Here is a 51,112-nt window from a genome sequence, read left to right on the forward strand (position 1 = left end):
CAGCCATGTTATCAGGTGGCCTGACGGCTGATGGCGATCGGGTCTATGTTGGCAGCGAGCGCGGCCAGGTTTATGCCCTCAACAGCAGTGATGGTAGCCTGGCGTGGCAGACGAAAGTCGCCGGTGAAGCACTGTCACGTCCGGTAGTCAGCGATGGTCTGGTGCTGGTTCATACCAGCAACGGCATGTTGCAGGGCCTGGATCAGAGCAGCGGTGCCGTGAAGTGGAGCGTCAACCTGGATATGCCAGCGTTGTCTCTGCGCGGTGAATCTGCTCCGGCTGTCGCTTTTGGTGGCGCGATTGTCGGTGGCGACAATGGTCGTGTCAGTGCCGTGGTGCTGAACCAGGGACAACTGGTCTGGCAGCAGCGTATTTCCCAGGTCAGCGGTGCCACTGAGATCGATCGTCTTAACGATGTCGATACCACTCCGGTTATCGTCAATGGCGTGGTTTACGCGCTGGCGTATAACGGCAATCTGACAGCACTGGATCTGCGTTCCGGCCAGATTTTGTGGAAACGCGAAATTGGCGGTGTGAAAGATCTGATTGTGGATGCCGGCCGCATCTATCTGGTCGATCAGGACGATCGTGTGATTGCGCTCAACGCTGACGGCGGTGTCGCCATCTGGCGTCAAAGCGATCTGCTGCATCGCAACCTGACTTCGCCGGTGCTCTACAACGGCTATCTGGTTGTCGGCGACAGTGAAGGTTATCTGCACTGGCTGAACACCACGGATGGTCGTTTCGTTGCGCAGCAGAAACTGGATAGCTCAGGCTTCCAGACCGAGCCGGTGGTCGCCAGCGATAAGCTGCTGATCCAGTCGAAAGATGGTGAGGTTTATGCGATTACCCGTTAACGGGTACACGTCTGGCAGGTGAAATCCTCCGTTCCGACGGCTCCTGATTTAATCAGGGGCCGTTTCGTTTTTAGTCAGGCATGGTATTCTTTGCGCCTTAAGCCTGAACTTGACGGCCAGAGCCGTTATAATCACGCCATTCGGGCGATTAATTATTTATTGAGGCATTTTGTTATGGTACCTGTGGTCGCGCTGGTTGGGCGTCCCAATGTGGGAAAATCTACGCTATTTAACCGCTTAACCCGCACACGTGATGCGCTGGTAGCGGATTTTCCTGGACTGACTCGCGATCGCAAATATGGTCGCGCCGAAGTGGAAGGGCGCGAATTTATTGTTATTGATACCGGTGGTATCGACGGCACCGAAGAGGGTGTTGAAACGCGGATGGCCGAGCAGTCACTGCTGGCGATTGAAGAAGCGGATGTCGTGCTGTTTATGGTCGATGCGCGTGCGGGCATGATGGCCGCCGATCAGCAAATCGCTAAGCATCTCCGTTCCCGCCAGAAAGCGACTTTCCTGGTGGCCAACAAAACTGACGGGATGGATCCTGATCAGGCGGTTGTGGACTTCTATTCACTGGGCCTGGGCGAGATCCACGCCATTGCGGCATCGCATGGTCGTGGTGTGAGCAGCCTGATAGAAGAGGCACTGCTGCCATGGATGGACAAAGTTGAGACGGTCGAGCTCACGGAAGAAGAAGAGAACCAGGCGTACTGGGCTGCGCTTGAAGCTGACGAGATTGCTGAGCAGGAAGCCGCCGAGGAAGAAGAAAACTTCGACCCGACGGGCCTGCCGATCAAACTGGCGATTGTTGGCCGTCCTAACGTAGGTAAGTCAACGCTTACCAACCGTATTCTCGGTGAAGACCGCGTAGTGGTCTACGATATGCCGGGTACCACCCGCGACAGCATCTATATTCCGATGGAGCGTGATGGACGTGAATACGTTCTGATCGACACGGCGGGCGTGCGTAAGCGTGCCAAAATCTCTGACACTGTAGAGAAATTCTCGGTGATCAAGACGCTGCAGGCGATTGAAGATGCCAACGTGGTGATGCTGGTGATTGATGCCCATGCCGGTATTTCCGATCAGGATCTGTCGCTGCTTGGCTTCATTCTCAACAGTGGTCGTTCGCTGGTGATTGTGGTCAACAAATGGGATGGCCTGTCGCAGGAAGTGCGTGATGAAGTGAAAGAGACACTGGACTACCGTCTGGGCTTTATCGACTTCGCCCGCATCCACTTTATCTCTGCGCTGCACGGCAGCGGCGTCGGCAATCTGTTTGAGTCGATCACTGAAGCCTATGACTGTTCGACGAAGCGTGTAAACACCTCGCTGCTGACCCGTATCATGAACATGGCGGCAGACGATCACCAGCCACCGCTGGTACGCAGTCGTCGCGTTAAGCTCAAATACGCGCACGCGGGGGGCTATAACCCGCCTATCGTGGTAATCCACGGTAATCAGGTTAAGGATCTGCCCGATTCTTACAAACGCTACCTGATGAACTATTTCCGTAAATCACTCAACGTGATGGGAACGCCAATTCGTATTCAGTTCAAAGAGGGTGATAACCCTTATGAAGGCAAACGTAACCTGCTGACACCAACGCAGCAGCGTAAACGTAAGCGTCTGCTGGCGCATATGAAAAAGAACAAGCGTTAAGAATAGAGGGCCATCTGGCCCTCTTTTTTTTGCCCTGAATAAACCGGAGCAGGGAGAAAATAGTGACTATTATTTGCGAAAAATGTCAGCAACCGCTATCGCTCAGCGACGGTGAATTTATCTGTAATACCTGCGGTACGCATTACCCCGCACAACCCTGCTGTCCGGCGTGTCATCAGCCGCTTGAGGTGCTCAAAGCCTGCGGCGCGGTGGACTATTTTTGCCGGAACGGACATGGCCTTATCTCCCGCAAGCGCGTCCTTTTCCAGCCGCCAGGTCACTGACGCCGCTTTCAGCTACGCTTAAAACGTCTGAGAATTCAGAGCGACGACTGGCTCATTTTGTAGCAAAAATGCTATTGCGCCGTAACAAATGAGTTGTAGATGTTCACTCTGTAATGTACCAGGTGGTACAATCCTGCCGCGTCGTGGGAGGGGCAAGCCACATCCGTGTTCTTCCGGCCCCTCGATCTCACGGACGCGGGTCTGTTTATATTCGATTTGAAACCGAGCGGTGCCTGGCGCGGACTGCCTTATCGCGCCGGCGTCCGGAAGGCCATCTGTCCGGGCGCTCTGTTTATTCAGGAGAGTAAGTATTATGGCTGAAACATCCTCCCGCTCCGGAAAGGGGCTGGGAATAGCATCCGTGCTGCTCGGACTGGTGCTGCTTGCCACCGGTCTGTTTTTTGCAATTGGCGGCGGCAAACTGGTTGCACTTGGTGGCAGCGGGTACTTTTTAATTGCGGGTATCGTCACTGTACTCTCCGCAATTCAGTTCTTCCGTCGCAAATCCTCGGCAGTGATTCTGTTCCTGCTGGTCTTTGTCGGCACCCTGATCTGGTCGCTGTTCGACGCGGGCCTGGAGTTCTGGCCGCTGGTATCACGCCTGATGGTGCCTGCCGGACTGATGCTGCTTGCCTTCCTGATCTGGCCTTCACTGCGTAAGCATGAAGGTAAGCACTCACTGGCAAAACCCTCTTATGCGTTCTCTGCGCTGCTGGCGGCAGGCATGGTTGTTACGCTGGTGCAGATGTTCCAGCCACATCCTACCGTTGCAGGCACGGGCGAAGAGCTGCCGCTGATCCCGGTAGATAAAGCGAAACAGCAGAAAGACTGGGATAACTACGGTAATACTCCGCAGGGCAGCCGCTTTGTGGCGCTGGATCAAATCACCCGCGACAACGTGAAAGATCTGCAGGTGGCCTGGACCTTCCGCACCGGCGATACCCCTGTCAGCCCGACCGGCAACGGCGCAGAAGATCAGCAGACACCGTTGCAGATTGGCAATACCCTTTATCTCTGCACACCGCACAACAACGTCATCGCCGTTGAAGCCAACAGCGGTAAGCAGATCTGGAAACGTGAAATCAATGCCAAAGCGGAAGTCTGGCCGCGCTGTCGTGGTCTGGCTTACTTTGACGCCACGAAACCGCTGCAGCAGCCAGATAAGCCGGGGTCTTCACCTGTGACTGCCGCAGTGTTGCCAGCCGGTGACAGCTGTCAGCGTCGTATTCTGATGAACACCATCGACGCGCGTCTGATTGCGATCAATGCTGACAACGGTGAGTTCTGTGAAAACTTTGGCGATCACGGCATCGTTGATCTCAAAGCGGGTATGGGCAAGGCACCGGATCCGCAATATCAGCTGACCTCAGCGCCAACCCTGGCTGGCACCACTGTGGTGGTCGGCGGTCGCGTAGCGGATAACGTACAGACGGATATGCCGGGTGGCGTGTTGCGTGGCTTTGACGTTATCACCGGCCAGATGCGCTGGGCGTTTGACCCAGGCAATGTTGACCCGAATGCGATATTGATGCCGGGTAAAGATTATACCCGCAGTACGCCGAACTCATGGGCGCCAATGTCTTACGACCCGGCAATGAACACCGTGTTCATTCCAATGGGCAGTTCGTCGGTTGACCTCTGGGGTGCGAACCGTACTGAGCTGGATCACAAATATGGCGCATCGGTTCTGGCGCTGGATGCCACGACCGGTAAAGAGAAGTGGGTTTATCAGACCGTGCATAACGATCTGTGGGACTTTGACCTGCCGATGCAGCCAAGCCTGATCGACTTCCCGCAAAAAGATGGCACTACCACACCAGCGGTAGTGATTGGCGGCAAAACCGGCATGATCTTCGTACTTGACCGTATGACCGGCAAGCCGCTGACCAAAGTCGAAGAACTGCCGATGCCGCAGGGTCATATCCCGAACGAGCAGTACACCAAAACGCAGCCACACTCGACCGGGATGCCGCAGATTGGCAACCAGACGCTGAAAGAGTCTGACATGTGGGGTGCCACGCCGTTTGATCAGCTGGCCTGCCGCATTGGCTTCAAATCCATGCGCTATGATGGCCTGTTCACCGTGCCGGACACCGACAAGTCTCTGAGCTTCCCGGGTTCGCTGGGCGGTATGAACTGGGGCAGCATGTCGGTCGATCCGAACAACCACCTGTTGTTCGTCAATGATATGCGTCTGGGTTTGTGGGTTCAGATGATCCCGGCTGATACCAGCAATATTGCGCGTGGCAGCAACGGCGGCGAAGCGATCAACACCGGTATGGGTGCCGTTCCGCTAAAAGGCACGCCATATGCTGTGAATAAAAATCGCTTTATGTCACCGCTGGGTATCCCATGTCAGAAACCGCCATTTGGTACGCTGTCGGCGATTGACATGAAAACGCAGAAAATCGTCTGGCAGGTGCCGGTCGGCACGGTGCAGGATACCGGACCATTCGGTATCAAGATGCGCGTGAAAATGCCGGTTGGCATGCCAACGCTGGGCGGTACGCTGGCCACGCAGGGCGGCCTGGTGTTCATCGCGGGTACGCAGGATTACTATCTGCGCGCCTTTGATTCTTCAACCGGGAAAGAGGTGTGGAAAGCACGTCTGCCGGTGGGCAGTCAGGGTGGCCCGATGAGCTACGTCTCACCGAAAGATGGTAAGCAGTACATCCTGATCTCGGCAGGTGGCGCACGTCAGTCACCGGACCGTGGTGATTATGTGATTGCTTACGCGCTGCCAGACAGCAAGTAACAACACTTAATGAAAAGGGCCGACATTGTTGGCCCTTTTTTACGGAAAAGTCTTGCCTGGTTCGCTGTAAGACCGAGCATGCTCAGGGAACACGGTCAGATCGGAAAGTCGCAAAATCGTCATCCATGACTGCTCGGCCCGCGCCGTCCATGGCGCGGGACGCTTTCCTCCTCTGAACGTATTACCTTCGCTTTAAGCTCATTTGTCGCTAACAGATGCACATCGGATTATCAGCAGTCTGAGGGCCGACATAGTCGGCCCTTTTTTTGCTTATTTGCCGTCGCGCCACAGCGCCTGCAACTCAGGTGGCGCCACCTGTTCCGGAATCAACAGCACTATCGTCCCGACCTCGCGGTGGGTTGCATACTGAATCTGGATGCGAAAATAGCGTTGATCGCCACTGCCCACCTGCGCGGCTTTCTCCTCCGGTTCGCCCAGCGGCATCGCCTGCTGCAGCGCATGGCAGACGCGCTCTCTTTCTGGCGGCGGCAGATCGCCCAGCATAAAGCGTCGTTCGGCGCGTAGCCCCGGAATAAAGGCCATGCCGCCTTCACGCGCGACGATGATGGTGGCGTCATCAGTGAGTTCGGGCAGGTCACTCATAGCACGCCAACCTCCTTCCACGCCTGTTCAATGGCACTGCCGACCGATTCGTTGAACCGTTTTTTACCATGCTGAACGGTGAAGCGGGCAAAGGTCTTGAAGTCAGCATCCTGTGGCAGTTCGTCGTCACACACCGTGTCGTACCAGGCATATCCCGCCTGTTCCCACGCATAACCACCCAGCGCTGTTGCTGCCAGATAAAAAGCCCGGTTAGGGATGCCGGAGTTGATATGAACCCCGCCATTATCTTCACGTGTCTTCACGTAATGATCCATGTGTGCCGGTTGCGGATCTTTGCCCAGCATCGGGTCATCATAGGCAGAGCCAGGTTCAGACATCGATCGCAGACCACGCCCATTGATGCCGCTTGCCAGCAGGCCTTCGCCGATAATCCAGTCCGCCTCATCGGCACGCTGTTTTTTACTGAACTGTTTCACCAGCGAGCCAAACACATCTGACAGTGACTCGTTCAGTGCACCAGCCTGCTCGAAGTAGATCAAGCCGGCTTCATTTTCCGTCACGCCATGCGCCAGTTCGTGCGCCACAACGTCAATCGCAATGGTGAAGCGATTAAAGATTTCGCCGTCACCATCACCAAATACCATTTGCTGACCGTTCCAGAAGGCGTTCTGGTATTTGTCACCGTAGTGCACGGTACCGAGCAATTTCAGCCCCTGATTATCCAGCGAATTACGCTGATAAGCCTGCCAGAAGAAGTCATAGGTTACGCCAAGATAGTCCCATGCTTCCTCAGCCGCCACGTCGTCATTGCCGGGCTGGCCCTCCTGACGAATCAACTTACCTGGCAGGGTCTGCTGAGTTTGCGCATCATAAATTTCACGATCCACGTGGCCGCCTGCCGCGGATTTTGCCACCGGCTGCTTTTGCCAGTGTTCCGCCATCAGGTGCTGGACGTGTGTCAGGGTGCGACGCGCCTGCTCCTGCTGGTGGCCGGAACCGTGCGCGATGATTTTGCGAAGGATATAGGGAGGAATAACGCAATAAGCCATCTGAAACTCCTTGGCGACAGGGAATGTGCCAGAAAGTATAGACCCGTCAGGCTGGTTAGACCTCATTAGTGAGGCCAGCGTTAAGTGTTAAAGTGTGAGCTGACGGGCAGAGTCAGGAGGCAGTTTTGCAGCGGCGCTTTTCTGAGGCAACAACGTTGGCAAGCCATCTGAAACGCCCTGGCGACAGGGAATATGCCAGAAAGTATAGACCCGTCAGGCGGGTTAGACCTCATTAGTAAGGCCAGCGTTAAGTGTAAAAGTGTGAGCTGACGGGCAGAGTCAGGAGGCAGTTTTGCGGCGGCGCTTTTCTGAGGCAACAACGTTGGCAAGCCATCTGAAACGCCCTGGCGACAGGGAATGTGCCAGAAAGTATAGACCCTTCAGGCTGGTTAAACCTCATTAGTCAGGCCAGCGTTAAGTGTAAAAGTGTGAGCTGACGGGCAGAGTCAGGAGGCGGTTTTGCGGCGGCGCTTTTTCTCAGGCAGTAACTGCGTCACCTGGCTTTCAACCCAGCCATCATCAAGACGGGTACGGAGCAGGTCGCCGCTCTGGAGCTGTGCGGTTTTCTTCACCACCTGTCCGGCAGTGTCGGTGGTCACGCTAAAACCGCGCGCCAGCGTCGCCAGCGGGCTGACGCCTTCCAGCTGCGCCACCAACTGACCAAAGTGCTGTTTGCTGGTGCTCAGCTGTTTTGTCATGCTCTGCTGCAGGCGGTAGTGCCAGCTTTGCAGCTGTTTTTGCGCATCGAACAGCCGCTGCTGAGGCTGCTGGGCATTGAGTCGATGCGACAGGCGATCCTGCTGACGCGTGGCCTGACGCAGGCGGGTTTCCATCGCTTCTCCCAGTCGCTGCTGCAGGCGGAACAGGGCGGTCTGCTGACGGGCCAGACGCAGCTGCGGATGCTGCTGTTGCAGACGATGCTCAAGGCGGGAGTAAAGCCGCTGCTGACGTGCCAGGTAGTAATCCATCGCCATCTCCAGCCGCTGTTGCTGTGACTGCAACTGACGCAGCAACTCCAGCTGGTTACGGCTGACAATTTCAGCCGCGGCGGAAGGGGTGGGCGCGCGTAAATCGGCAACGAAGTCGGCAATGGTGACATCGGTTTCATGACCCACCGCGCTGACGATGGGAATGCGGCTGGCAAAAATGGCGCGCGCCACGCGTTCATCGTTAAAGCCCCACAAATCTTCCAGCGAACCGCCGCCGCGTCCGACAATTAATACGTCGCACTCGTTGCGCAGGTTGGCGATTTCAATTGCGCGGACGATAGCCGCTGGCGCATCGACGCCCTGAACCACGGTCGGGTAGATGACCACGGGCAGGGAGGGATCACGGCGATGCAGCACGCGTAACACATCGTGCAGCGCCGCGCCGGTGGAAGAGGTGATCACCCCGACCTGACGCGCCGGTTCCGGCAGCGGTTGCTTATGCTGCGGATCAAACAGTCCTTCGGTGGCCAGTTTTGCTTTCAGCAGTTCAAACTGCTGCTGCAGCAAGCCTTCACCCGCCGGATGCATACTTTCGGCAATCAGCTGATAGTCACCGCGTGGCTCATAGAGAGTGATGTTGGCGCGCACCAGCACCTGCTGACCATGCTGCGGACGGAAGGTGACGCGTCGGTTACTGTTGCGGAACATAGCACAGCGAACCTGAGCGCCATCATCTTTCAGCGTGAAGTACCAGTGACCGGATGCCGGTTGCGTGAAGTTGGAGATCTCGGCGCTGATCCAGACCAGGCCCATCTCTTTCTCCAGCAGCTGACGCACTGTCGTATTGAGACGGCTGACGGTAAAAATATTGGCGATGGGTGGCAGCGACATGTGACGAAGATCAAATTCCAAATCAGCAGGTTAATTCATCGATACTACAGTGCTGTCAGTGCGGATCAAGAGTTTTTCGTAAATAATGCTGGAGGCAATCGATTACGGCCTGTATAATGCCGCGGCAATATTTTATCTATTCTCAATCACCCGAGGTGGAGTATTGCCATGTTAAGAATCGCTAAAGAAGCACTCACTTTTGACGACGTTCTGCTCGTCCCTGCACACTCCACCGTCCTGCCGAATACGGCCGATCTCAGTACCCAGCTGACCAAAAATATCCGTTTAAATATTCCTATGCTCTCCGCTGCCATGGACACCGTGACCGAGTCGGGTCTGGCGATTGCGCTGGCACAGGAAGGCGGCCTTGGCTTCATCCATAAAAATATGTCAATTGAACGCCAGGCGGACGAAGTGCGCAAGGTGAAGAAACATGAAAGCGGCGTGGTGACTGAACCACAGACCGTCCTGCCCACCACCCCACTGGCTGACGTTAAAGCGCTGACCGAGCGCAACGGCTTTGCGGGTTATCCGGTGGTTAACCGCGACAACGAACTGGTGGGTATCATCACCGGTCGTGACGTGCGCTTTGTCACTGACCTTTCACAGCCTGTCTCTGCAGTCATGACCCCGAAAGATCGTCTGGTGACGGTGAAAGAGGGCGAAGCGCGCGATGTGGTGCTGCACAGGATGCATGAAAAGCGCGTTGAGAAAGCGCTGGTGGTGGATGACAGCTTCCATCTGCTGGGCATGATCACCGTTAAAGATTTCCAGAAAGCTGAACGTAAACCTAACGCCTGTAAAGATGAGCAGGGTCGTCTGCGTGTCGGTGCGGCAGTTGGCGCAGGTGCAGGTAACGAAGAGCGTATCGATGCGCTGGTTGCAGCGGGCGTTGACGTGCTGCTGATTGACTCTTCACACGGCCATTCTGAAGGCGTGCTGTCACGTATCCGTGAAACCCGTGCCAAATACCCGGACCTTGAAATCGTCGGCGGCAACGTAGCCACCGGTGCCGGCGCACTGGCGCTGGTTGCGGCAGGTGTCAGCGCCGTTAAAGTGGGTATCGGCCCGGGCTCTATCTGTACTACCCGTATCGTGACCGGCGTGGGCGTTCCGCAGATCACTGCCGTCTCTGACGCAGTCACCGCGCTGGAAGGCACCGGTATTCCGGTGATTGCCGATGGCGGTATCCGTTTCTCCGGTGACATCGCGAAAGCGATCGCCGCCGGTGCGTCCTGTGTCATGGTCGGTTCGATGCTGGCGGGGACCGAAGAGTCACCGGGCGAGATCGAACTTTATCAGGGCCGTTCGTTCAAATCCTATCGCGGTATGGGTTCACTGGGCGCGATGTCTAAAGGCTCTTCTGACCGCTACTTCCAGACCGATAACGCCGCTGACAAACTGGTGCCGGAAGGTATCGAAGGTCGCGTGGCCTATAAAGGCCGTCTGAAAGAGATCGTGCATCAGCAGATGGGCGGCCTGCGCTCATGCATGGGCCTGACCGGTTGCCCGACCATTGATGACCTGCGCACCAAGGCGGAGTTTGTCCGCATCAGCGGCGCCGGCATCAATGAGAGCCACGTGCATGATGTGACCATCACCAAAGAGTCACCGAACTATCGCATGGGTTCATAATCCCGATTTCCCGCCCGGCTTCAGCCGGGCGCTTTTATTGATTAAGTCACCGTTCTGGAAAACCCTCAATGACGACGGAAAATATCCATAAGCATCGCATTCTGATTCTCGATTTCGGCTCACAATATACTCAGCTGGTTGCACGTCGCGTGCGCGAGCTGGGCGTTTACTGTGAACTCTGGGCATGGGATGTCACCGAAGAGCAGATTCGCCAGTTCAATCCAAGCGGCATCATTCTTTCCGGTGGCCCGGAGAGCACCACCGAACTGAACAGCCCGCGTGCGCCTGAATATGTCTTCAGCGCTGGCGTGCCGGTGCTGGGTGTCTGCTACGGTATGCAGACGATGGCGATGCAGCTGGGCGGCACCGTTGCTGGCTCAACCGAGCGTGAGTTTGGTTATGCGCAGGTTGAAGTGACGACGCCAAGCGCCCTGGTTCGCGATATTGAAGATGCGATCAGCGCCGCTGGCAAACCGCTGCTGGATGTCTGGATGAGCCACGGCGACAAAGTCACGGCGATCCCGGCTGACTTCGTTACCGTTGCCAGCACAGAAACCTGTCCTTTCGCCATCATGGCTAACGAAGAGAAGCGTTTCTACGGCGTGCAGTTCCACCCGGAAGTGACCCATACCCGCCAGGGCCTGCGGATGCTTGAGCGCTTCGTTATCGACATCTGTGAATGTGAAGCCCTGTGGACGCCAGCCAAAATTATTGAAGATGCGGTTGAACGCCTGCGTGTGCAGGTCGGCAACGACAAAGTGATCCTCGGCCTGTCTGGTGGTGTTGACTCCTCCGTGACGGCAATGCTGCTGCATCGCGCCATTGGCGACCGTCTGACCTGCGTGTTCGTAGATAACGGGCTGCTGCGCCTGAACGAAGCACAACAGGTTATGGATATGTTTGGCGACCACTTCGGCCTCAACATTATTCACGTTGAAGGCGAAGCGCGCTTCCTCGACGCGCTGGCAGGTGAGAATGAGCCGGAAGCGAAACGTAAAATTATCGGTCGCGTCTTTGTGGAAGTCTTCGACGAAGAAGCGCTGAAGCTGCAGGACGTTAAGTGGCTGGCACAGGGCACCATCTATCCGGATGTTATTGAGTCTGCGGCCTCTGCAACCGGTAAGGCGCACGTCATCAAATCGCATCACAACGTCGGCGGCCTGCCGAAAGAGATGAAGATGGGCCTGGTTGAGCCGCTGCGTGAGCTGTTCAAAGATGAAGTGCGTAAGATTGGTCTGGAGCTGGGCCTGCCTTACGACATGCTCTATCGCCATCCGTTCCCGGGCCCAGGTCTGGGCGTGCGCGTGCTGGGCGAAGTGAAGAAAGAGTATTGCGACCTGCTGCGCCGTGCCGATGCCATCTTCATTGAAGAGCTGCATAAAGCGGATCTCTATAACAAAGTCAGCCAGGCCTTCACCGTCTTCCTGCCGGTACGTTCAGTCGGCGTGATGGGCGATGGCCGTAAATATGACTGGGTTGTCTCGCTGCGTGCGGTGGAAACCATCGACTTTATGACCGCACACTGGGCGCACCTGCCGTATGATTTCCTGGGTCGTGTCTCTAACCGCATCATCAATGAAGTCGACGGCATCTCCCGCGTGGTGTATGACATCAGCGGTAAGCCACCAGCGACGATTGAGTGGGAATGATTTAACGTCTGGCAACAGCCTGCACGTATAAGCAGTAAAGCACCTCTAAGCCCGCATCACTGCGGGCTTTTTCATTAGTGCACTGGATAATTTTGCCTCGTCAGGCAGTCTGTTGCCAAAGCCTGACAGGTTGCAGGATTTGAATCTGATGCCAGAATCGACAGTCGATGTTACGCCGCCTCTTACAGGCAGCGTACGGTAAAAAAAGCGAAGTCATTTTTCTCAAGACTGGTCAAAACGTCTACAGGTCATGCTGATATGGCTTTCAGCTCACTGCAGAACTCTCCTGATAATCATGTCATGCAGACGTTTGCTTAATCCTGCCAGCTATGCGAAAAGTGGCGGCTATGCTACCAGTATTATCCTGATATCGTTCACATTCGTTAATGTTGGTCCCGTTATCAGCAAATCATTGATTGCGTGAAAATAGCTGTAGCTGTCATGCGCGTTCAGACAGGTGAGTGCATCAAGCCCGCGATTTTTCCCGCGCGTCAGCGAATCCGGATAAATCATCGCGCCCGCTGCATCTTCGGTGCCATCAATGCCGTCGCTGTCACCCGCTATGGCCCAGATTCCCCTTTCTCCACGGAGTGCGCAGGCTAATCCCAGTAAAAACTCAGTGTTACGGCCGCCTTTACCCGCACCTTCATTACTTACGGTAACCGTTGTTTCCCCTCCCGACAGCAAAACAGCAGGGCCCTTCAGCGGCTGACCATGCTGCTTCACCGATTTCGCAATGCCTGCCATGACGGTTGCCACTTCCCGGCTCTCACCTTCCAGGGCATCACCGAGTATCAATGGGGTAATACCATGATTACGCGCAGCCCTGGCTGCGGCCTGTAATGCCATTGCTGGTGTGGCAATCATCCTGACCTCACCAATGGGCAGCATGCCTGACAACGCCAGCGGCTGGCTCAACACATGGCGAACCTCGGCGGATACCGGAATAGCGTAGCGCTCGAGCACCTTCAGTGCATCTTCTGGCGTGCTGTTGTCAGCCACAGTCGGACCTGATGCCACATCTGCCGGATTGTCACCCGGGACATCGCTGATAATCAATGAAACCACCCGTGCAGGCTGCGCCAGTGCAGCCAGCCTGCCGCCTTTTATCGCCGAGAGGTGACGCCTGACCAGATTCATTTCCCTGATGCTGGCACCGCTGTGCAGCAGTGCACGGGTAACAGACTGTTTATCGGCCAGCGTGATACCCGGCGCGGGTAATGCCATCACGGCGGAGCCGCCGCCTGATATCAGCGCCAGTACCAGATCGTCGGGTGTCAGTCCGCGCAGCGTTTCCAGAATCAGCATAGCCGCCGTTTCACTCATCGCATCTGAAACCGGATGGGAAGCCTCCAGAATACGGATACGCCCGGCGGGCACTGCATGACCATAGCGAGTCACCACCACGCCACTGACATCCACGTCTGGCCAGGCGGCATCCACAGCCGCCGCCATGGCGGCCGAAGCCTTGCCTGCCCCGACCACGATACAGCGGCCAGCAGGCTTCTGCGGCAGCGCCGCCGGAACGACAGGCCCGGGACGGGCACTGTCAACCGCCTGCTTAAAGATATCCTCCAGTATCGTTGCGGCCTGATCGTTTCTCATTGTTATGCACTCTCAGCAACGGTTGAACGGGATTCGATGAACTGCACCACAGCACGCGTGACATCGGCCGTTGTGGCCGTGCCGCCCACATCGGGCGTCAGGATGCCGCAGGTGCAGACATGTTCGATGCTTCCCATGATCAGTGCAGCGGCTTCATGCTCGCCCAGATGCTCCAGCATCTGTACCGCCGTCCAGAAGGTGGCGATCGGGTTAGCGATGCCCTTACCGGTGATATCAAAGGCTGAGCCGTGAATCGGCTCGAACATCGATGGAAAGCGCCGCTCAGGATCGATGTTCGCTGTTGGCGCTACGCCAAGGCTGCCAGCCAGCGCCCCGGCCAGGTCGGATAAGATATCGGCATGCAGATTGGTGGCGACGACCGTGTCCAGGCTCTGCGGGTGCAGCGTCATGCGGTGCGTCATGGCATCCACCAGCATTTTGTCCCACTGCACATCCGGGAACTCCAGCGCCACTTCAGCCGCAATTTCATCCCACATCACCATGCCATGACGCTGCGCATTGGATTTAGTGACCACCGTCAGCAATTTACGTGGGCGCGACTGAGCAAGTTTAAAGGCATAGCGCATGATCCGGGTGACGCCGACGCGGGTAAAGATCGCCACTTCGGTTCCGACCTCTTCCGGCAGACCTTTATGGGCGCGGCCGCCATTGCCTGAGTATTCTCCTTCGGAGTTTTCACGCACGATGACCCAGTCGAGGTCACCTGGACCCCGATTACGTAGCGGCGAGGTAACGCCAGGCAAAATTTTTGTCGGCCGCACATTCGCATACTGATCGAAGCCCTGACAAATCGGCAGGCGCAGCCCCCAGAGGGTAATATGGTCAGGCACATCCGGAGCGCCGACCGCGCCGAAATAGATAGCATCGAATTTTTTCAGCGTCTGTAAGCCGTCTTCAGGCATCATCACGCCGTAGCGTTTGTAGTAGTCGGAACCCCAGTCGAAAGTCTGAATATCAAATTTCAGCTGCGGATCGCGATGTGACAGCGCTTTCAGGACTTCAATGCCGGCAGAGATGACTTCAGGGCCGATACCGTCAGCAGGAATTGCGGCAATAGAGTAGTTACGCATGATGTTTCTCCGTATTAATTAATGAGTGTGAGGTTGATGAAGTTCTGTGGTCTGAGGCTTTTTCGCTTTTCCGGACAGAATCAGTACCGTCAGGGCTGAAATCAGCAGCAGTCCGGCCACGAAATAGAGTCCCCCGGTATAGCTACCGGTTTGCTGGCGGATGATGCCAATCATCATCGGTCCGACAAATCCACCGAGGTTGCCAATCGAATTAATGGCTGCAATGCCCGCTGCCGCCGCTGGCCCGCTCAGGAAAAGGGTAGGCATGCTCCACAGCGGGGGCTTGGAAGCGCTGATCCCAACGGTGACGAGTGTCAGGGCGATAATCACTGAGAAAAGGGTTGTGACGCTTCCGGCATAAATCAGCCCGGCCGCGGCCAGCAGACAGGCAGCAATAACATGCCAGCTGCGTTCACGGGTACGGTCCGAGTGGCGGGCCCAGAGGATCATGCCGAGAACACCGGCCACCGCAGGGAAAGCATTCAGGAAGCCGATTTCTAACGATGAGGCACCAAAGCTGTGAATAATCTGCGGTGCCCAGATACCCAGGGTATAAAGACCGGCTGAGGTGCCAAAATAGACCAGCGCCAGTGCCAGAACCCGCTTATCCGCCAGACCGCGCCATGCGCTGGTGTGGCTTTGCCCGGTTGCGCGCGCCTGCTCTTCAGCCTGCAGAGAGTTTTGAAGCCAGGTCCGCTCTTCTTCGGTCAGCCATTTTGCTTTGGCAGGACGGTCGGTGAGCCAGAACAGAACGACGATGCCCAGCAGTAAAGCGGGGATCGCCTCCAGCACAAACATCCACTGCCAGCCGGCAAAGCCCATCAGCCCATGCATCTCCAGCAGCGCAGCGGAGATAGGGGAGCCAAGCGCAGTAGAGAGTGGTGCTGCGGCCATAAAAATGGCGGTAACCTGCGCACGTTTTACAGCCGGGAACCAGTAGCTGAGATAAAGGATGATACCAGGAAAGAAACCGGCCTCGGCTACGCCGAGCAGAAAGCGGAGAATATAAAAACTGGTGGTGCCCTGAACAAATGCCATACAGCCGGAGACCAGTCCCCAGGTAATCATGACGCGGGCGATCCAGATACGGGCACCGACTTTATGCAGAATAAGGTTAGAGGGGACTTCAAACAGAAAGTAGCCAAGAAAGAAAATCCCGGCCCCCATACCGAAGACCATCGGCGAAAAACCCAGGTCCTGATTCATGGTCAGGGCGGCAAAGCCAATATTAACCCGGTCGAGAAACGCGATAAAATACAGCAGCATGATAAAAGGAATAATCCGCAGCGTTACTTTGCGCATTACCTTTTTTTCGAGGTCATTGTGCATATCAGGATGCTCCACAGTCAGGTAGGGTTGTTATCATTTTGTTGTGAACCCAGTATGCTGTTTTGACTGGCGTTATCATCGGCAAGGGTTTATATAAATAACTTGTATAATCTGAGTGCGGGCGAAAAATGGATATAAATCAGCTGAGATGCTTCGTAGTGGTAGGTGATGAACTTCACTTCGGCAGGGCTGCCCGGAAGCTTGAAATGATGCCTGCGTCACTCAGCCGTTTTATCCGCTTGCTGGAAGAGGATCTGGGTATACGCCTGCTGAATCGTTCTACCCGGAACGTTTCTCTGACCCGGGAAGGCGCGGAGTTTTTGAGTGAGGCTAAGTCCGTTGTTGCGGATTTTGATGCGTTACGGTTGCGGTTCCATAAAAACATCGCGTCGCAGAAAAAAACGTTGCGGATCGGTGCCATTGACAGCGCGGCGAGAGGATTACTGCCGAAACTGCTTAACCTGTTTGTCAGTGCGTTTCCTGATGCCGATATCCACATCAGTGAAGATAAATCGCACAGCCTGATCCCACGACTCACCTCGGGCTGGCTGGACCTGGTGTTTGTGCGACCGCCAGAACAAACAGATGTCATTCTGACCACTCGCTTTATCGCCCATGAAACCTGTGTACTGGCAGTCCCTGCTCATCACCGGTTGGTGCATTACGATCGGGTAAGCATTGAGGATTTTTGCAATGAGCCGGTGATTGTGCCGGAAAGACGTTCCCGTCCCCACAGTCATGACCTGACGATGAACCTGTTCAGAGCGGCCGGTAAATATCCGGTTATCGCTCAGTATGCTGAGGAAAAACAGACAATACTGAGCTTTGTTGCTGCTGGGCTGGGTGTGGCGCTCGTGCCATCCTCTTACCGCAACATGAACGCGGATGGCGTAACCTATCTGCCACTGGCTCCGGTCGACAATATAGCCGGGCTGCCACTGTGCGTGATGTGGCACCAGGGAAACAGGGATATCTACGTTAATGCGGTGCTTAATATCCTTGCGGACAATCTTGAGGTATTAACAAAAGAGCTGTAGTGGCAGGCCTTACTTCTGACTAAAAGAGTACGTACATCCTGTTTATATCTGCAGGTATAGCGCTAACAGTGAAAACGCCACGGTATGCCTCATGTTCGCTGATGCTTAGGTTTTATCAGAGCAACGACTTTATAGTTTCGACAAATTGGCGTTCACTCAGGGCAGTGTGATTCCCCTCGGGTTATGCCTGCAGCAGGAAGTCAGGGCCGGATAAAAAATAATGAGTTTATTAAAAGCGTTAAATACCCTGAAACAGTAAGGACGCTTTATGGGTTACTGACACCAGGGTTTTAATGCGAAGGCATGCGGTTATCACTTATTCAGGAAAACTCGCTCATCTATTGATGAAACCCTGCCAGGTAACGGATTACGATGTGGTTATCGCATTCGCCGTGCTGTTTTAACTTTTCAGCGCATCCCGCCTCGCCGCTGGCGTTTTATTATTCACTTTGCCGGAAATTACGCTATCCTCCATGCAGTAAAAGCCCGCAACTGACGTCAGTTGTGTCCCGCTTTTACCCGCCGCTTTCATCGATCGTCCGTATCCCAAAGCCGCCGTTTACTGAAACCGCCTGCTGAACAGGCGATTCGCGATTCTTACGTCACCAGGAATGTTGTCATGCTCTCACTTAAAGTGTTCAGCCTGTTTTTTGTTGCCGTACTGCTGCTATCGCTGGGAGCCAGCATTGCGCAGGCGACGCGTCACAGCGAAACCGCAGAGCCGGGCGGCTGGGCGACAGCCCGACGTGATTCGTCCGGGATAGCGCCCGACCCGCGCGCTTTATATAGCCTGGCTATTGTGCAGGTTTATGCCGCGCCGACTTACGGCTGGAAAGGGGCGGTGGCGGTGCATCCGTGGATCATCTTCAAGCGCGCAGGTGAAACTCGATTCACTCGCTACGAAGTGATTAGCTGGGGCAGCGGCGATAAAGTCCGGCGCAACACCAACCTGCCTGATGGCTACTGGTATGGCGCAAAACCGCGGCTGCTGGTGGAACATCGCGGACCGGAAGCAGAAGCGATGATCCCGCAGATTGAAGCCGCCATTAAATCCTATCCGTGGCCGACAACCTACCGCGCCTGGCCAGGACCGAACAGCAACACCTTCCTGGCGCATATTGGCCGCGAAGTACCCGCTTTAAGGCTTGATCTGCCCGCTAACGCGCTGGGTAAAGATTACCGGCCACTGTGGCGTCCGGTCGGGCTGCCGCCATCCGGGCGCGGTGTGCAGGTGTCGATTCTGGGTGTGGCGGGAGTGACGCTGGGTGCAGAAGAGGGATTTGAAGTGAATCTGCTGGGCCTGAACATGGGAGTCGATTTCACACCGTTCCGGCTGCGTCTGCCGTTTATTGGCGGCCTGGGAAATGACAACCTTCAGCAGGATAAGCCCTGACAGTCTGGCCCCGTCAGGGGCCGTTTCACTTCAGCACACGCCAAAGTCACCCTCTTCGTGATAGAGATTGACGCTCTCTGCTTTCACTTCGATCTCTTTTTTCGCCGCATCATCAACGCGTGCACACCATAAGGTGTCACCTTCGACGCGCAGCACCTGCATTTTCGGGCCGCCGGTTTTAGACTGAACAAAATCCTCTGCTTTAAACATATTGCCTCCGTTGTTAATCGTTTCTGCTGCCAGATGACTTCTGGCGCTGATCGTTTTTTGTGTGACGTTTTCCAGTTTATACCCTGACTGTTTTACTGCGAGAAAAAGTCTGCGCATGCTGAGCCGCACTAAGATAATTTCATAGGGTTGTCAGTTGACAACTTATCAATTCAGCGTCAGGATAGGGAAAAATATGGCAAGGAAGCGGCATCCCAACAAAGAGATCGAAACGGCGTTACGCTACGCCGAATCCCATGGCTGGCTGGTCGTCACGGGAGGCCATCACGCCTGGGGCAAAATGTACTGTCCGAAAAATCTGTTGATGTGCCGATGTGGGGAGTTTTGTCTGACCTGTATCTGGAGCACACCAAAAAACGCACATCAGCATGCCCGCGCGCTGCGGCGCGTGGTCGACAACTGTCACTATCTGAAGTCCTGATGCAGCACAAGGAGAAGCATATGGAATATTGTTTCACATTACGGTTCAGCCTGCCGGAAGGGCACGCGCCGGTGGATGAACTGCTGGAAACGCTGGCAGCGGCAGGCTGTGATGATGCGCTAATCGGCCTGGGCATGCCGGGCAGAATTGCACTGGAGTTCACCCGCGAGTCTGACTCCGCAACGGATGTATTGAAGCAGGCAGAAGAGGATGTGCTGCGTGCGATACCGGGAGCCACGCTGGTGGAAGCCGCACCCGATTTTGTGGGATTGACGGATGTGGCGGAGATCATCGGCATGACGCGTCAGAATATGCGTAAGCTGATGCTCAGCCACCGCCCGCCGTTTCCGCTGCCGGTGCATGACGGTAAAACCGCCATCTGGCACTTAGCGGATGTGCTGGAGTGGCTGATTCAGCGTGGTAACTATACGCTGCCTGCGGCGACCCGAGAGCTGGCACAGGTAACGCGGCAGCGCAATCTTAACGGGTCGCTGCAACGTTACGGCCTGCAAGCCTGAAGATTAGTGCGGCAGCAGGAAGATCGTCGCCAGTCCCAGGAAAATAAAGAAGCCGCCGGTGTCAGTAAGGGCGGTGATCAATACGCTGGAGCCGACGGCGGGATCGCGATTCATTTTAGTCATGACCAGCGGCACCAGCACGCCCATCAGCGCGGCCAGCAGCAGATTCAGCGCCATGGCCAGCATCATAACGCCGCCCAGCGCCATATTGTCATACATCAGCCAGGTGATACCGCCCATGATGCCGCCCCAGAACAGGCCGTTGATCAGCGCCACGCCAAGCTCGCGGACGATCAAAAACGAAAAGTTGCCCGGTTCAACCTGATGTAAGGCCAGCGCCCGCACAATCATGGTGATGGTCTGATTACCGGTATTGCCGCCGATACCCGCGACGATAGGCATCAGCGTGGCCAGCGCCACGATTTGCGAAATCGTCCCTTCAAACAGCCCGATAACCCGTGAGGCGACAAAGGCGGTACAGAGGTTAATCGCCAGCCAGGCCCAGCGTTTACGTACCGATTTACGCACCGGCGCAAACACATCCTCTTCCTGACTGATCCCCCCCATTTTACGAATGTTGCTTTCGTTTTCGGCATTCACCAGGTCGATGATGTCTTCAATGGTCACGCGGCCAATCAGCTTGCCTTTGGCGTCGGTGACGGCGGCAGAAATGAGGTTATAACGTTCAAAGGCGCTGGCTGCGTCTTCGGCCTTATCATTGAGCTGGAAGGTGGTAGGGCGCGCGTTCATCACGTCGCTCACCAGGGTTTTGGGTTTGTTAAGCAGGATGTCCGTCAGCAGCAGTTCGCCCAGCAGCTGATTATCTTTATTGGTGATAAAGAGTTTATCGGTACCGCCCGGCATGCTTTTGCGCTTGCGCAGAAAGCGTTGCACTGTTGCAAGCGTGACATCTTCACGCACCGTCAGGATATTGAAATCCATCACCCGGCCCACGCGGTCACGGTCAAGCTGCACCATATCGAGCATGCGGGCGCGCAGGGCGGGCTCCACAGTTGCCAGCAGGCGTCCGGTCAGGTCACGTGGCAGATAACGCGCCAGCCAGACCTGATCGTCGATATCCAGCGGCTGGATAGCGCGCAGGATATCGCGGTCGCTCATCTCTTCGGTGAGGCTGGCCCAGACCGTTTCAGACGCTTCAACCAGCACATGGCCGCGCCGCTCGTTCGGCACCAGCCGCCACAGCGCCTGACGTTCTGCTTCGGGCAGGGCTTCGAGAATATCCGCGAGGTCAGCGGCATGCAGTTGCAGAATGTCCTGTTCCAGCGCGTCACGCTGGGCCGCATTTTCACGTTGCTGTTCAGGATTGAGATCGCCCGATTTCTCCAGCAGGGCATCAACCAGATCGTGCTCGCTGAGCAGCAGCGTCAGAATGCGATGACGTATTTCACTTAAACGTTGAGAGTGAGAGGCAGACACATTGGATCCCTTAAGTCTGAAAGCACCAGCACGAAGTGTAGCGTTTCGCCTGAAAAAGGGATGCAAAAAAGAGTCCAGTTATCTGGATAACGTTTAAGTTTCAGGTGCGTTTCAGGCGAAATGTCGTTATTGGTTATTCGCTATCGCGTATCGCCTGATGTTATGGCAACCGGTTCAGGAATAGCTTTCTGTTGCTGATGATGCTCGAAGGCAGCAGGCAGGATAAAAATCAGGCGACTAAAAAGAATGATAAAACTAATCAGCAACACAATGCGGGTCATGGTGCCGGTTTTTTGACGTCTTCGGGAAGAAATAGCGCTGTTCACGCGGGGTGGTTCCTGTAATGACCCCATCTGGGGCGACTGCAATATTTAGTCACAGTCGCCTGATGAAATCAATCGCTGTTGAAAAAAACAGCAGATAAAGATCAGTAACTCGCTTTTTGCGCCAGCAGCGTCGCGAACCGACAGGTGATGCGGTTGCCATTTTCATCTGTGCGATGCAGCTGGCCGGGGTGCTCGTTGTACTTCACGATGTGCCAGTTGCGGTAGTAGTGGCTGAGCTCACCTGATTTAAACGCAAAGGAGAAATCAGCCGGGCAGGGCATATCGTCCGTGTTCATCGCCGCCACGATCAGGTTAAAACCGTCTCTGACCGTGCAGGCCTGCATGTCGGCAATCAGCTGCGGAATAGTCTGCGGCTGAAGGAACATCATCACCACGGTCGACAGCACAAAGTTGAAGCCGCCATTAAAGCGCGTGTTGTTCAGGTCGCGCTGCTCGGTATGAATGCCGCTGAGATTTTCCTGCGCAATAATCTCCTGCAGGCGCGCCAGGCTTTGCGGATTATGATCCCACGCCGTGACGTCAAAACCGTGCTGATTCAGAAACAGCGTATTGCGTCCCACGCCACAGCCAAGGTCAAGCGCCCTGCCGACGTTGAGCTGGGGCAGCGCCGCAACCACTTCGGAGTGGGGCGGCGTTAAACCATAGGTTTCGGCAAAATAGTTTTCGCCTGAAAGGGGTGCGGTTGGTTGTGTCATATTCATCATTTCAGTTAAACGGGCGCCAGGCGCCCGTGTTGTCAGGCTTCTTCTTCGAGGATCAGTTTCCATCCCGTAACGTCATTCCAGTAAACCTGCTCCCGTTCAAGATCGAGCTGAACCAGGTTGTTCTGCGTGAAGTAGCCCGCCGGGAAGGTCAGCGTCCAGTGGCCATCATCGCATTTCAGGGTTAACGCCTCCGGACGCGTGGTGGCCTGTCGCTGATTATTCAACAGGGTACCCAGGCGAAGCAGGAAGATCAGCGGCACAAACTGCTTTTTCTTGAACAGCGTCACGCGCGGCAGCTCATCAAGCTTTATCGCTTTACGATGGAATCTGACCAGCGCCGCCAGCAGCATCTGCTGATCCTGATTGAAGCCCGGCAGGTTGGTGTTTTGCAGAATATAGGCTGAATGGCGTTGCAGGCCGCTGTGATTGATGGTCAGGCCCACTTCGTGCAGCATCGCCGCCCATTTCAGCAGTGCGGCCAGTTGTGGATTCGCCAGTTTCTGATTCTGCTCGCGCCACTGCAGATAAAGCTGCTCGGTGGTGTCGAGCACGCGTCGTGCCTGATCGCTGTCGATAGCGTAATGGTTCGCCAGACTCTGTGCCGTACGGCTGCGAATATCCTGATGGCGGAAACGGCCCTCCATCTCATAGAGCACGCCTTCACGCAGCGCACCGTCGGAGAGGCGCAATTCGCGAATGGCCAGCGCATCAAATACGCCGCAAAGAATCGCCAGCCCGGGTACAAACACACCTTTACGCTCTTCCGACAGACCCGGCAGGCTGAGTGCAGCAAAGGATTTGTGTTTCATCACCTCGTCATAGAGCTTTTCGAGGCGCTCAGGCGTAATCAGCTTCTCTTTTTCATCCATCGCCAGCAGCACTTCGCAGGCGGCTTTGATGGTGCCGGACGCGCCCAGCGCATATTGCCAGCCATGCAGACGATATTGCCACGCCAGCGTTTCCAGCTTCTGTGCGGCCGCTAAACGGGCGCGACGGAAGTTTTCACGGCTGATTTCACCTTTCGGGAAATAGAGCTGGGCGAAACTGACGCAACCCATACGTCGGCTCTCAACCAGTTGCGGTTCAAAATCCTCACCAATGACCAGCTCGGTTGATCCGCCGCCGATATCGATCACCAGCTTGCGGCCTTTCTCCGGCTGGGTATGTTCAACGCCCATAAAGATCAGGCGAGCCTCTTCATGGCCCGAAATCACCTCGATCGGATAGGGGATCACCTCGGCCGCACGTTGCAGGAAGGTTTCGGCGTTGACCGCCTCGCGCAGCGTGTGGGTACCGACAATCGTCACGTTGCTCGGACTGAACCCCTGCAGGCGCTCGGCGAACAGGGCCAGGCAGGCTAACCCCCGCTCCATCGCTTCCTCGCTGAGGTTGTGCCGGGCATCCAGCCCGTCAGCCAGATGGACGCGCTGCTTAAGGCGGCCCAGTACCTGCATCGCACCATCGACAACCCGCGCAATCACCATATGGAAACTGTTCGAGCCCAGGTCAATCGCCGCAAACTCCTGGGGTTTTGGCGTACTTTTATGAGAAATTGGCATAGGATTTATTCAGGTTGTTCCAGTTTCTTGATGTAATCATAAATGGCCAGCTGCGATCGCACTTTACGACGATTGCCGCGCTGGACGTAATGGTTACTCAACTCTTTATCGACGATGCGGGCTTTCACCGTATCACTCAACTGAATAGCAATAATGTCGAGTATGCGCTGCCGGATGTGGGGATCGAGAATCGCCACTGCCACTTCGATACGGTAATCAATGTTACGTGTCATCCAGTCAGCGGAGGAGAGGAACACCTTCTTATCGCCGCCATTCTCAAAAATATAGACGCGATCGTGTTCCAGATAACGGTCAACAATACTGATGACACGAATATTTTCACTGATCCCGGGCAAGTCAGGGATTAATGAGCACATTCCGCGCACCAGAAGATTAACCTTCACCCCTACGCTGGAGGCTGTATAAAGCCGATCAACCAGACCTTTGTCCACCAGATTGTTGATTTTCAGAGTAATGCCGCAGGGCTTATTCTGCTGCGCATTAGCAATTTCGGTGTCGATTAGCTCATACAGCATCCGGCGCGAGTTCTGCGGCGAGACCATCAGATGATCGAACGTCACGGGCCGGTAGGGATTCTCAATAAAGTTGAACACCCGACGTACTTCATTGGTGATGCGCGCATCCGCGGTCAGCAACGAGTAATCCGTATAGAGACGCGCGGTTTTCTCGTTAAAGTTGCCGGTACCGATATGCGCGTAGCGCACAATCTCTTCGCCTTCGCGGCGTGAAATCAGGAACAGCTTGGCGTGGATCTTCAGGCCTGGTGCGGAGAAAATGACATGCACGCCCGCTTCAGTCAGGCGTTTCGCCCAGTAAATATTCGCTTCTTCATCAAAGCGCGCCTGCAGCTCCACCACCACCGTGACTTTTTTACCGTTGTAGGCGGCATGGATCATCGCATCCATGATGCGGGAGTGTTTAGCAACGCGGTAGATGTTGATTTTTATCGCCAGCACGCTGGGGTCGAACGACGCCTGGCGCAGCAGCTCCAGCACATGCTCAAAGGTGTGGTACGGGTAGTAGAGCAGCACGTCGCGATTGCGAATCGCATCAAAGCCGTTGCGGAAGCCATCAAAGCCGATGTGGCGAATCTGCGGCAGCGGGCGGTTCACCAGGTTATTTTTGCCGACGTTAGGGAAGCCGATAAAGTCTTTGAAGTTGTGGTAGCGGCCGCCTGGCAGGATGGAGTCCAGGTTTGAGATGGAAAGCTTGTGGCACAGCAGCGACACCATCGTGTCTGGCATATCGCGCTGATAGACGAAACGCACCGGTTCCGCCGTCAGTCGCTGCTTCAGGCTGGAGGACATCAGCTCCAGCAGGCTCGACTCCATCTCCGTGACCAGGTCGTACTCGGCGTCACGCGTCATTTTCATTGAATAGGCGTTGAGCGCGTCGTAGTCGTAGAAACCTTTAAAAATGTCATCCAGGCAGTAGCGCAGAATGTTATCCAGCAGGATCATTGGCTTACGGCGGCGCGGTGGCTCAGCCGGTAAATTGATGAAACGCGGGACTTTGTCGGACGGAATTTCCAGCAGCGCATACTGAATATTGTCACCGCGAATGATCTCTACCGCCAGATAGGTGTAGTCATCTTTAAGGAATTCGGTCAGATCCGTTTCATGGGTGATCAGAATCGGCGAGATATGCTGACGCAGCTCGTGCTTGAAGTAGTGGCGCAGCCACGCCTGCTGATTGGATGAGAGCTGACGTTCGTTGATCAGGAAGATCTGGTTACGTGCCATCTCCAGCAGCAGATCGTTATATAACGCATCAAACTCCTGATCGGACTTCATTACCCGCTGCTGAATTTTCTTAAACAGATGGCGTGGTGTACTGGCGGAACCCTGCTCTTCACCAATCAGAATGCGGCGTTTGAGGTCGGCGAAACGCACTTTATAGAATTCGTCGAGATTGTTGGAGTAGATACCCAGAAAGCGCATCCGCTCAATCAGTGGATTGCTTTTGTCTGCTGCTTCCTGCAAAACCCGTTCATTAAAGGATAACCAGCTTAATTCTTTTTCAATATAAAGCTTTACCTGACCCATTCTCACTCCATTTAGCGGTTGCAGGACTGAAGATCCAGTATCCACCAACATTATGGCGAGAGTATGGCAGCGTTGTCCAACGCCAGGAGTTGTCTTATCAATCGGCTACGGGCAACATAGCGGCTTATTTTGGCCTGCTAGCGGAACCGCATGAGCGCAAACCACATTCCTGTCCAATTCAGCGATCGTAAGCGTCGTGCCGTTGACCGTCTGACACGGCGACTGGTCACCTGCTGTGGCGTGGCGATCCTGCTATTGATGCTGCTGCTCTTCTGCTGGCTGATTGGCGTGGTATTACCGCTGTTTAATGCGCCGGGCCTGCAGATTGCGGCCAGCCAGCAACTCTGGGATCGTGCGCCAGCCTTAGCGATTGGCAATCAGGGGAAGGTCGGCTGGCGCATCAGCGAGCGCGGTGCGGCGCGTTTTATTCCGCTGGATGGTCAGCCTGCGGAACCGGCACTGGCCCTGACCCCGCCGCCCGGGGAGATAGTGCGGAGTGCCGATGAGCAGACGTTACTGCTGAATATGCAGGGTGCGCTGACTCTGATTCAGCCAACCGCCGACCAGCAGTGGCGTTTTCCGCTGGGAGACAAACCGTTTCATCTGCCCGATGGCGCAGTGACGAAGATGGCGCTGGCGACGCGCCATGCGGGTCAGTGGCGTATAGCCGCACTCACTGAGGCCGGACTCCGGGTGCTGACGCTTGGCACCGATCGCCAGGCCTCGGTTATCCCGCTGCCGCAACGCCAGCTGGATCTGCTGGCGCTCTCGCCGTCCGGCGATCTGCTCTACACCACCGAAGGCAATCTGCTGCGGGTCTGGCAACTTGACGATGACCGTGCACTATTGCGCGAAACGCACGCCCTGCCGCAGCGGCCAAAAAGTCTGCATCTGCTGGTGGGCGGCACAAGCCTGCTGATCCAGGATGGCAGCGGCGTCACGCAGTGGTTTGCTATCGCCAGCGAACAGGGGCCGCGCCTGCAGCGCATTCGTACTTTTGCCAACAGCGACGGTGAGACCATTCTGGTGACGGAATCACAACGCCGCGTGTTTGCGACGCTCAGTAAACAGGGGATGCTGCGGCTGTTTGCCAGCAAGCAGGATGGCCCGATACTGCAGCGTCAGCTGGAACCTGGCATTGTGCAGGCGCAGTTTTCGCCACGTGGCGACAGCCTGCTGATTGAACGGGCGGGAAGCTGGCAGACCCTGCGGCTTGATAATCCGTGGCCGGACGTCACCTGGCGCAATTTCTGGCAAAAAATCTGGTATGAAAATTACCCCGGACCGGACTGGATCTGGCAATCGACCGCGGCGGGTGACAGTTATCAGGCCAAGTTCAGCCTGATGCCGATGGTGATGGGTACGCTGAAAGCGGCGAGTTTAGCGCTGCTGTTTGCCACACCGCTGGCGCTGGCGGCGGCGATGTACACCGCCTGGTTTATGGCGCCAGGCCTGCGACGCTGGGTTAAACCGGCAATCGAAATGATGGGCGCGCTGCCGAGCGTAGTGGTGGGGCTGATTGCCGGGATCTGGCTCGCGCCGCATATTGGTCAGGCGCTGGTGGGTGTGCTGCTGCTGCCGCTGACGCTGGCGGGCACGCTGCTGCTGTGCGGCGTATTCAGCGCGCGTTTACCGCCGCGCTGGCGTCAGCCGGGTCGTGAAGTGCTGATTTTGCTGCCGCTGTTACTGCTGGTCACGCTGCTGACGCTGTGGCTGCCCACGCTGTTGATACCGGATGCGGGCGACTGGCTGCCGCATTACGAACAGCGCAATCTGCTGGTAGCCGCGCTGGCGATGGGCTTTGCGCTGGTACCGCTGATCTTTACCCTCTCTGAGGATGCGCTGTTCAGCGTGCCCGCAGCGTTAGGGCAGGGCTCGCTGGCACTTGGCGCGACGCCGTGGCAAACCCTGACCCGCGTTGTGCTGCCGGGTGCTTCCGCCGGTATTTTTGCCGCCCTGATGATTGGTCTGGGGCGTGCCGTAGGAGAAACCATGATTTTGCTGATGGCGACCGGCAACACGCCGCAAAGTGAAGGTGGCCTGTTCAGCGGCCTGCGCGCGCTGTCCGCCAATATCGCCATTGAGATGCCGGAAGCGGCGGCGGGGAGTGCCCATTATCGCGTGCTGTTTCTTAGCGCCCTGATGCTGCTGCTGTTTACGCTGGTGATCAACACGGTTGCCGAGCTGATCCGTCAGCGGCTGCGCCAGCGCTACAGCCAGCACGAGGAGCAGGCATGAAAGCGATGCAACAAAATGATCGCTGGCGCTGGCTAACCGCCGGTGCCGTAGCCGTCTGCCTGCTGGCCTTTACGCTGCTGATTGGGTTACTGGCCTGGCAGGGCGTGCGCGCTTTCTGGCCGCAGCGCGTCGATCTCTACACGTTTAGCCAGCCTGAAGGGGGCAATACGCGCCTGCTGGGTGAAACCCTGGAACATCAGTGGCGCTTTCCGGCCCCGGCAGATGAGCAGGGCAACAGCGGCGGACAGGTTAATCGCTATCTGATTAAAACCGGTAACCGTGACTGGGACGCACCCGATTTCCGGGTGGTTTACAGTCGCACGGCGGCGCAGGTCAGCCAGCCAGCGGACATCATGGTGCTGCAGCGCCGCAGCCACGGTCAGGCATACGGCTGGTTTGTCGGCCTGCGTGAGGATAATGAAGAGCTGACTGCGCAGGATCCCGATGCACTGCTGCATCAGCGGCTCGGACAGGTGCAGATGCTGGCGCGGCAGGCTAATCAGATTCGCCGGGTCGATATGGCGCGCCTCAACAGCCAGCGTGAGCAGCTTGATGAGCAGGCGGCCACAAACCGTGCTGCCGGGCGCTTTGATTTGCAGGCCGAGTCAGAATATCAGGCCAATCAGGCCGCTTTGCAGCGCCGGTTTAATCAGCTGAGCGAGACACTGGCTTCGCTGCAACAGCAGAGTCAGCGCGATCTGTTAATCCTGCGGGATGTGCATGGCACCGAACATGCGATCCCGCTGACCGAAATCGTTGACAGCTGGAAGCCGAACGCGATGACGCTGACCGGCAAAACGCTGCATTTTCTGCATCAGCTGTGGCGTTTCGTCAGTGATTCACCCGCTGAAGGCGAGAGTGAATCCGGGGCGTTCCCGGCGATCTTTGGCACCGTGCTGATGGTGCTGCTGATGTCGGTGGTCGTGATGCCGCTGGGTGTCATCGCCGCCATCTGGCTGCATGAATATGCCGGACGCAATGCGCTGACCAGACTGGTGCGCATCGCGGTGGTCAATCTGGCAGGCGTTCCTTCAATCGTCTATGGCGTATTTGGTCTGGGCTTCTTTGTCTGGCTGGTGGGCGGCACGATAGACCAGCTCTTCTTCGCCAGCGCGCTGCCCAATCCCACCTTCGGGACACCTGGTTTGCTGTGGGCGTCGCTGACTCTGGCGTTACTAACGCTGCCGGTGGTGATTGTGGCGACCGAAGAGGGACTATCCCGCATTCCCAACAGCCTGCGGCAGGGGTCGCTGGCGCTGGGCGCGACTCAGGCGGAAACCCTGTGGAACGTGGTGCTGCCGATGGCGGTGCCTGCCATGCTGACCGGCCTGATTCTGGCGGTGGCGCGTGCCGCCGGTGAAACCGCGCCGCTGATGCTGGTTGGCGTGGTAAAAATGGTGCCGGAACTGCCCGTCGACGCGGTGTTTCCTTATCTGCATCTGGATCGCAAGTTTATGCATCTGGGCTTCCAGATTTACGATCTGGCGTTTCAGAGTCCGAATATTGAAGCTGACCGGCCGCTGGTGTTCGCTACTGCGTTGCTGCTGGTGCTGATTATTCTGTCGCTTAATCTGCTGGCGATGGGCCTGCGTCACCGTCTGCGTGAACGCTATCGCCTTATGACTCAATAACAGGCTATGACTATGACGTCCGACACGGATATCGCGCTGACCGTTAACCAGCTGTCGCTGTGGTATGGCGAGCGCCAGGCGCTGCAGGCTATTTCGCTGCAGGTGCCGAAAAACAAGATTACCGCGCTGATTGGCCCATCCGGCTGTGGCAAATCGACGCTGCTGCGTTGCTTTAATCGCATGAATGATGTGATTGATCATTGCCGGGTCGAGGGTGAGGTGTTGCTGGGATCGCAGCCGATCCTGCGCCCTGAGCAGGATCTCTCGGCGCTGCGTCGTCGGGTCGGCATGGTGTTTCAGCGCCCCAATCCTTTTCCAAAATCGATCTATGAAAATGTGGTCTACGGGCTGCGTTTACAGGGTGTACGCGATCGGCGGGTGCTGAACGAAGCCTGTGAACGTGCGCTGCGCGCGGCGGCGCTGTGGAGTGAGGTCAAAGATCAGCTGTCACAGAATGCGCTGACGCTCTCGACCGGACAGCAGCAGCGGCTGGTGATTGCCCGCGCCATTGCGATTGAACCGGAAGTTCTGCTGCTGGATGAGCCGACCTCCGCGCTCGATCCCATCTCCACGCTGGTGATTGAAGAGTTGATGACCACGCTCAAGCAGCATTTCACGCTGGTGCTGGTGACGCACAACATGCAGCAGGCTTCTCGCGTGTCAGATTACACCGCGTTTATGCATCAGGGCGCGTTAGTGGAGTTTGATGAGACTGACCGTATCTTTACCGCGCCAAAACAGCGACGGACCGAAGATTATATTACGGGGCGCTACGGTTAAGTCAGTAACGGGAGCAGAGCAGGTTGTTATGTCAGACGGCTCAAAGGTTCCCTGAGCCTTTACCCCGACCGCCAGCACTTCAGGGGAAGCCCCGGCTTCCCCTGTCGCGTCAGTCGTTAGCATAACCCTGCGGCGGCAGCGGTTCGCCATCCAGCCAGGCTTGGCCGTCACGCATCGCCAGACGACCCTCAACAAACCAGCCGATTACCATCGGATAGATGGCATGCTCCTGATGCTGCACCCGCTCCGTAATCTCCGCTTCGCTGTCGCCGGGAAAAACCGGGACTTTTGCCTGCAGGATCACCGGACCCCCATCCAGCTCATCAGTGACGAAATGCACGGAGGTGCCATGTTCGCTATCGCCATTTTCCAGCGCCTGACGATGCGTATGCAGACCCGGATATTTCGGCAACAGGGAAGGGTGGATATTCAGCAGGCGATCGTGAAAATGGGCTACGAACGCGCTGCTGAGAATGCGCATATATCCTGCCAGCACAATCAGGTCTGGACTGTAGGCTTCGATTTCAGCGATGAGCTGGCGATCGAAGGCTTCGCGGTCAGTGAAGTCGCTGGCGGCAAGCGAGTGGGCAGGAATACCTGCCTCCTGCGCCCGCGTCAGGCCATAAGCGGCGGCGCGGTTGCTGAATACGGCAGCCACGCTGCCGTGAATCCGCCCGCTTGCACAGGCGTCAAGGATGGACTGAAGGTTACTTCCGTTGCCGGAAATCAGTACAACCAGCTTTTTCATCCGTTGATGACCACACGCTCTTCGGCATCAGACGCTTTAATCACGCCAAGCTTCCAGGCTTTCTCGCCCGCAGCCTGCATCAGCGCAATCGCGTTGTCCGCGTCTGCCGGACTCAGGGCGATGATCATGCCGACGCCGCAGTTAAAGGTACGGTACATCTCGAAACGGCTGACGTTGCCTGCCTGCTGTAACCAGCTGAAGACGGCCGGCCATTGCCAGCTCTTCTCGTCGATGACGGCCTGAGTGTTGTCGGGCAGCACGCGCGGAATATTCTCCCAGAAGCCGCCGCCGGTCAGGTGTGCGATAGCGTGCACATCGACCTGCTCAATCAGGCTCAGGATATTTTTCACGTAGATGCGGGTCGGTTCCAGCAGATGATCGGCCAGCGGTTTGCCTTCCAGCTGTTCAGCCAGCGGATCGGTGTTGCTGACTTCCAGAATCTTACGCACCAGCGAATAGCCGTTGGAGTGCGGGCCACTGGAGCCGAGAGCGATAAGTACGTCGCCATCCTGCACCTTGCTGCCATCAATGATCTCTGACTTTTCCACCACGCCAACACAGAAACCGGCCACATCGTAATCTTCGCCGTGATACATGCCTGGCATCTCAGCGGTTTCACCGCCCACCAGCGCACAACCCGACTGCAGACAACCTTCGGCGATGCCGGTGATCACCGCAGAGGCGGTATCCACATCCAGTTTGCCGGTAGCGTAGTAGTCGAGGAAGAAGAGGGGCTCGGCGCCCTGTACCACCAGGTCGTTGACGCACATCGCCACCAGGTCAACACCAATGGCATCGTGACGTTTGAGATCCATCGCCAGACGCAGCTTGGTGCCAACGCCATCGGTGCCGGAGACCAGCACCGGTTCACGGTATTTCTGCGGCAGCGCGCAAAGCGCACCAAAACCGCCCAGTCCACCCATCACTTCCGGGCGACGCGTCTTTTTCACTACGCCTTTAATACGGTCAACCAGAGCGTTACCAGCATCAATATCAACACCGGCGTCTTTGTAACTGAGAGAGGTTTTGTCGGTCACTGCGAGGTCCCCACGCGAGTTGCGGTTGGTGGTTTAAAATAAAGCGCGGCAATTCTATCAGTGCAGGCAAACGTTTGCGAGTCCGGGATTGCGCATCGGGCGATTTTCATTAATCCTCTATTTGTCCCGGTAAAACCCGCGGCTTTGCGCAAGAGCAGGTGGCGCGGAGCGTAAAAGGCGGTATAATCCCGCGATTTTTTTTAGCTCAACTCATTCCGGGAGAACACCAATGAAGATCGTGGAAGTCAGACACCCGCTGGTCAAACATAAACTGGGCTTGATGCGTGAGCATGATATCAGTACAAAGCGTTTTCGCGAGCTGGCGTCTGAAGTGGGCAGCCTGCTGACCTACGAAGCGACCGCCGATCTGGAAACAGAGCGCGTAACCATTGAGGGCTGGAATGGCCCGGTAGAGATCGATCAGATCAAAGGCAAAAAAATCACGGTGGTGCCGATTCTGCGTGCCGGCCTGGGCATGATGGAAGGGGTGCTGGAGCACGTTCCCAGCGCCCGTATCAGCGTGGTGGGTGTTTACCGTGATGAAGAGACACTGGAGCCGGTTCCCTATTTCCAGAAGCTGGTCTCTAACATCGAAGAGCGCCTGGCGCTGGTTGTCGATCCTATGCTGGCGACTGGCGGTTCCATGATCGCCACCATCGACCTGCTGAAGAAAGCGGGCTGCACCAGCATTAAAGTGCTGGTACTGGTTGCCGCACCAGAAGGGATTGCCGCGCTGGAGAAAGCGCATCCTGACGTTGAGCTTTACACCGCGTCAGTGGATCAGGGACTGAATGAGAAGGGTTACATCATTCCCGGGCTCGGCGATGCCGGGGACAAGATTTTCGGAACCAAATAAATCGCATAGCCGACCAGAGAGTCGGCTTTTTTTTGGCAAAAAAAAGATCCCCGAACGGGTTCGGTGTGGCTGCGAGGCTCACCGGCGTGCCTGCTGCTGTGCCAGAGCCGCGCGCCCTGGGGGATAAATAACACAAGGGGATAAATGATGACTCGTCGCGCCATTGGCGTCAGTGAACGACCGCCGTTACTGCAAACCATTCCACTCAGCCTGCAACACCTGTTCGCCATGTTTGGTGCCACGGTACTGGTACCGATTCTGTTCCACATCAACCCGGCGACGGTGCTGTTATTCAACGGCGTAGGCACGCTGATCTACCTCTTTATCTGTAAAGGCAAAATTCCCGCTTACCTCGGTTCCAGTTTTGCCTTTATCTCGCCAGTACTGCTATTGCTGCCGCTGGGTTATGAGGTCGCGCTGGGCGGATTTATCCTGTGCGGCGTGCTGTTCTGTCTGGTGGCGCTGATTGTCAAACGCGCGGGCACCGGCTGGCTCGATGTGATGTTTCCCCCGGCGGCGATGGGCGCGATTGTCGCCGTCATCGGTCTGGAGCTGGCAGGGGTAGCCGCTAATATGGCGGGTTTGCTGCCCGCGGAAGGCAGTGCGCCCGACAGTACAACCGTGCTGATTTCGCTGGTCACGCTGGCAGTGACGGTATTCGGTTCCGTGCTGTTTCGTGGTTTCCTGGCGATCATCCCGATTCTGGTCGGGGTGGTGGCGGGTTATCTGCTCTCTGCATTTATGGGCATCGTTGACTGGAGCGGCGTGGTCAAAGCACCCTGGTTTGCGCTGCCAACTTTCTATACCCCGCGCTTTGAGTGGGTGGCGATGCTGACGATCCTGCCTGCGGCGCTGGTGGTGATTGCCGAGCATATCGGTCATCTGGTGGTCACCGCCAACATCGTAAAGAAAGATCTGATTCGCGACCCTGGCCTGCATCGTTCGATGTTCGCCAACGGCTTATCAACGGTCATCTCCGGCTTCTTTGGTTCAACGCCTAACACCACCTACGGCGAAAACATCGGTGTGATGGCAATTACCCGCGTCTACAGTACCTGGGTGATTGGCGGCGCGGCGATTCTGGCGATCCTGCTCTCCTGTGTCGGCAAACTGGCGGCGGTGATCCAGGCGATCCCGGTACCGGTAATGGGCGGCGTGTCGCTGCTGCTGTATGGCGTGATCGGCGCATCCGGTATTCGGGTGTTGATCGAGTCCAAAGTCGATTACAACAAAGCGCAAAATCTGATCCTGACCTCGGTGATCCTGATCATCGGCGTCAGCGGTGCGAAGGTGCATATCGGTGCTGCGGAGCTGAAAGGCATGGCGCTGGCGACAATCGTAGGGGTTGGATTAGCGCTGATCTTCCGTGTGATCTCACTGCTGCGTCCGGAAGAAGTGGTACTGGAGGCTGAAGAATCGCGCGAGCCGTGATCGCAGCAAGCCTGACAGGATCGGGGCAGGGACGCCCCATTCATCTCTTTCTGAAAACTGTGTTAGACTTCCCCCGATTTTTTGCTTGTTCTCTTGCTGAGGTGCTTCTGAACACGCCGGCACAATTGTCATTGCCACTCTATTTACCTGACGATGAAACCTTCTCCAGCTTCTGGCCGGGGGAAAACCCGTCGCTGATTGCCGCGCTGAAAGGCGCTCTCAACCAACAACATGGCAGCTATCTCTACTTCTGGTCACGCGAAGGCGGAGGGCGGAGCCATTTGCTGCACGCCGCGTGCGCCGAGATGTCAGCGCGCAGCGAAGCGGTCGGTTACGTTCCGCTGGATAAACGCACCTGGTTTGTACCGGAAGTACTGGAAGGGATGGAGCAGCTGTCACTGGTCTGCATCGATAACATCGAGTGCATTGCAGGCGAGCCTGAATGGGAAATGGCGATCTTCGATCTCTATAACCGTATTCTGGAAACCGGCAATACGCGCCTGTTTATTACCGGCGATCGTCCACCACGCCAGCTTAATCTGCAACTGCCCGATCTCGCCTCGCGGCTGGACTGGGGGCAGATCTATCGCCTGCAGCCTCTCTCCGACGAAGATAAATTACAGGCGCTGCAACTGCGCGCCGGGTTACGCGGATTTGAGCTGCCGGAAGATGTGGGGCGCTTCCTGCTGAAGCGACTGGATCGTGAAATGCGCACCCTGTTTGATACGCTGGATCGGCTTGATCGCGCCTCGATCAGCGCCCAGCGTAAACTCACCATTCCGTTTGTGAAAGAGACACTCGGCCTTTAAAACAGGTCGAGCACCGCTTCGGGCGGACGTCCGATCCGCGCCTTGTCGCCATTGATCACTATCGGCCTTTCAATCAGCACCGGATGTTCCACCAGCGCATCCAGCAGTGCACTTTCGCTTTTGTCGCTGAGTGCCAGTTCGCTATAGATCGCCTCTTTAGTCCGCATCAACTGCTGTGCACTCTGCATTCCCAGTTTCTGTAACAGGATTTGCAGCGTCTCGCTATCGGGCGGCGTTTGCAGATAGAGCACCACTTCCGGCTCTATCCCGCGGGCGTTCAGCAGTGCCAGCGTCTCGCGGCTCTTGCTGCAGCGCGGGTTGTGGTAAATCGTCACCATCTCAGACTCTCCTTTATTCGCAGGGTGAATGCTCAGCCTTTCTGATATTGCTTAAAGCGCTGTTGTAACTGGCGCAGCTGATCGATACGGGCATCGTAGCGCGCCTGTTTCAGGCTGCCGAGCGGCACCTGTGCGCTGGCGCTGCCAAGCGCGGTGATCGCCTGATCGAGCTGGCCATTCAGCGCCAGACTCTCTGCCCGCGCCGATAACTCTTCATCATTCAGTCCCTGCTGTGCAGACGCCTGGGCCAGCAAATCCCAGCCGTTGGGATCATCTTTATTAGCCCAGGTGTAGCGATTCAGAATGCGGCTGGCATTGGCATACTGTTTCGCTTCAACGTAGGCATTGGCCAGGTTGAGCTGCACCACCGGGCTGTTTTTTGCACTGGTGGCGGCGCTGAGCAGGGCGATCGCCTGTTGTGGCTGATTCAGGCCGATATCGATGTCTGACATAAGATCCAGGAACCAGACGTTATTCGGCTGCTTCGCCAGCAGCGGCGTCATAATCCGCTTCGCATCGGCAAAGCTTTTCGCCTGCAAAAACTGTATGGCTTTGCCATATTGTGACGCCAGCTGCTCACGAGAATTGCCGCTGGCATACTGGCTCAGCAGTTCGTCGGTGAGCTGATTACGCCCGGTGGAGTACATGCCCAGTGAACGCACCTTTGCCAGATAGAAATCTTCTGTAGATTGCACCACCACCGGCCGCATCTGGTTAGCGCGGTTGCGGGCATCCGCCAGACGGCTGTCGGGCAGGGGATGCGTCAGCAGAATTTCAGGAGGCTTCGAGGAGAAGCGGCTCTGATCGGCCAGCTTCTGTAAAAAGTTCGGCATCGCCTGGGGATCAAACCCGGCGCGCTGCAGTACCTGAATTCCGATGCGGTCAGCTTCCTGCTCATTACCCTGGGTAAAACTGATAATTCCCTGCTGAGTTCCCGCCAGGGTGCCGGTCAGTGCTGCCATGCCCGCCTGCGGATTGGCCATCGCCAGCAGAATAGAGCCCAGCGCACCGACCCATGTCAGTGGCGCATTGCGCTTCTGATCTTCCATTGCGCGCGCCAGATGGCGCTGGGTAACGTGTGAGATCTCATGCGCCATTACTGACGCCAGCTGGCTTTCATTTTCGGTATAGCGAAACAGCGCTGAGTGCAGCACCACGTTGCCACCAAAAAAGGCAAAGGCGTTGAGCTCATCGTTCTGAATCAGAAAGAAGTGGAACGGGGTTTTCACTGAGTCGGCGTGCGACACCAGTCGCTGACCCAGCTGATTAATATACTGATTAAGCAGCGGATCATTGATCAGCGGCGCACTGGCACGCAGCTGGCGCACATAAAAGTCGCCCATCTGCAGTTCCTGATTAATCGACAGCGTCGAACCGGCCGTAGTGCCAATATCGGGAAGTGAATCACTGACATCGGCATAAGCAGGTGACAGAGTAGTGAAAATGAGCGTCGGAAGGAGCGCGGCGATCAGCGTTTTCTTTAACTGGTTCAACATGCCTTAATCCTGTAGAGAGGCCCTGAAAATGGACAGGTGCGCAGCGGGAATGTTCCATTTTTCGCAGATAACGACGGTTCTTGACTATCTTAACCAGAGCATCAAAAGAATGAAATGTCGTTTTCTGGCAAACGACCAACGTAATTTGTGCAAGATCGCCCATTTTGACGAAAAAAACTGAACATCCTGACAACTTAAACCGCGGTTAAACGAATAAAACCCGGCGGAGTATCGGCGGGTTTGTGAGCGTTTAAGTAACGCCTTATTCATTTATTCCTAATGCGCTTCTGCAGAATAAAGCAGAATCTGCTGCCGCGCAGATTTAGCCTGTGAGCGGATTTTTTTAAAGTTATGTAAATTCACTCAAAAAAACTGACTATGGCATGAGTTTTTCCAGGTCTACTCTGAAAAAATAGCCCTCTCTGAGCCGTAAATCTCCTCTTTGCCATTGATAAATTAAATCGTAGCTCTCGCCGTTATCCTGCTTATTCCAGCTACGCCTGGCTGTTATTTATTCCTGTTAATGTCACAGGAAGGGAAAAGAGCACAAAGAGTCAGGTCCATTCTGGTTAAGACCTTTTTTTACTCATAATGAAACTTTTCGATTAATACGGAAGGTGAATAATTTCAGCGGTTATCAGCCGCGCGCTGACCTGAATTTACGCAGGCGAGAATTATGCCTGCGCTGTGATATAGATAGCCGACCTGATTCAGTCCTGAATCTGCCAGACATTATTTGCCGGAGAGAAGTGTTATGCGTTCAGTTGTTTCATACGCGTTAATCGCCATTATGGGCGGAGTCGTTGGCGCGGCTGTCACTCAGAGTGGCGAGATTTATGACAAAGTGACACGCCATTTTGCAACCGAGCCACAGGAAGCCCCGGGATTCTGGAGTACCCCGGCGATTGAAGGTTACGGCAAAATTCATTATGAGCCCGACGCCGCGTTTAAACCGGTGGCGGGCCTGAGCAATAAAATTGTTTTCCAGATTACCCGAAGCGATGGCGCGATGACCGCGCCCAATCTGGGACTGGAGCGTGTGGCGCGCGTGGTGAATTTATATATTGCCTCCGGCATTCCGGCCGATCAGCTGAAGTTTGTCGTTTCGGTCACCGGCGACGCGACGCCCGCCATGCTGGATAACGCCCATTTTAAAAAGTTTTATGGCATCGAAAATCCAAACCTGAAGCTGATTAATGAGCTGAATCAGGCGGGAGTGAAAGTCTCGGTCTGCGATCAGTCCGTGGCATTCCATCACTATCCCAATAACTGGATTGATAAATCTGTAGTCCATGCACTTTCCAGTCCGACCACAGTATCAACCCTGCAAAACCAGGGATACGCGTGGCTGGCAATGTAATTGATGTTTTAAACGATCGGGAGAAGAGTTAATGCGTCCAGCAGCTTTAGTGGTGATGGCAGCCGTAGCGGGATTTATCGGAGGCAATGTTTTACAGTTGCCGGAATTATTCGATAAGGTCAGCGGAAAAATGGCGGATAATAAATCCGAACCTGCTGATTTCTGGAGTACGCCAGCGATTGAAGGCTACGGCAAAATACATTATGTCGATACGCCTGCATTTAAACCCGGCACGACAGCGGGCCTGAGTAATAAAATAGTATTCCAGATCAACCGCAGTGAAGGGGATATTCGTAAGCCGAATCTCGGTCTGGAGCGCGTAGCGCGCGTCACCAACCTCTATTATGCGGCGGGTGTGCCACTCGACCAGCTGAAATTTGTGGTGTCAATTAACGGCGACGCGGTTTCATCAGCGCTGAATAATGACCAGTTCAGCAAAGCCTACGGCGTCGATAACCCGAACCTGAAGCTGATCAGCGAGCTGAAAAAAGCGGGCGTTCAGGTCACTATCTGCGATCAGTCAGTGGCGTTTCATCAGCTTGAGCGCAACTGGATCGACCCGATGGTCACTCACACCATCTCCAGCGGCACCACCGTTGCGACCCTGGAAAACAGCGGTTACGCCTTCCTGATGCTTTAATTCCCCCACAGCGGCGTCACTGCCGCTGTCACCTGCCCGTCAAATTGCTGTGATGCCCCTGTCATAGAACGCCGCTAGTGTTGTCGCAATGAGATCGATCTCATCGACAATACACGAGGCAGTCATGACCGATTTAATCAGCGTAGCCAGACTGGCAGGGGTCTCCCGCGCAACCGCTGCGCGCGCCTTTTCTGATCCTCATCTGCTAAAACCGGGCACGCTGCAAAAGGTGCTTGCCGCCTCGGAACAGATCGGTTTCCGCCCGAATCATATTGCCCGTCAGCTCCGCACCCAGCACTCCACCACGCTTGGCGTCCTGTTGCCTTCACTGCTCAATCCGGTTTTTGCCATGCAGTTACAGGCGATGGAGCAGCAGGCTCGTCTGGCGGGATATGGGCTGCTGGTAGCAACCAGTGATTATCAGGCTGAGCGGGAAGCGGCCATTGTCGAACATATGCTGCACCAGCGTGTCGCCGGTCTGGTACTGACGGTGGCAGATGCCGACAGCAGTGCGCTGCTGCCGACACTGGCGGCGGCGAAGATGCCCTTCGTGCTGACCCACAACGTACCGCAACAGCACGAATGGCCCGCGCTGTGCGTAGATAACCGCAAAGCCATTGCCGAAGCGACCGCCCATCTGGTGTCACTGGGCCACCGCCACATCGTGATGGCTGCGGGCCCTATGCAGCAATCTGACCGCGCCCGTCTGCGCTATCTCGGCTACTGCGATGCCATGCAGCAGGCCGGTCTGACGCCGCAGGCGATGATTGAGATGCCCAGCCATATCCAGTCCGATTTCCATCCGTTGCTGCCGCTGATTAATTCACCTTCGCCGCTGACGGCGGTGATTTGCAGTAACGATCTGCTGGCTATCAGCCTGCTGGGCGCCGCTGCGCGTGCCGGCGTCAGCGTTCCGAATCAGCTCTCCGTGATCGGCTTCGATGGCATTGAGCTGGGCGAACAGCTTTCACCTTCACTGGCCAGTGTGGTGCAGCCGATTGCGCTAATGGGCGCGCGCGCCATTGACCTGCTTCTGAATCCCGTCGGCGGTAAAACCCATCTGCTGGCACATCATTTACGTCTCGGGGAGAGTGTCGCCCCGGCATTTCATGGCTCTTTTTCAGGGGAACATCATGTCACTCACCGTTAACTTCAAACCTATCGCCAGCGCTGCGCTGCTGGCTGGATGCACGCTTGCCTCATCGTGGGCGCAGGCGGCTGAAAATGCTATCTGCTACAACTGCCCGCCAGAGTGGGCCGACTGGGCGACACAGCTCCAGGCGATCGAAAAAACGACGGGCATTCATGTGCCGCAGGACAATAAAAATTCGGGTCAGGCGCTGGCGCAGCTGGTTGCCGAGAAAAGCAATCCGGTCGCCGACGTGGTCTATTACGGCGTCAGCTTCGGCATTCAGGCAGTCAGTGCAGACGTGGTCAGCGCTTACAAACCGGCAAACTGGGATCAGATCCCGGCAGGCATGAAAGATCCTGCTGGCAAGTGGGTGGCGCTGCACTCCGGTACCATGGGTTTTATGGTCAACGTTGATGCGCTGGGTGGCGCGCCGGTGCCGCGTTCCTGGGATGATCTGCTGAAGCCGGAATATAAAGGCATGGTGGGTTATCTTGATCCGGCCAGCGCCTTTGTGGGCTACGTTGCAGCCGTCGCGGTGAATCAGGCGAAAGGCGGCAGCCTGCATGACTTCACCCCGGCTATCAACTGGTTCAAAGCGCTGCAACGCAACCAGCCGATTGTGCCTAAGCAGACCGCCTATGCCCGGCTGATTTCAGGCGAAATCCCGATTCTGATCGACTACGACTTCAACGCCTATCGCGCCCGCTACAAAGATCACGCCAATGTGGAATTTGTGATCCCCAGCGAGGGGACGGTCACGGTGCCTTACGTCATCAGCCTGGTGAAAAATGCGCCGCATCCGGCCAACGGTAAGAAAGTGATCGATTTCGTGCTGTCAGATGCCGGTCAGGCGATCTGGGCTAATGCCTGGCTGCGTCCGGTCCGGGCGGGCGCGATGTCACCCGAAGCGAAGAAATATTTTCTGCCTGACAGCGACTATGCGCGCGCTCACACGGTTGATTATCAGCAGATGGCCGATGCGCAGAAGAGCTTCTCCGCCCGTTACCTGAGCGAGATCCGCTGATGTCACTCTCAGAGATCAATCCGTTTGCTGCTGGCGACTCAGTTCGCCACCGCCTTCGGCCGCTGGGGGCAAACTGGCCGTGGATGCTGCTGCCTGCGCTGCTGTTCTTTGCTGCCTTCTGGCTGTTGCCGTTTGCTCGTCTGTTGCAGATCGGTATGACGGAAGATCGCACGACTCACCACAGCGGCTACTGGACGGTAATCAGCCAGCCGCAATATCTGCAAAGCCTGCTGAATACCGTGCTGCTCTCGGCAGCGGTCACGCTGGTGACGCTGCTGATTGCTGCGGTGGTGGGCTGCTTTCTGGCACGGCAGCGCTTTACCGGGCGAGGCACGCTGCTGGCGCTGCTGACCTTTCCGCTGGCCTTTCCGGGCGTGGTGGTGGGATTTCTGATGGTCATGCTGGCGGGGCGTCAGGGTGTTCTGGCGCAACTCAGTCTCAGCCTGTTTCATGAGCGCTGGATCCTTGCTTATTCGCTCAGCGGCTTATTTATTGGCTATCTCTATTTTTCGCTGCCGCGCGCCATCGTGACGCTGGTGGCGGCCAGTGAAAAGCTGGACCGTTCGCTGGAAGAGGCCGCCCGATCGCTGGGTGCCAGCCAGTGGCGCATCATCATTGACGTCATCATTCCTGGGCTGAAACCGGCGCTGCTCTCCTGCGGCGCGCTCTGTTTCGCCACCAGCATGGGCGCCTTTGGCACCGCATTTACCCTTGGCACAGAGCTCGCGGTGCTGCCGCTGACCATTTATGGTGAGTTCACTAATTACGCCAACTTTGCCACCGCAGCGGCACTTTCGGTGGTGATGGGGGCGGTGGCCTGGCTGGCGCTGATGCTGGCGAACGGACTGGTTGCCCGCCGTAAGGAGAAGGCATGAAACGCCGGGGGCTGTTCTGGCTGCAGGTGGTGATCACCAGCCTCACCGCGCTGTTTATGATTGTGCCGGTTGTGCTCTCGATGCTGGCGGGCGTCACGCAGAACTATTTCACTGGCCTGCGCAGCGGCCTGACGCTGAAGTGGGTGGAACAGGTGTGGCAGATGTATGCCGACACCTTCTGGCTGTCGCTGCTGATCGCTGTGAGTTGTCTGGCGGTGACGGTTATTGCTGGCGTGCCAGCCGCCTGGGGCTTACTGAAATCACCGTCACGCTGGGCCAGCCGCATTGAGGAGTGCCTGATGCTGCCAGTCGCATTGCCGGGCCTGGCCACCGCACTGGGCATCATTCTGCTTTATGGTCAGTTCAGCGCGTTGCGCGACAGCTGGCTCTTCATCCTGATCGGCCATGTGCTCTTTACCTTGCCCTTTATGATCCGACCGGTGCTGTCGGTGATGCAGGCGATTGATCTGCCGCGCCTTGAAGAAGCTGCCGCCAGCCTGGGGGCAGGCTTCTGGCGCCGCTTCTTTACCGTGGTCGTCCCGAACTGCCGCAACGGCATTCTGGCGGGCGCATTTATGGTGATCACCCTGTCGGTGGGGGAGTTCAACATTACCTGGATGCTGCACACGCCACTGACCAAAACCCTGCCGGTCGGTCTGGCCGACAGCTACACCTCGATGCGGCTGGAAGTCGGGTCCGCCTATACCCTGATCTTTATTATGATGATTTTACCGCTGCTGCTGTTGCTCAACGCCTGTAATCACTGGCTGGAACGGCAATCTTCGCGGCAGCAGAGAGAGGAAACCGTATGAATGAGGCCGTCAACGTGACGCTGCGCCACTGCTCGCGTCGCTTTAATCAGCAGGTCGCGCTGCATCCGCTCGACCTGCAGGTTCACGCCGGTGAAACACTGGTATTGCTGGGGCCGTCAGGCTGTGGCAAAACCACGCTGCTGCGTATTATCAGCGGCCTGGAAAGCAGCGATCCCCCGGGAGAGATCTGGTTTGACAAGCGTAACGTCACCGCGCTGCCCATTGAGAAACGCAACGTTGGCATGGTGTTTCAGAACTACGCGCTGTTCCCGACGCTCAACGTGGCGCAGAACGTCGCCTATGGGCTGAAGGTGCAGGGCGTGCCACGTGCCGAGCGTGACGCGCGGGTCGCGGAGATGCTGGCACTTGTTGACCTGACACATCTGTCCCACCGGGCGATTGATAAATTGTCCGGCGGGCAGAAGCAGCGGGTGGCGCTGGCACGTGCGCTGGCCGCCCGGCCTAAAGTTCTGTTGTTCGATGAGCCGCTGGCGGCGCTTGACGCCAGGCTGCGCGATCGGCTGCGGCTGGAGATCGGCGCGCTGCTCAAGCGGCTGGCGATCACCGCGGTTTACGTCACCCACGATCAGCAGGAAGCGATGGCGCTGGGCGATCGCATCGCGGTGATGGAGCAGGGCCGTCTGGTGCAGCTCGATACTCCGCAGGGAATTTATCAGCGCCCTGCCTGCCGCTTTGTGGCGGATTTTGTGGGCGCCATAAACTGCATTGCGCACGATCCCGACGGTCATCCCCAGCGTTTTTGCCGCCCGGAAGATGTGCTGCTGGCCGACGACACCCGCTATGCCCAGCGCGGTGTGGTGGTGGGCAGTACATTTCTTGGCGCCTCGCAGCGCTTACTGATCGATATCGGGCTGGATAACCCCATTCAGGTCGAGCGTCATGCCCGCGAAATCTGGCAGGCGGGACAGCGCATCAGCTGGTCGCTGACCCGCCAGGCCGCGCTGGAATTTAGTTGCTAAGGAGTCTGTTGTGTCTGTTCAACCCACAGTCATCGCGCAAATCAGCGATCTGCATATCAAGGCCTTTGGTCGTCTCTCTTATAAACAGGTCGATACCCATGCCGCTTTACTGCAGGTTATCGATACCCTTAACGCGCTGCAGCCGCGCCCCGATGTGGTGGTGATTACCGGCGACCTGGTCGATTTTGGCAGGCCGGAAGAGTATCAGACGCTGCGCGAAGCCCTGCAGCGCCTCCAGTTGCCCTTTTATCTGATGGCGGGCAATCACGACGATCGCGAGGCACTGCGTGCTGCCTTCCCGGATCACACCTACCTGCAGGCGGGACCAACCCTGAACTGGCAGCTTAGTGTGGGCGGCGTCAGGCTGCTGGCCCTGGACTCCAGCGTACCGCAACAGCCGTGGGGGGAGGTGGATGAGCAGCAGTTGCAATGGCTGGATCAGGCACTGCGCGAGGCCGCGGATCAGCCCACGCTGGTGATGCTGCATCATCCCCCTTTTGCCTGTGGCATTGCGCATATGGATCGGCAACGGTTACGCCATCCTGAGGCACTTGAGGCGATCATTGTCCGCCATCCGCAGGTTGAGCGGGTGCTTTGTGGTCATCTGCATCGCAGCCTGCAGACCCGCTTTGCCGGAACCCTGGCCTGTGTCGCACCCGGCGTGTCGCATCAGGTGGCTCTGGATCTGCATCCGGAGGGGCCGGCTCACTTTATTCTGGAGCCGCCCGGCTTTTTGCTCCATTGCTGGCAGCCAATGCAGGGAATGGTCACGCATCAGTGCGCGATTGGCCACTTTTCGGGACCCTGGCCATTTTACGATAGTCAGGGGTTAATCGATTAGTGCCAGCTAAATCTGTATTAAGCGGGGTGATATTTGTCTTAATGCTGCTCAAAAATGCCGACACAGTGTAGACTTAAGCCCGGCTATCAGGGCTTCTGGCACACATTAAAAAAATAATCAGGCATTCACGACATGACACTCTTCTCCGGGGCGGCGACGCCATGTTAAAGCTCTTTCGGCCCAAGGCCGACTTGCGCAATCTGATCGCCCTGCTGGTGATTGTCAGCATTGTTATCACGCTCGCGAATACGCTCTACGCCACCTGGCGGGTGCAGCGCCAGGTGCTGATTGACACCACGCTTGAGGCTAACCGGGCCTATGCCGCCAAGCTGGCTTCAACCAGTGAAATCTTTTTTCAGCTGGCGCAGTCACAGTTGCACTACAGCGCCAATCAGCTAAGCCGTGACTTTAATAATGAAGGACTGCTGAATAGCGAAGTCAATCGTCTGCGTGAGCAGACTACCAGTTTCAACTCGGTGGCCGTGGTGGATGAGCAGGGCGCGATCAAAGCGATCTCGCCCGAATCCCTGACGCTGAAAGGGATGCGTGTCACCAGCGACGCCTCCCGCGAAGCGCTGACGCTGCGGCAGCCGATCATCAGTAAACCGACCCTTTCTGCAGCCAATAATCTGCTGGTGTTTGTCTCCTGGCCAATCTGGAGTCCCGATGGCGACTATCTGGGCTACATCGGCGGCACGATCTATCTGAAGAAAAAAAGCATTCTGAATGCGCTACTGGGTGAACAATTCTACCGCGATGGCACCACGGTCTATGTGCTCGACAGTAATAATGAGGTGTTGTATCACCAGAATCGTCAGCTGATTGGTAAAGTTCTGCCCGCCATCGTCAGTCCGCGTGACGAGCAGACCAATGGCTCGCTGATGCTTGCGGGTGCAGGTGAGTCGACGCAGCTGGCGGGCTATGCCGTCGTGCCGACCACCGGCTGGACGGTGGTGGCGCTGAAGCCGATTAACGTCACGCTGAACCCGCTTTCAGGCCTGTTAATGAAAGTCCTGAAGAACTCGGTGCCGTTCGCACTGCTGACCCTGCTGGTTGCGTTAGGGCTGGCACGGCTGATTGCCCGACCGCTATTCCAGCTGGCCCGCAAAGCCAGCCGGATGGATGCGCAGGGCGTATCAAAAGAGATTGGCGGCATCAGTGCCTGGTATTTTGAGGCGGCGCAGGTCAAGCGCGCGCTACTCACCGGCATCGGACTGGTGCAGGACAAAATCGGTCGTCTGAGTTCGGAAGCCCAGACCGACCCCCTGACTCAGTTGCTGAATCGGCGTGGTCTTAATGCGGTACTGGAGTACTACCGCACGCTACGCCAGCCTTTCTCGGTGCTGGCGCTGGATATCGATCACTTTAAAAACGTCAACGATAGCTGGGGCCACGATGTGGGCGACCGGGTTATTCAGCAGGTGGCGAGCACGCTGCGTGCCAGCGCCCGTCAGTCTGATGTGGTGTGCCGCAACGGCGGAGAGGAGTTTCTGATGCTGCTGCCGGGAACGGCCCTGGATGAGGCGCAGATTATCGCCGAGCGCGTGCGACTGGGTATTGCAGAAGCCTGGCTCACCGACGTGGGACGCATTACCTTGTCTATCGGCGTCGCGGCCTGGAATGGTTCGCAGGATGTCGGGCTGGAAGGCAGTTTAAAACAGGCGGATGCGGCGCTCTATGAGGCGAAAAATGCCGGGCGCAACTGCGTTATCGTGGCCGCCGCGTAATCGCGTTAACTCACAGTGTTTCGCAACGGCAGGATAAAAATGGGTGGGGAAGAGGCAGCTAAGCAGGGCGCGGCGTTAAGGCTACCGCGCCCCTCAACATCAGGCTGACTTGACGTAATCCAGCACCATGTCGTGGTGATTCGAGGTCTTGAAGTTATCAAAAACTTTTTCGATCCTGCCCTCAGCATCTATCAGGAAGCTGATGCGATGAATGCCGTCATAGGTTTTCCCCATAAACGTTTTTTCACCCCAGACGCCAAACGCCTGGCAGACTTCATGGTTTTCATCGGAGAGCAGGGTAAAGTTCAGCAGCTCTTTTTCGACAAACTTTGACAGTTTTTCCGGTTTGTCGGTGCTGATGCCCAGCACTTCCACGCCCGCTTTTTTCAACTCATCCATGTTGTCACGCAGACCGCACGCCTGCACGGTGCAGCCTGGTGTCATCGCTTTCGGGTAAAAGTACACCAGAACGCGCTGTCCCTGGAAGTCGGTCAGATTCACGTGTTCGCCGTCCTGATCGGGCAGGCTAAATGCGGGTGCAGTATCTCCGGCTTTCAGTGGATTCATTACATCTCTCCATTTTCTTATTCAGGCTGTGGGTAATACACCATCCGGTCAGAAACGGCCAGAGGGAAAATTACCATCAGGGGGTATTTCACCACATAGCCGGTCACCTTTCAGTGGCAGTAATGTGGAGAAATAACTCCGGTTAATTGACCAAAGCTTAGCGTACCGCGCTGACAGATTCGCTGCTGTCGGCATCTGACACACTGTAAAGGCGCAGCGTTCCCTGAGCATTCAGCTCCTGACACAGGGTATTAAACGCCTGCTCAAACGGGGTGCCACTGGTTCGCGTCGGACTGTGAGCGGTCATTTGAATATAGAGCGTAGGGGGCAAATTGTGTTGCGCTGGCGTAATGCGCGAAACCAGTTCGGCCACATTCATCTGATGCTTATCGATAAGATCGGTAAAGCGTTCAATAATATGCGGCGAATCAGCCACCTCAACCTGAATGAACGCGGTATCGGGCATCGGCGGACGGAGCCGGGCATTGGTGCGCTTCATGACGATCAGCAGTTCGAGTTCTGCCCCTTTCAGTGGCAGGGTCGATTCAATCAGTGTGATCGCGTTCCAGCTGCCCGACAGCAGCATGATAAAGGTGAACTCATCCCCAAGCATGGCAAGACGGCTATCTTCAATATTGCAACCGCAGCTGCTGACGTGTCGGGTAATGGTGTTGACGATACCCGGACGGTCAACACCGAGCGCGGTGATCACCAGATGATGGGGCTGAGATTGCGGCAAAATGGCTTTTCCTCTGCTTTCGCTAATAACCATAAGGTAAACATAAAAAAAACTGCTGACAAGCGCGGGAATGGCGTGGCTGGCTTGCTTTTCCCTAAGTGTAAAACGTACCATGAAGCACTTGTTTGTCGAGGGGATCGCCAATGTTTACGGGAAGTATTGTTGCACTCGTTACGCCAATGGATGACAGCGGTAATGTCTGCCGGTCGAGTCTGAAAAAACTGATTGATTATCACGTCGCCAGCGGCACCGCGGCGATCGTTTCCGTCGGCACCACAGGCGAATCTGCTACCCTGAGCCATGAAGAACATGGTGATGTGGTGATGCTGACCCTGGAGCTGGCCGATGGCCGTATTCCGGTGATTGCCGGAACCGGGGCAAACGCCACCGCTGAAGGCATCTCTCTGACTAAGCGTTTTGAAAATTCCGGCGTTGTGGGTTGCCTGACCGTGACCCCATATTACAACCGTCCGACGCAGGAAGGGCTGTTCCAGCACTTTAAAGCGATTGCGAATAGCACCAGCCTGCCACAGATGCTGTATAACGTTCCCTCGCGTACCGGTTGTGACATGCTGCCGGAAACCGTTGCCCGCCTGGCCGAAATCAAAAATATTATCGGAATCAAAGAGGCAACCGGGAACTTATCGCGGGTTAGTCAGATCCAAGAGCTGGTTAATGAAGATTTCATTCTGGTGAGTGGCGATGACGCGACTGCGCTGGACTTTATGCAACTGGGCGGTAAAGGCGTCATTTCGGTGACGGCCAACGTGGCTGCACGCGAAATGGTCGAACTGTGTCAACTCGCACAGCAGGGCAATTTCGTCGAGGCACGCCGCCTGAATCAGCGTCTGATGCATCTGCACCAGACGCTTTTCTGTGAACCCAATCCTATCCCGGTGAAATGGGCTGCGAAACAGCTAGGATTAATCGCTAACGACACGCTGCGTCTGCCAATGACGCCACTGACTGCAGCCGGCCAGCCGAAAGTGGAGCAGGCGCTGGTGAAAGCGGGTTTGCGATAATTTAGGGAGTTTGAATGAATTACTCAGTAAAGCGGTCAACAGTAGCCACAGTGGTGGGGCTTTCTACCCTGATGCTGTTGTCGGCCTGTTCAAGCGATCAGCGTTATAAGCGCCAGGTCAGCGGTGACGAATCTTATCTTGAAGCCAGTCAGTTAAATGAACTGAAAGCGCCTGCCGGAATGATCCTGCCGGTGCAGCGTGGTGATTTCGACGTGCCGCGCACGACCAGTCAGGCACCCACCGGCAAGCAGCTCGACATCCGTCCGCCAGCCCAGCCGCTGGCGCTGATGAACGGCACCCGCGCACAGTTCAGCAACAATACCGGCGCGCTGATGATTGATAACAGCCGCGGCTCAGTCTGGTCGCAGGTCGTCAACGTGGTGCAGTCATACAAATTCCCGATTGCTTCCCGTAATGACGCAGGCCAGCAGCTGACGACGGACTGGGTGCAGTGGAACCGTGCTGATGAAGATCAGCAGTATCGTGGTCGCTACCAGATCAGCGTGCAGTCGCAGAGCTATCAGCAGCAGTTAACCGTTCGTCTGCTGGAGCTGCAGCAGGATGGTAAAACCATTACCTCACCTGTGCAGATCCAGCGTTACACCGCGCAGATGCTGAATGACATCAGCACCGGTATGGACAAGATTGATACGGCGAGTGAAAACGCGGCCTCTGGTCGGGTGAATGGGGCCATTGATGTGCAGAGCGGTGCAGATGATACCGGCCTGCCACTGCTGATCCTGCGTACGCCATACAACGTGGCATGGCAGCGTCTGCCTGATGCAATGAAACGCGTCGGGATGGAAGTGACCGACACGACCCGCTCAACCGGCAGCATGAAGGTGACCTACAAGTCACTGAGCAGCAGCGACTGGGATTCAGTCGGTGCGAAAGATCCGGAATTACCAAACGGTGATTACAAAGTGCAGGTCGGCGATCTCGACAACCGCACCAGTCTGCAATTCATCGACCCGAAAGGGCATGTGCTGACCCAGTCGCAGAACGATGCGCTGGTGGCCGTGTTCCAGGCGGCGCTGAACAAATAAAGTTGCCCCAGGCCGGAGATTCTCCGGCCTTTTTATTTTGTTTTTGGCATAATAGCGCGCGGCGAAGTAAACGATTGCGTCAAGGCAATCGCCGCAGCGGCACTGGCCGCTGAACACCCGTTATTTCAAGTCTGGAGTGAACAAGATGCAAAAGCGAGCTGAGTTGTATCGCGGTAAAGCGAAAACCGTATACAGCACCGATAACCCGGATCTGCTGATACTCGAATTCCGCAACGATACGTCAGCAGGTGATGGCGCCCGAATCGAGCAATTTGATCGCAAGGGAATGGTTAACAACAAGTTTAACCATTTTATCATGACTAAATTGCAGGAAGCGGGTATCCCGACCCAGATGGAAGCGCTGCTGTCAGATACTGAAGCGCTGGTGAAGAAGCTGGAGATGGTGCCGGTAGAGTGCGTGGTACGTAACCGCGCCGCAGGCTCGCTGGTAAAACGTCTGGGCGTGGAAGAGGGCATTGTGCTCAATCCGCCGCTGTTTGATCTTTTCCTGAAAGATGATGCAAAGCATGACCCGATGGTCAATGAATCCTACTGCGAAACCTTTGGCTGGGTCAGCAAACAGAACCTGGCGCGGATGCAGGAGCTGACCTTTAAAGCCAACGACGTGCTGAGCAAACTGTTCGACGATGCGGGTCTGATTCTGGTCGACTTCAAACTGGAGTTTGGTCTGTTTAACGGCGAAGTGACGCTGGGCGATGAGTTTTCGCCAGACGGTGCGCGCCTGTGGGACAAAGAGACGCTGGATAAAATGGATAAAGACCGTTTCCGCCAGAGCCTCGGCGGCGTGGTGGAAGCCTATGAAGCGGTTGCACAGCGGCTGGGCGTGAAGCTCGACTGAGTTTGCCTGCCGCGCATGACTAGTCCTGGCATAAGTTGACACATTATGCCGTTAAAACGCCTGATGCACTGCATCAGGCGTTTTGTATTTCAGCGACAGGTGCGGCCGCTG

The 51,112-nt window shown here is 56.2% G+C and carries 46 protein-coding genes (1 of these 46 running past the window's edge); 28 read left to right on the forward strand and 18 right to left on the reverse strand.

Translation table 11 applies throughout. The features are described from left to right. From bamB to ACVKSX_RS21445, 4 genes are all read left to right on the forward strand, one after another. Positions 1–857, forward strand: the 3' portion of a protein-coding gene (bamB, locus tag ACVKSX_RS21430; protein ID WP_033769690.1) for an outer membrane protein assembly factor BamB. 325 nt of this gene lie to the left of the window's left edge; the window shows 857 of its 1,182 coding nt (coding positions 326–1,182); its start codon lies off the left edge, out of view; the stop codon is at positions 855–857. 174 nt (positions 858–1,031) lie between these two features. Then, positions 1,032–2,522: a ribosome biogenesis GTPase Der gene (gene der, locus ACVKSX_RS21435; protein ID WP_010257536.1), complete on the forward strand. Its 1,491-nt coding sequence runs from the start codon at positions 1,032–1,034 to the stop codon at positions 2,520–2,522. Positions 2,523–2,584: 62 nt separating this feature from the next. Next, positions 2,585–2,806 carry a zinc ribbon domain-containing protein gene (locus ACVKSX_RS21440; RefSeq protein ID WP_010257531.1) on the forward strand — a complete coding sequence of 74 codons (222 nt, stop codon included), beginning with the start codon at positions 2,585–2,587 and terminating at the stop codon, positions 2,804–2,806. 313 nt (positions 2,807–3,119) lie between these two features. Beyond that, positions 3,120–5,561: a glucose/quinate/shikimate family membrane-bound PQQ-dependent dehydrogenase gene (locus ACVKSX_RS21445; RefSeq protein ID WP_010671320.1), complete on the forward strand. Its 2,442-nt coding sequence runs from the start codon at positions 3,120–3,122 to the stop codon at positions 5,559–5,561. Between the two features lie 270 nt (positions 5,562–5,831). Here the strand turns inward: ACVKSX_RS21445 and ACVKSX_RS21450 are convergent, their stop codons facing one another. From ACVKSX_RS21450 to xseA, 3 genes are all read right to left on the reverse strand, one after another. Then, the gene (locus ACVKSX_RS21450) at positions 5,832–6,164 is read right to left on the reverse strand and encodes a protealysin inhibitor emfourin (protein WP_010671321.1); all 333 of its coding nucleotides are present in this window, start codon (positions 6,162–6,164) and stop codon (positions 5,832–5,834) included. Then, positions 6,161–7,174: a M4 family metallopeptidase gene (locus ACVKSX_RS21455; RefSeq protein ID WP_258994278.1), complete on the reverse strand. Its 1,014-nt coding sequence runs from the start codon at positions 7,172–7,174 to the stop codon at positions 6,161–6,163. Before ACVKSX_RS21455 ends, ACVKSX_RS21450 begins: the two co-directional genes overlap by 4 nt. Positions 7,175–7,620: 446 nt before the next feature. Beyond that, on the reverse strand, positions 7,621–8,994 hold the full coding sequence (xseA, locus tag ACVKSX_RS21460) for an exodeoxyribonuclease VII large subunit (RefSeq protein ID WP_033758621.1): 1,374 nt from the start codon (positions 8,992–8,994) through the stop codon (positions 7,621–7,623). A gap of 168 nt (positions 8,995–9,162) precedes the next feature. Between xseA and guaB the strand changes: the two genes are divergently transcribed. Beyond that, positions 9,163–10,629, forward strand: a complete 1,467-nt coding sequence (guaB, locus tag ACVKSX_RS21465; RefSeq protein WP_010671324.1) for an IMP dehydrogenase — start codon at positions 9,163–9,165, stop codon at positions 10,627–10,629. Positions 10,630–10,697: 68 nt separating this feature from the next. Beyond that, the gene (guaA, locus tag ACVKSX_RS21470; protein ID WP_010671325.1) at positions 10,698–12,278 is read left to right on the forward strand and encodes a glutamine-hydrolyzing GMP synthase; all 1,581 of its coding nucleotides are present in this window, start codon (positions 10,698–10,700) and stop codon (positions 12,276–12,278) included. 345 nt (positions 12,279–12,623) lie between these two features. Here the strand turns inward: guaA and ACVKSX_RS21475 are convergent, their stop codons facing one another. Genes ACVKSX_RS21475 through ACVKSX_RS21485 form a run of 3 tightly spaced genes read right to left on the reverse strand, consistent with a single transcriptional unit; the run spans position 12,624 to position 16,303 of the window. After that, positions 12,624–13,883, reverse strand: coding sequence for a glycerate kinase type-2 family protein (locus tag ACVKSX_RS21475; protein ID WP_061901202.1), 1,260 nt, complete (start codon positions 13,881–13,883; stop codon positions 12,624–12,626). Positions 13,884–13,885: 2 nt separating this feature from the next. Beyond that, a complete protein-coding gene (locus tag ACVKSX_RS21480) occupies positions 13,886–14,974 on the reverse strand; it encodes a tartrate dehydrogenase (protein WP_010260109.1) in 1,089 nt (362 codons plus the stop codon). An 18-nt stretch (positions 14,975–14,992) separates the two neighbouring features. Beyond that, entirely contained in the window at positions 14,993–16,303 is a 1,311-nt protein-coding gene (locus tag ACVKSX_RS21485; protein WP_010260106.1) for an MFS transporter, read from the reverse strand. Between the two features lie 128 nt (positions 16,304–16,431). Between ACVKSX_RS21485 and ACVKSX_RS21490 the strand changes: the two genes are divergently transcribed. Continuing rightward, positions 16,432–17,340 carry a LysR family transcriptional regulator gene (locus ACVKSX_RS21490; protein ID WP_010260103.1) on the forward strand — a complete coding sequence of 303 codons (909 nt, stop codon included), beginning with the start codon at positions 16,432–16,434 and terminating at the stop codon, positions 17,338–17,340. 619 nt (positions 17,341–17,959) lie between these two features. Then, on the forward strand, positions 17,960–18,733 hold the full coding sequence (locus ACVKSX_RS21495) for a DUF3750 domain-containing protein (protein ID WP_010260100.1): 774 nt from the start codon (positions 17,960–17,962) through the stop codon (positions 18,731–18,733). Positions 18,734–18,763: 30 nt separating this feature from the next. Here the strand turns inward: ACVKSX_RS21495 and ACVKSX_RS21500 are convergent, their stop codons facing one another. Next, a complete protein-coding gene (locus ACVKSX_RS21500) occupies positions 18,764–18,943 on the reverse strand; it encodes a hypothetical protein (RefSeq protein ID WP_022624131.1) in 180 nt (59 codons plus the stop codon). Positions 18,944–19,136: 193 nt separating this feature from the next. Between ACVKSX_RS21500 and ACVKSX_RS21505 the strand changes: the two genes are divergently transcribed. Beyond that, positions 19,137–19,382, forward strand: coding sequence for a hypothetical protein (locus tag ACVKSX_RS21505; protein WP_010671328.1), 246 nt, complete (start codon positions 19,137–19,139; stop codon positions 19,380–19,382). Between the two features lie 20 nt (positions 19,383–19,402). Next, on the forward strand, positions 19,403–19,900 hold the full coding sequence (locus ACVKSX_RS21510; RefSeq protein WP_010671329.1) for a helix-turn-helix transcriptional regulator: 498 nt from the start codon (positions 19,403–19,405) through the stop codon (positions 19,898–19,900). A gap of 3 nt (positions 19,901–19,903) precedes the next feature. Here the strand turns inward: ACVKSX_RS21510 and mgtE are convergent, their stop codons facing one another. From mgtE to ppk1, 5 genes are all read right to left on the reverse strand, one after another. After that, positions 19,904–21,337: a magnesium transporter gene (mgtE, locus tag ACVKSX_RS21515; protein WP_354439517.1), complete on the reverse strand. Its 1,434-nt coding sequence runs from the start codon at positions 21,335–21,337 to the stop codon at positions 19,904–19,906. Positions 21,338–21,477: 140 nt separating this feature from the next. Next, positions 21,478–21,663, reverse strand: a complete 186-nt coding sequence (locus ACVKSX_RS21520; RefSeq protein ID WP_010260083.1) for a YfgG family protein — start codon at positions 21,661–21,663, stop codon at positions 21,478–21,480. 101 nt (positions 21,664–21,764) lie between these two features. Continuing rightward, positions 21,765–22,379 (reverse strand): tellurite resistance methyltransferase TehB, encoded by a 615-nt coding sequence (gene tehB / locus ACVKSX_RS21525; RefSeq protein ID WP_354439515.1) that lies wholly within the window; start codon positions 22,377–22,379, stop codon positions 21,765–21,767. A 41-nt stretch (positions 22,380–22,420) separates the two neighbouring features. Next, the gene (gene ppx / locus ACVKSX_RS21530; RefSeq protein ID WP_033769697.1) at positions 22,421–23,947 is read right to left on the reverse strand and encodes an exopolyphosphatase; all 1,527 of its coding nucleotides are present in this window, start codon (positions 23,945–23,947) and stop codon (positions 22,421–22,423) included. 5 nt (positions 23,948–23,952) lie between these two features. After that, positions 23,953–26,013: a polyphosphate kinase 1 gene (gene ppk1 / locus ACVKSX_RS21535; RefSeq protein WP_010260075.1), complete on the reverse strand. Its 2,061-nt coding sequence runs from the start codon at positions 26,011–26,013 to the stop codon at positions 23,953–23,955. Between the two features lie 150 nt (positions 26,014–26,163). Between ppk1 and ACVKSX_RS21540 the strand changes: the two genes are divergently transcribed. From ACVKSX_RS21540 to pstB, 3 genes are read left to right on the forward strand one after another with little or no spacing between them, the layout of a single operon-like run. Then, positions 26,164–28,251 carry an ABC transporter permease subunit gene (locus ACVKSX_RS21540; RefSeq protein ID WP_307379043.1) on the forward strand — a complete coding sequence of 696 codons (2,088 nt, stop codon included), beginning with the start codon at positions 26,164–26,166 and terminating at the stop codon, positions 28,249–28,251. Continuing rightward, on the forward strand, positions 28,248–29,882 hold the full coding sequence (gene pstA / locus ACVKSX_RS21545; RefSeq protein ID WP_354439512.1) for a phosphate ABC transporter permease PstA: 1,635 nt from the start codon (positions 28,248–28,250) through the stop codon (positions 29,880–29,882). Before ACVKSX_RS21540 ends, pstA begins: the two co-directional genes overlap by 4 nt. Positions 29,883–29,894: 12 nt before the next feature. Continuing rightward, complete coding sequence (gene pstB / locus ACVKSX_RS21550; RefSeq protein WP_010260068.1) at positions 29,895–30,662, forward strand: phosphate ABC transporter ATP-binding protein PstB; 768 nt, start codon at positions 29,895–29,897, stop codon at positions 30,660–30,662. A 109-nt stretch (positions 30,663–30,771) separates the two neighbouring features. Here the strand turns inward: pstB and purN are convergent, their stop codons facing one another. Both purN and purM read right to left on the reverse strand, forming a co-directional pair. Beyond that, the gene (purN, locus tag ACVKSX_RS21555; protein WP_010671336.1) at positions 30,772–31,410 is read right to left on the reverse strand and encodes a phosphoribosylglycinamide formyltransferase; all 639 of its coding nucleotides are present in this window, start codon (positions 31,408–31,410) and stop codon (positions 30,772–30,774) included. Beyond that, positions 31,407–32,447: a phosphoribosylformylglycinamidine cyclo-ligase gene (gene purM / locus ACVKSX_RS21560; RefSeq protein ID WP_010671337.1), complete on the reverse strand. Its 1,041-nt coding sequence runs from the start codon at positions 32,445–32,447 to the stop codon at positions 31,407–31,409. The genes purN and purM overlap by 4 nt, the downstream gene beginning before the upstream one ends. Before the next feature lie 229 nt (positions 32,448–32,676). Here purM and upp point away from each other — a divergent pair, with 229 nt between their 5' ends. The 3 genes from upp to hda all read left to right on the forward strand — a co-directional run bounded on the left by upp (position 32,677) and on the right by hda (position 35,543). After that, complete coding sequence (upp, locus tag ACVKSX_RS21565; protein WP_009088774.1) at positions 32,677–33,303, forward strand: uracil phosphoribosyltransferase; 627 nt, start codon at positions 32,677–32,679, stop codon at positions 33,301–33,303. Between the two features lie 147 nt (positions 33,304–33,450). Continuing rightward, positions 33,451–34,734, forward strand: a complete 1,284-nt coding sequence (uraA, locus tag ACVKSX_RS21570) for a uracil permease (protein WP_010671338.1) — start codon at positions 33,451–33,453, stop codon at positions 34,732–34,734. 107 nt (positions 34,735–34,841) lie between these two features. After that, positions 34,842–35,543, forward strand: coding sequence for a DnaA inactivator Hda (gene hda, locus ACVKSX_RS21575; RefSeq protein WP_195719715.1), 702 nt, complete (start codon positions 34,842–34,844; stop codon positions 35,541–35,543). Here hda and arsC read toward each other — a convergent pair. Together arsC and bepA are read right to left on the reverse strand one after the other, a co-directional pair. Continuing rightward, entirely contained in the window at positions 35,540–35,881 is a 342-nt protein-coding gene (gene arsC / locus ACVKSX_RS21580) for an arsenate reductase (glutaredoxin) (protein ID WP_010260053.1), read from the reverse strand. The genes hda and arsC overlap by 4 nt on opposite strands. A gap of 32 nt (positions 35,882–35,913) precedes the next feature. Next, a complete protein-coding gene (gene bepA, locus ACVKSX_RS21585) occupies positions 35,914–37,377 on the reverse strand; it encodes a beta-barrel assembly-enhancing protease (protein ID WP_354439508.1) in 1,464 nt (487 codons plus the stop codon). A 754-nt stretch (positions 37,378–38,131) separates the two neighbouring features. On the opposite strand from bepA, the gene ACVKSX_RS21590 reads away from it, so the two are divergent. From ACVKSX_RS21590 to ACVKSX_RS21630, 9 genes are all read left to right on the forward strand, one after another. After that, positions 38,132–38,737: a DsrE family protein gene (locus ACVKSX_RS21590; RefSeq protein ID WP_010260044.1), complete on the forward strand. Its 606-nt coding sequence runs from the start codon at positions 38,132–38,134 to the stop codon at positions 38,735–38,737. 31 nt (positions 38,738–38,768) lie between these two features. Beyond that, on the forward strand, positions 38,769–39,377 hold the full coding sequence (locus ACVKSX_RS21595) for a DsrE family protein (RefSeq protein WP_010671341.1): 609 nt from the start codon (positions 38,769–38,771) through the stop codon (positions 39,375–39,377). 124 nt (positions 39,378–39,501) lie between these two features. Beyond that, complete coding sequence (locus tag ACVKSX_RS21600; RefSeq protein ID WP_159227058.1) at positions 39,502–40,527, forward strand: LacI family DNA-binding transcriptional regulator; 1,026 nt, start codon at positions 39,502–39,504, stop codon at positions 40,525–40,527. Next, a complete protein-coding gene (locus ACVKSX_RS21605; protein ID WP_033769710.1) occupies positions 40,511–41,533 on the forward strand; it encodes an ABC transporter substrate-binding protein in 1,023 nt (340 codons plus the stop codon). Before ACVKSX_RS21600 ends, ACVKSX_RS21605 begins: the two co-directional genes overlap by 17 nt. Continuing rightward, positions 41,533–42,408, forward strand: coding sequence for an ABC transporter permease (locus ACVKSX_RS21610; RefSeq protein WP_158131455.1), 876 nt, complete (start codon positions 41,533–41,535; stop codon positions 42,406–42,408). Before ACVKSX_RS21605 ends, ACVKSX_RS21610 begins: the two co-directional genes overlap by 1 nt. Then, the gene (locus ACVKSX_RS21615; protein ID WP_010671345.1) at positions 42,405–43,220 is read left to right on the forward strand and encodes an ABC transporter permease; all 816 of its coding nucleotides are present in this window, start codon (positions 42,405–42,407) and stop codon (positions 43,218–43,220) included. Before ACVKSX_RS21610 ends, ACVKSX_RS21615 begins: the two co-directional genes overlap by 4 nt. Further along, on the forward strand, positions 43,217–44,200 hold the full coding sequence (locus tag ACVKSX_RS21620; protein ID WP_354439504.1) for an ABC transporter ATP-binding protein: 984 nt from the start codon (positions 43,217–43,219) through the stop codon (positions 44,198–44,200). The genes ACVKSX_RS21615 and ACVKSX_RS21620 overlap by 4 nt, the downstream gene beginning before the upstream one ends. Before the next feature lie 10 nt (positions 44,201–44,210). Beyond that, positions 44,211–45,041, forward strand: coding sequence for a phosphodiesterase (locus ACVKSX_RS21625; RefSeq protein WP_010260023.1), 831 nt, complete (start codon positions 44,211–44,213; stop codon positions 45,039–45,041). Positions 45,042–45,202: 161 nt separating this feature from the next. Continuing rightward, positions 45,203–46,768, forward strand: a complete 1,566-nt coding sequence (locus tag ACVKSX_RS21630) for a sensor domain-containing diguanylate cyclase (RefSeq protein WP_010260020.1) — start codon at positions 45,203–45,205, stop codon at positions 46,766–46,768. 99 nt (positions 46,769–46,867) lie between these two features. Here ACVKSX_RS21630 and bcp read toward each other — a convergent pair whose 3' ends face one another. Together bcp and ACVKSX_RS21640 are read right to left on the reverse strand one after the other, a co-directional pair. Beyond that, positions 46,868–47,335, reverse strand: coding sequence for a thioredoxin-dependent thiol peroxidase (gene bcp, locus ACVKSX_RS21635; protein WP_010260016.1), 468 nt, complete (start codon positions 47,333–47,335; stop codon positions 46,868–46,870). Positions 47,336–47,492: 157 nt separating this feature from the next. Then, complete coding sequence (locus ACVKSX_RS21640) at positions 47,493–48,074, reverse strand: glycine cleavage system transcriptional repressor (RefSeq protein ID WP_010260011.1); 582 nt, start codon at positions 48,072–48,074, stop codon at positions 47,493–47,495. 143 nt (positions 48,075–48,217) lie between these two features. Between ACVKSX_RS21640 and dapA the strand changes: the two genes are divergently transcribed. From dapA to purC, 3 genes are all read left to right on the forward strand, one after another. Next, positions 48,218–49,096: a 4-hydroxy-tetrahydrodipicolinate synthase gene (gene dapA, locus ACVKSX_RS21645; RefSeq protein ID WP_010260008.1), complete on the forward strand. Its 879-nt coding sequence runs from the start codon at positions 48,218–48,220 to the stop codon at positions 49,094–49,096. Positions 49,097–49,110: 14 nt separating this feature from the next. Beyond that, positions 49,111–50,142, forward strand: a complete 1,032-nt coding sequence (gene bamC, locus ACVKSX_RS21650) for an outer membrane protein assembly factor BamC (RefSeq protein ID WP_010260005.1) — start codon at positions 49,111–49,113, stop codon at positions 50,140–50,142. 145 nt (positions 50,143–50,287) lie between these two features. After that, a complete protein-coding gene (gene purC / locus ACVKSX_RS21655) occupies positions 50,288–51,001 on the forward strand; it encodes a phosphoribosylaminoimidazolesuccinocarboxamide synthase (protein WP_013358686.1) in 714 nt (237 codons plus the stop codon). The last annotated feature ends 111 nt before the right edge of the window (positions 51,002–51,112 follow it).

Source organism: Pantoea sp. PvP021 (assembly GCF_054056055.1).

Excerpts from the sequence above, each read along its gene's own strand:
- der (WP_010257536.1), top strand. The coding sequence starts at position 1,032 with ATGGTACCTGTGGTCGCGCTGGTTGGGCGTCCCAATGTGGGAAAATCT.
- ACVKSX_RS21445 (WP_010671320.1), top strand. The coding sequence starts at position 3,120 with ATGGCTGAAACATCCTCCCGCTCCGGAAAGGGGCTGGGAATAGCATCC.
- ACVKSX_RS21450 (WP_010671321.1), bottom strand. The coding sequence starts at position 6,164 with ATGAGTGACCTGCCCGAACTCACTGATGACGCCACCATCATCGTCGCG.
- ACVKSX_RS21455 (WP_258994278.1), bottom strand. The coding sequence starts at position 7,174 with ATGGCTTATTGCGTTATTCCTCCCTATATCCTTCGCAAAATCATCGCG.
- xseA (WP_033758621.1), bottom strand. The coding sequence starts at position 8,994 with ATGTCGCTGCCACCCATCGCCAATATTTTTACCGTCAGCCGTCTCAAT.
- guaB (WP_010671324.1), top strand. The coding sequence starts at position 9,163 with ATGTTAAGAATCGCTAAAGAAGCACTCACTTTTGACGACGTTCTGCTC.
- guaA (WP_010671325.1), top strand. The coding sequence starts at position 10,698 with ATGACGACGGAAAATATCCATAAGCATCGCATTCTGATTCTCGATTTC.
- ACVKSX_RS21475 (WP_061901202.1), bottom strand. The coding sequence starts at position 13,883 with ATGAGAAACGATCAGGCCGCAACGATACTGGAGGATATCTTTAAGCAG.
- ACVKSX_RS21480 (WP_010260109.1), bottom strand. The coding sequence starts at position 14,974 with ATGCGTAACTACTCTATTGCCGCAATTCCTGCTGACGGTATCGGCCCT.
- ACVKSX_RS21485 (WP_010260106.1), bottom strand. The coding sequence starts at position 16,303 with ATGCACAATGACCTCGAAAAAAAGGTAATGCGCAAAGTAACGCTGCGG.
- ACVKSX_RS21490 (WP_010260103.1), top strand. The coding sequence starts at position 16,432 with ATGGATATAAATCAGCTGAGATGCTTCGTAGTGGTAGGTGATGAACTT.
- ACVKSX_RS21495 (WP_010260100.1), top strand. The coding sequence starts at position 17,960 with ATGCTCTCACTTAAAGTGTTCAGCCTGTTTTTTGTTGCCGTACTGCTG.
- ACVKSX_RS21500 (WP_022624131.1), bottom strand. The coding sequence starts at position 18,943 with ATGTTTAAAGCAGAGGATTTTGTTCAGTCTAAAACCGGCGGCCCGAAA.
- ACVKSX_RS21505 (WP_010671328.1), top strand. The coding sequence starts at position 19,137 with ATGGCAAGGAAGCGGCATCCCAACAAAGAGATCGAAACGGCGTTACGC.
- ACVKSX_RS21510 (WP_010671329.1), top strand. The coding sequence starts at position 19,403 with ATGGAATATTGTTTCACATTACGGTTCAGCCTGCCGGAAGGGCACGCG.
- tehB (WP_354439515.1), bottom strand. The coding sequence starts at position 22,379 with ATGACACAACCAACCGCACCCCTTTCAGGCGAAAACTATTTTGCCGAA.
- ppx (WP_033769697.1), bottom strand. The coding sequence starts at position 23,947 with ATGCCAATTTCTCATAAAAGTACGCCAAAACCCCAGGAGTTTGCGGCG.
- ppk1 (WP_010260075.1), bottom strand. The coding sequence starts at position 26,013 with ATGGGTCAGGTAAAGCTTTATATTGAAAAAGAATTAAGCTGGTTATCC.
- ACVKSX_RS21540 (WP_307379043.1), top strand. The coding sequence starts at position 26,164 with ATGAGCGCAAACCACATTCCTGTCCAATTCAGCGATCGTAAGCGTCGT.
- pstA (WP_354439512.1), top strand. The coding sequence starts at position 28,248 with ATGAAAGCGATGCAACAAAATGATCGCTGGCGCTGGCTAACCGCCGGT.
- pstB (WP_010260068.1), top strand. The coding sequence starts at position 29,895 with ATGACGTCCGACACGGATATCGCGCTGACCGTTAACCAGCTGTCGCTG.
- purN (WP_010671336.1), bottom strand. The coding sequence starts at position 31,410 with ATGAAAAAGCTGGTTGTACTGATTTCCGGCAACGGAAGTAACCTTCAG.
- upp (WP_009088774.1), top strand. The coding sequence starts at position 32,677 with ATGAAGATCGTGGAAGTCAGACACCCGCTGGTCAAACATAAACTGGGC.
- uraA (WP_010671338.1), top strand. The coding sequence starts at position 33,451 with ATGACTCGTCGCGCCATTGGCGTCAGTGAACGACCGCCGTTACTGCAA.
- arsC (WP_010260053.1), bottom strand. The coding sequence starts at position 35,881 with ATGGTGACGATTTACCACAACCCGCGCTGCAGCAAGAGCCGCGAGACG.
- bepA (WP_354439508.1), bottom strand. The coding sequence starts at position 37,377 with ATGTTGAACCAGTTAAAGAAAACGCTGATCGCCGCGCTCCTTCCGACG.
- ACVKSX_RS21590 (WP_010260044.1), top strand. The coding sequence starts at position 38,132 with ATGCGTTCAGTTGTTTCATACGCGTTAATCGCCATTATGGGCGGAGTC.
- ACVKSX_RS21595 (WP_010671341.1), top strand. The coding sequence starts at position 38,769 with ATGCGTCCAGCAGCTTTAGTGGTGATGGCAGCCGTAGCGGGATTTATC.
- ACVKSX_RS21600 (WP_159227058.1), top strand. The coding sequence starts at position 39,502 with ATGACCGATTTAATCAGCGTAGCCAGACTGGCAGGGGTCTCCCGCGCA.
- ACVKSX_RS21605 (WP_033769710.1), top strand. The coding sequence starts at position 40,511 with ATGTCACTCACCGTTAACTTCAAACCTATCGCCAGCGCTGCGCTGCTG.
- ACVKSX_RS21610 (WP_158131455.1), top strand. The coding sequence starts at position 41,533 with ATGTCACTCTCAGAGATCAATCCGTTTGCTGCTGGCGACTCAGTTCGC.
- ACVKSX_RS21615 (WP_010671345.1), top strand. The coding sequence starts at position 42,405 with ATGAAACGCCGGGGGCTGTTCTGGCTGCAGGTGGTGATCACCAGCCTC.
- ACVKSX_RS21620 (WP_354439504.1), top strand. The coding sequence starts at position 43,217 with ATGAATGAGGCCGTCAACGTGACGCTGCGCCACTGCTCGCGTCGCTTT.
- ACVKSX_RS21630 (WP_010260020.1), top strand. The coding sequence starts at position 45,203 with ATGTTAAAGCTCTTTCGGCCCAAGGCCGACTTGCGCAATCTGATCGCC.
- bcp (WP_010260016.1), bottom strand. The coding sequence starts at position 47,335 with ATGAATCCACTGAAAGCCGGAGATACTGCACCCGCATTTAGCCTGCCC.
- dapA (WP_010260008.1), top strand. The coding sequence starts at position 48,218 with ATGTTTACGGGAAGTATTGTTGCACTCGTTACGCCAATGGATGACAGC.
- bamC (WP_010260005.1), top strand. The coding sequence starts at position 49,111 with ATGAATTACTCAGTAAAGCGGTCAACAGTAGCCACAGTGGTGGGGCTT.
- purC (WP_013358686.1), top strand. The coding sequence starts at position 50,288 with ATGCAAAAGCGAGCTGAGTTGTATCGCGGTAAAGCGAAAACCGTATAC.